This is a genomic window from Kribbella sp. NPDC050241 (genome assembly GCF_044459685.1).
Taxonomy (GTDB): Bacteria; Actinomycetota; Actinomycetes; order Propionibacteriales; family Kribbellaceae; genus Kribbella.
Map to the genome: position 1 here is coordinate 1 of NZ_JBITJE010000002.1, position 54,997 is coordinate 54,997.

A 54,997-nucleotide genomic window follows, 5' to 3' on the forward strand; every position below is an offset into this window, starting at 1 on the left:
GATTGCCTCCTAGCCACATCGGAGGTCTGATAGCTGCAACCCGAGGGCAGAGCGTCGTGGGTCAAGAGTCGGCTTGCCGATCCCGTAGGGACGCCATCGGCGCTCTTGATGCGTGCCGTGCTGGCCGTACGATCGGGCGGCAGGGGGACGGGGCTACCACGGTCAGACGCCACGCCATCGGACGATGCCGGCGCTTCTGGGGAACGGGGAATCTTGGCCGTCTCCGCGCGGGGTGGGCGAGGTTCGGCCTGGCCGAAGCTGGAAGGAGGGCGACTACGTGTTCACGACGAGCCTCGGGACGCCGTTTGAGCCTCGGAACATCAATCGGCACTTCGACAAGCTCTGTGCCTCGAGTGGAGTTCGGCGGATTCGATTCCACGACCTCCGACACTCCTGCGCCTCTCTGCTGTGGAGCCAGGGGTTCCGCTGGAGCAGATTCAGGACATCCTCGGGCACGAGGACCCACGCACGACGAAGACCATCTATGTCGACGTGGCGGAGGATCTTCAGCGGGGTGCTGTGGACAAGCTCGGGTTCCTGTTCGAGCAGGACGACGAGTGACGTTGGGGTCAGCCGTGGGGGTCAACCACCCTCAGAAACGCCAAAACCCCGGGTCACCCACCTGCGTGACCTGGGGTTTTGTTTGCGCGCTCGGAGGGATTCGAACCCCCAACCTTCTGATCCGTAGTCAGATGCTCTATCCGTTGAGCTACGAGCGCTGGACAACGTCGAGTAACGATACATGGGGGAGGTGGGTGGAGGCCAATCGGCCTCAGGGGGCGGGTCGGCAGGCACTCTGCTCGGCTGAGGCTGGCGGGTTGACCAGAAGGGGGCCGGCCAGCGGGCCCGTTGATCGGTCAGGAAGGACCGGTGCGTCGCTATGGTCGCGGGTATGGCGAGTCGACTGGTGCGGGGCACGGCGATCGCGTGCGGAGTGGCTGCCGTCGCGGGTGCGGGGTTCGGGTACGCGGTCGGGGAACCGGTGGAGCCCGAGGACATCCTCCCGGCCAGGACGTTGCCGGCCGACGTGTGTGCCCGGATCGGCGACGTGTCCGTGATGTTGCCCAAGGCATCTAGCGGTACGGCGCCCATCACCATGAACCAGGGTGGCACCGCCACGGTGACCTGTGAGGCGGCGGTCAGCCGGCAGCAGTCGAGCAGCTTCACCTCGGCGTCGGTGAAGGTGACGATCACGCCGTACGCGGGTGCGGACGCGGGGGCCGGGCAGCCGCCGTTCAGGCCGGAGCAGACCGCGAAGCGGGCCTTCGACCGGTCGCCGATGGACAAGGTGCCGGACCGGCAGTACCCGACCAAGTCGGCGCGGACCGTTCGGGGTGTGGCCGGTGAGTCGTTCACGGTCAAGACGCTGGTGCAGCGCGCGGACATCGTCGTTCAGGTCGAGTACACGGCCAGCCCGATCCAGGCGGACGTCGCGGAGCAGGCGGTGCTGGTGCTGGCGGACCGGGCCATCTGGGAGAGCAAATGAACAGCACGCCGGAGATCTCCGGGTACGAGTTCGACCAGCGGCTGTTGCATCACCCGCTCGCGGAGCTTTGGCGCGGCCGCAGCTTCACCGGAATGGAAGTGGTCGCGCTCGTGCTGAGCGACGCCGGCGCGAAGGACGCGGTGGTGCGCGACCGGCTGGTCCGCGCCGGCCGGGACGCCGCGCTCGACCCCGCGCAGCAGGAGACGCCGCTGTGGGCGGCGAACTTCAGCGCCACGCGCCCGTACGCGATCACCCAACTCATCCCCGGCCAGTCCGGCGCCGAGCGCCTGATCGACCCGCTCGACGGCATCCTCGGCAACGACGAGGAGTCGCTGCAGGCGGTCCGCACCCAGCTCAGCCAGTACGGCGCTCAGCCGCCGACCCAGCCGCCATCCGGCAACGGCTCCGTCCCGTCCTACGCACCCGCACCAGAAACAGGACCCGCTCCAGAAACGGACCCCGCTCCAGAAACGGGACTCGCAACACAAGCGGGACCCGCAACACAAGCGGTGGCACCACAAACCAAGCCCTCGAAGATCGACATCGCCCGGCAGTACCGCCGCAAGATCGGCGGCTGGATCTACCTGGTGGTCGCGGTCATCGTGCTGATCGTCTTCACGGTCACGTACTCCGTCGGCGCCGCGATCGGCAGTTCGGTCAAGGACGAGAAGCCCGACGCCGCGCCGCAGGCCGCGGTCAGCCCGTCCGCGTTCCCGTCGACCGTGCTGCTCCCGGCGTTCCGCAAGGTCACGACGGCGCCGTACCTCCGGCCCGACGGCGGCCCAGGGCTGTTCGGCGCGACCTACCCGGCCGGGACCGACCTGCAGGTGATCACCACGGCCGAACTCCCGTTCGCGATCGGCTGGCCGCGGCCGCCGGCGGTGTCGTACCTCGGCGAGTCGTCGACGATCGTCTACCGCCGGGTGCAGACCGATGACGGCGTGGGCAATCCGAGGCTCACGCCGGACCTGCGGATCGCGCTGCGTCCGTGCAAGGACCTGGCCGGCTGCCTGGCTGACCGGTCGTCGTTCGACCAGCAGTGGACCAAGGTCTTCAAGGCGCCGGTCCCGGCGACCGCGAAGGACAACCGGACCTGGCTCACGGTGAAGCAGACGAAGCCGTTCGCGCTGATGATGACGCGCGCGTTCAGCAGCGGTGGCCAGTGGTGGCTGGTCGGCGTCGCGGTCACCGGCGCGCCCGGTGAGGAGCAGACCGTGCAGCAGGTGCTGAACGACATCTGGCGGCAGACCAGCTGATCCGCCGCAAGATCTCCGCAACGGCCCGCGCGACGAGCGCGGGCCGTTCTCATTTTCACAAGGTTCACCGGAAAGCGATTGTCGCGAAAACTTTGTGACCGGGTTCACTTTCTGGTGGTTCACAGCCCTTGTGTCTGTCGCGTACCGTAGTACCACTTGCACACTGGTATACGCCCACTGGGCACACTGGTATGCGAGAGAGCACACCGCCAGCCAGCTGAATCGAACCGCCGGAGACCCCGGCGGCCGACGCCGTACCCCCCTCAGCGTCGAGGGGCCGGTCGGCCGCCGGGCCCGACAGCCGAGAGGGAATGAGCCGCCGATGACGACAACCGCCAGCCCGACCCATACCGAGACCACCGCCCCCGCAGCAGCCACGGACCCCCTCCCAGCCGTCGCCACGCAGTACGACCTGACCGATGCACCGACCCGCCACGCCGGCCTGCTGGCCTGGGTCGCCGAGGTCGCCGCATTGACCCAGCCCGACCGGATCCACTGGGTGGACGGCTCGGACGCGGAGTACGGCAAGCTCACCGGCGAGCTGATCGAGGCCGGGACCATGGTCCGGCTGAACGAGGAGAAGAAGCCGAACTCGTTCTGGGTTCGCACCGACCCCTCGGACGTGGCCCGGGTCGAGCAGCGGACGTTCATCTGCTCAGTCGACGAAGAAGACGCCGGTCCGACCAACAACTGGATGGACCCGGCCGAGATGAAGGCCCTGATGACGGGGCTGTACCGCGGCTCGATGCGCGGCCGGACGATGTACGTCGTCCCGTTCTGCATGGGCCCGTTGACCGCGGACACGCCGATGTTCGGGGTCGAGATCACCGACTCGGCGTACGTGGTCGCGTCGATGCGGATCATGGCCCGCACCGGTGCCGACGTACTGGCCAAGCTCGGCGAGGACGAGTTCTTCGTGCCGTGCCTGCACTCGGTCGGTGCGCCGCTGGAGGCCGGGCAGAAGGACGTGCCGTGGCCGTGCAACGACGAGAAGTACATCGTCCAGTTCCCCGAGGAGCGGGCGATCTGGTCGTACGGGTCCGGGTACGGCGGCAACTCGCTGCTGGGGAAGAAGTGCTACTCGCTCCGGATCGCCTCGGCGATCGCGCGGGACGAGGGCTGGCTGGCCGAGCACATGCTGATCCTGAAGTTGATCTCGCCGGAGAAGAAGGTCCACTACGTCGCGGCCGCGTTCCCGAGCGCGTGCGGCAAGACCAACCTGGCGATGCTCGACCCGACCCTGGAGGGCTGGGAGGTCGAGACGCTCGGCGACGACATCGCCTGGATGCGGTTCGGCGCGGACGGCCGCCTGTACGCCGTGAACCCGGAGTTCGGGCTGTTCGGCGTTGCCCCGGGTACCGGCTGGAAGACCAACCCGAACGCAATGCGCACGATCGAGAAGGGCAACTCGGTCTTCACCAACGTCGCGCTCACCGATGACGGCGACGTCTGGTGGGAGGGCTACTCACCCACGCCGCCGAACCACCTGACCGACTGGAAGGGCCGGGAGTGGACGCCGGACTCGGGTGAGCTGTCCAGCCACCCGAACAGCCGGTTCTGCACTCCGATCAAGCAGTGCCCGATCATCGCCGACGAGTACGACGACCCGAACGGCGTGCCGATCTCCGCGATCATCTTCGGCGGCCGCCGCGCCACCACGGTGCCGCTGGTGACCGAGTCTCGGGACTGGGCGCACGGCGTCTTCATGGGGGCGACGCTGTCGTCGGAGACCACCGCGGCCGCGGTCGGTCAGGTGGGCGTCGTCCGGCGTGACCCGATGGCGATGCTGCCGTTCCTCGGGTACGACGCGGGCAAGTACTTCGACCACTGGCTGACGGTCGGCAAGCAGCACGACGCGGCGCGGTTGCCGAAGATCTTCTACGTGAACTGGTTCCGCAAGGACGACGCGGGCAAGTTCGTGTGGCCGGGCTTCGGCGAGAACAGCCGGGTGCTGAAGTGGGTCATCGACCGGATCGAGGGCCAGGCCGACGCGGTCGAGACCCCGATCGGCCGGGTGCCCACCGCGGACGGCCTGGACGTCAGCGGTCTCGAGCTCACCGAGGACGAGCTGGACATCGCGCTCAAGGTCGACGCCGAGGAGTGGAAGGCCGAGATCCCGCTGATCGAGGAGTGGTTCGCCAAGCTCGGCGACACGGTCCCGACCACGCTGAAGGTCGAGCTCGACCACCTGAAGGCACGTCTCGGCTGACCGGACGCCGGCCGCCGAGTCGGAAGCCGGCGGCCGGCAGCACCGCGGCGCCCTGGGCCACCTCCCAGGGCGCCGCGCTGTGTCGTCAGGTCCGTTCGGCGAGCACCCGGCGTACTTCGTCGTCCGCGACCGGTGCGAAGTCGCGGTATGCCTGCCCGACGGCGGCGTAGTGCCGCGGGATCCACACGCACACGACCTCGTCGGCGATTGCCGACAATCGGTGGCAGCTGTCCGGACCACCCACCGGTACGGCGACGATCACCTTGGCCGGACCTTGTCGTCGTACCGCCTCGACCGCGGCTCGCATCGTCGAGCCGGTGGCGAGGCCGTCGTCGACCAGGATCACGACCCGGTCGCGTACGTCGACCGGCGGCCGGTCGCCGCGGTAGGCCTGCTCGCGCCGGCGCAGCTCGCGGATCTCGCGTTCGCGGACCGCCTCCAGAGTCCTCTCGTTGACACCCCGGAGTACTTGCTCGTTCCGCACGGTGTGCGTCTCGTCGCCGACGCCCGCGACCGCACCCATCGCGAGCTCAGGCTGACCCGGCAACCCGAGCTTCCGGACGATCAGTACGTCGAGCTCCGCGCCCAGCGACTCGGCGACCGGCGCGGCGACGGGCACACCGCCGCGCGCCAGGCCCAGCACCAGCACGGACCCGGCCACCTCGCCGAGCTCAGCTGCCAGCGCCCGCCCGGCGGCCGCCCGATCGGCGTACGGCCTCGTCATATCGCCATGATCTCGCGATATGCGTACGTTGGCCGCATGCAGATCCCGGACAGTGCACGGACCGTGCTGGAGTCCAACGCCCTCGGGCACCTGGTCACGATCAACCCCGACGGCAGCCCCCAGGTCTCGGTGATCTGCGTCGGGCTGGACGGTGACGAGATCATCGCCGCGCATGTGCCGAACAACCAGAAGGTGAAGAACATCCGGCGCGACGGCCGGGTGGTGCTGTCGGTCGAGACCAGCCGGATGAACGAGATGGGCCTGACCGAGTACCTGGTGATCAAGGGGACCGCCCGGATCACCGAGGGCGGTGCGGTCGACGTACTGCGCCGGCTCGCGAAGACGTACATCGGGCCGGACGCGGAGTTCCGGCCCGGTGACGACGTGCCGCCGGGGTACGTCACCCACATCACTGTCGACCGCATCAGCGGCGTCGGACCTTGGAGTTGAGTGCATGAAGATCGGTGTGATGCTTCCGTTGGGTGGCGAGGACGGACCTGACGGGGGGATGCCGGGGTGGCGGGATGTGCGGGCGGTTGCCGAGGCGGCTGATCAGAACGGGCTGGATTCGGTGTGGCTGGCGGATCACTTCTTGTACCGCGACCCGGACGGCCGGATGTACGGGATGCACGAGGCCTGGACGCTGCTGAGTGCGGTCGCGGCGAGCACGACCCGGGTCGAACTCGGGACCATGGTGCTGTGTGCGTCGTTCCGCGACCCCGGGCTGACCGCGAAGATGGCCGCGACGTTGGACGAGGTGTCCGGTGGGCGGCTGATCCTCGGCGTCGGGGCCGGCTGGCACGACCCGGAGTACGAGGCGTTCGGGCTGCCGACCGATCACCGGGTCGGCCGGTTCGAGGAGTGGCTCGAGATCGTGGCCCGGATGATCCGCGGCGAGACGGTCACCTTCGACGGGACCTACCACCATGTCAAGGAGGCTGTGCTCGACCCGGCACCCGCGCGGCGGATCCCGATCCTGGTCGCCGGGCACCGGCCGCGGATGATGCGACTCACCGCCGAGTGGGCCGACGCCTGGAACACCGCTTGGTACGGCGCTCCCGGTGAGAAGGTCGCGGAGCGACTCGGCACGCTCGAGGACGCGGTCCGGGCCGCAGGCAAGCAGGCGGGCTCCGTCGCGCCGACCGTCGGCTTCATCGTCCGCGACCCCGACCAGCCGAGCGTCCCGGACCCGGATCAGAACGCGTTCAGCGGCTCGATCCCCGAGCTCGCCGAGGCCCTCGCGGCGTACCAGAAACTCGGCGTCGACCACCTGATCGTCTCCCCCGAACCGATGACCCCGAAGACAGTCCAACGCATAGCCGAAGCCCGCCGGCTGATGAACAGCTGAGGCCGCTTTGCCGCCGGGAGGGTCCACCGGATAGTCTTGGCCGTCGTCGAGTCCCCCTGCGGGACCGTCGGAGGAGGCGTCGCCTAGTCCGGTCGATGGCGCCCGCCTGCTAAGCGGGTTGAGGGTAATCCCCTCTCGCGGGTTCAAATCCCGCCGCCTCCGCAGTACCCCCGAAGGCCGCCAGGACTCCTGGCGGCCTTCGTCGTTCCGGCGAACACTGCCCGTGTCGGGGGCGCCACCTTGGGAGAGTCGGCCGGGGTCTGTGTAATCTGGCGTGCGTCGACGGGGGTCGCCAGCATCACGTCAACCGAATTGCTGACCTGAGCGTCTGAAGTACCGTGGGCCGCTGCACACGCGGCCTGTGGACAGTCGCCACGTCGTCGATCAGGGAACGGAGCCATGTCGCGGAGCACTCGCGCAGCCGGACGGAGGTCCGCGCCCAGAGCCAACCGGTCCCGGCAGCGTTCGCATCGTGCCCGCACGGCGTCGAAGGCGATCGGTCTCACCCTCGTCAGCGCGCTGATCCCCGGCTCCGGGCTGGTGATGGGCGGCCGGAAGAAGGTCGGCGCGTTCGTGCTGACGATCAGCATCGGCCTGCTCGTGATCGCCGCGTACGTCGGCCTGACCCGGCGTGACTCGATCCTCGCGTTCGCGGTGTCGCCCCGCCAGTTGCTGATCGCGACGGCCGCGGTCGTCGTCCTCGGCATCGGCTGGATCTGGGTCGTGGTCGCCTCGCACAAACTGATCCGCCCGGTCAGCATGACCTACACCGGGCGGCTGGCCGGCTCCCTGTTCGTCGGGTTGCTCTGCTTCGCGATCGTCGTACCGACGACCGTGGCGGCGCAGACCGTGATGGCGCAGCGTGACCTGGTCGGCAGCGTGTTCCAGTCCGAGGGCAACTCCAAGAGCGCGACCCGGCCGAAGGTGGACAAGAAGGACCCGTGGGCGAAGACCCCGCGGCTGAATCTGCTGCTGCTCGGTGCCGACGACGGCGTCGGCCGGACCGGGGTCCGGACGGACACGGTGATGGTGGCGAGCATCGACACCAAGACCGGTGACACCGCGCTGATCTCGCTCAGCCGGAACTGGATGCGGATGCCGTTCCCGGAGGATTCGCCGCTGCACAAGTTCTACCCGGACGGCTACTACGACCCGAACGGCCCGGCCGAGCAGCCGGAGTACTACCTGGACTCGATGTACGAGAACGTCCCGAAGCAGCACCCGGGGGTCCTGGGCCAGACCGACAACGAGGGCGCGGACGTGGTCAAGCTCGCGGCCGGCGCGGCGCTCGGGCTGGACATCGACTACTACATGCAGGTCAACCTGGCCGGCTTCCGGCAGATCATCGACGCGGTCGGCGGCATCACCGTCAACGTCAACTACCGGGTCCCGATCGGCGGCGACTACGGCGACGGACCGGGGGCGAACAACGCGAAGAAGCCGTCCGGCTACATTGAGCCGGGCGCGAACCAGAAGCTCGACGGGTACCACGCTCTGTGGTTCGCCCGCGGCCGCTACGGCCTGAGCGACCCGTCCCGGCAGGAGCGGCAGCGCTGCACGATCCACGCGCTGGTGAACAGCGTGAACCCGGCCACCCTGGTGACGAAGTACCAGCAGATCGCCCAGGCCGGCAAGGAACTGCTGCGCACCGACATCCCGCAGGAGATCCTGCCGGCCTTCATCGAGCTCGGGCTCAAGGTGAAGAACGCGAACGTCTCGAACGTCGACCTGGACAAGAGCAAGAACTTCCCGTCCGGCCAGAACCCGAAGTACGAGGCGATGCAGGAGATCGTCGCGAAGGCGATCGAGCCGAAGACCAAGCCGGTCGCGTCCACCCCGTCGAACAAGCCGACGAAGAAGCCGACCAGCGGATCGACCAAGAAGACCCCGAACCCCGCCGTGACGCCGGGCGCGACCGAGAACCTGAACGACGCCTGCGCCTACAACCCGTCCCAGTCCGGGAACTGACGGCAGCATCCGGCCACCACGTCGGAGACCGAAGCCTTCTGACCAGGCGTTCGGTCCCGGATGAGATCCTGGTGCGATGCGTACGACGTACCGGATGCGGGCGGGACGGTTCCTCGGGATCCTGGCCGCCGGGCTGATCATTCTCGGTGTTGCCGCGATCGTGTGGGCCTTCGGCCTGCCGGACGTGGTGGTGTCTGTGTTCCTCACCCTGGGCGGACTGGTGGTCCTCGGTGGTCTGTGGATCCTGGTCTGGCCGCCGGTGGTCGCGAAGGTGCGCGACCGCGACATCGAGGTACGCGGCGTCCGGACGACGTGGACGGACATCACCCAGGTCGGACGGGTCGAGACCACCCACGGCGAGGCGATCGTCCTGCGCACCAAGCAGCCGGACCACACCGTCCTGCTGCCGGTCGGCTGGCTGCGTCCCGGTCGGGCCGCGCAGCTGGAGACCACGCTGCGGGACCGGCTGAACGCCGCGCACGGTTACACGATCTGGGACGGGACTGCCCCGGACGACGACGATCGCGCAGAATGAAGCGACCCTGACCCTGAGGAGTGCCTGTGCTGTCCTTCGAGCTGTCGTACGACGAACTGATCGCCTACCAGGGCACGAATCCCCGGCCGGAGGACTTCGACCAGTTCTGGGACAAGGCGTTGCTCGAGCTGGGCGCGGTCGACCCCGACACCGAGTTCGCCGACGCGACCGACTTCCCGCTGACCACGGCGACCGCGCAGCACCTGTACTTCACCGGCACCGGCGGCTACCGGGTTCACGCGAAGGTGATTCGCCCGGCCGAACCCACGGGCCCGGCCGTGCTGATCTTCCACGGGTACGGCGGTGAGCAGCCGAGTTGGGTCGACCTGCTGCCGTACGCCGCGCGCGGGTTCACTGTGGCCGCGCTGGATGTGCGTGAGCAGGTGGGGTACCGGACCGAGTCGCAGGCGGCGAACAGCTTCTCGCTGCACAACCACCTGGTGCACGGTCTCGACGACGGGCCGGACGGGCTGCTGTACAAGCACGTGTTCCTGGACGCCCGGCGGCTCGCGGACATCATCGCCGGTCTGCCCGAGGTGGACGAGACGCGGATGGCGACGACCGGGTGGAGCCAGGGTGGCGGACTCAGTCTCGTCGCCGCTGCACTGACGCCAGGGATCAAGTACGTCGCGAGCGTGTTCCCGTTCCTGTGCGACTACCAGCGGGCCTGGGATCTCAACCTGGAGACGAATCCGTACGACGAGATCACCACCTGGTTCCGGAAGCGGGATCCGCGGCATCTGCGCCAGGACGAGGTGTTCACGACTCTCGGCTACATCGACGTACAGAATCTGGCGCCGCGGATCCGGGCCGAGGTGACGTTGTTCGTCGGACTCGAGGATCAGGTGTGTCCGCCGTCGACGCAGTTCGCGGCGTACAACAAGATCACGTCGTCCAAGGACGTCCGGGTGTACCCGGACTTCGGGCACGACGACCTGCCGGGGGCGCTCGACGACATCTTCCAACTGATCGGCGCGAAGCTCTGACCACGCTCAAAATCCTCGGCACCGCCGCGCCGTATCCACAGCCGGACCGCCCGTGTTCCGGCTACCTCCTCCGGGCCGGCGGCGCTCAGGTCTGGGTGGACGCGGGTCCTGGTTCACTCGCCGAGCTCCTGCGCCACACCACCCTGGCCGAATTGGACGCCGTCTGGCTGTCGCACTTGCACCTCGACCACATCGGCGACCTGCTCAACGCGTACTACGCCTTGGCGTACGGCGAACTCCCCGCGCGATCGCCGTTGCCCGTGTATGCGCCGGCGGAGTTGGGTGCTCGGCTGGCCGGGTTCTTCGCGCAGCCGGACCCCGGTGTGTTCAGCGACGTACTGGACCTTCGGCCGCTGTCGGACGGTCATCAGGTGCAGCTCCGCGATCTGCAGCTGACCAGCCGGGCCGTTGAGCACGGCTGCGAGGCTTACGCCCTCCGCGCCGAGTCGTCCGGGCACACGTTCGTCTATTCCGGCGACTGCGCTCCCTGCCCTGCCCTCGACGCGATCGCCGCCGACGCGGACCTCTTGCTCTGCGAAGCCAACGACCCCTACCCCACGGCGGTCCACCACACCCCGTTCCAAGCCGGCGACCTGGCCCACCGCACCAACACCAAGCACCTCGTAGTCACCCATGTCGGCCCGCTCCTCGACCGCACCCATGCGACCGACGAGGCAGCCGACTCCTTCGGCGGCCCAACCACCACCGCCGAAGTCGGTTCTACCTTGGCCTTCTGAAGGTCTCGCCGGGCACCGGTTCCGCTGCGGACGCCTAGCTCGGCGGGATCTGCTTCCTGCGTGCGCGTCCGACCGTCGGGAGGTTCGTGTCGAGGGTCTTGAAGCCGAGCGACAGGAGGATGCCCAGGACAACGACCAGGAGGGCGTTGCGGAGGGCCGCGGCGAGGCCGATGTCGGTGACATCGAGGAAGGGGTAGGGGTACCAGTCGGTGAAGGCGCCCTGGACGAAGATGTAGACGAGCCAGGCGATCGGCCAGATGAAGGCGGGCGGGATGGTGCGCCAGGTCATCCGGGGTCGCGGGCCCAGCACGAGCCACGCGGCCAGCGTCGCCCACGGCGAGATGTAGTGGAACCCGATGGTCGCAACCAGCGCAGCTCCGGTCAGGTGGAGCTTCGGCGCCAGCACGATCGCGAACACCAGACCGGTGATCACGATTCCGAGCAACGAGTCCAGCCGGACGACGCGCCATACCGTCCCGTCTCGATCAGGACGCCGTACCAGGGCCAGCGCGACAGCCAGCACGATCAGGTTGCTCTGGATCGTGAAGAAGCTGAACAGCCGCCACAACCGGACCCCGACGGACTCGCCGGACTCTCCTGAGTTGGCGTCCGCCCCACCCGTGAAGATCAGCACGAGTTGGATGACCAGCGAGGCAAGGATCACCGCCGCGATGAGGCCTTGCCACCACCGCGACACCCTGTCGGTCCGGCTACTCACAGCTCTCATTCTGCAACCCGCAGTACCTCAGGTCCCTGTCCCACGCCGCAGATCCGAGCCAGGCGTTGGTCAGCTCGGGATCCAGGTGGGCCACCAGGGTGGGACGTTGCCGGGGCAGGTGCCGGGGGCGGTGGCGGGGGTGCCTTGCCAGGAGAAGAGGGCCAGGTCGGCGATGGTGATGGCGATGGCGGCGGCGATCAGGGAGAAGAGGAACGCCTTGCCGGCATAGCGGAAGACGATGGTGAACAGGACGAGGTTCACGATCAGGGCGAGCGGGAGGCCGAGGAACAGCAGGGTGAGGCCGTTGGGGACGCTGCCGGCGACGTCGACGTTGCACGCCTTCCACGCGCGCGACGTGATCACGACCAGCCCGAACGCCGCTCCGCCACCCACGACCACCGCAAGGAACGACTCGCCCTTGCTCCCCTTCACAGCCAACGCCATGAGGATCACCGTATGTGATCCAGGCGTCAGTAGCGCCACCGCAGCGCGCGGACCCGGGCCTCCAGTGACAGCTCACCCAGCGATTTCGCGTCATGACGCCGTACGGCGAGGAACGGCTCGACAATCGCATCCCCCAGAGCAGCGCGAATGACCTCCGACCGCTCGAGCGCCGTCAGCGCGTCCTCCAACGTCAGCGGCAACCGAGGCGGCCGCTCCGCCTCCGGGTACGTCACCGGGTCGCGGTCCAAGCCGTCCGGCAGCACCGCCTTCTGCTCGAGCCCGTTCAAGGCGGCAGCCAGCACGGACGCGGCCGACAGGTAGGCGTTGCCCGACGGGTCGCCGATCTTGATCTCGAAGTTCGCAGACCCCGGCCGACTGGTCACGCTGCCCGGCACGTACCGCAGCGCCGCCTCCCGATTCTCGGGCCCCCAGCAAGCAAATGCACCCGCCCAGTTCCCCGGCACCCGCCGATCCGCGCTCACCACGCTAGGCGCGAGTACGCCGGTCAACCCGTCGAGCTCACCCAGTACGCCGGCCATCAACTGCCGCCCATGCTCAGATGGACCGCCCTCATCCCCGAACGGCCGGCCACCCAGTGAAGCCGAGAAGTGGATGTGCGCCCCGTTCCCCACGAACCCGGCCACCGTGATCGGCGCGAACGACACCAGCAACCCATGCGCCCTTGCCACCCGATGGACAACGAGCCGGGCGAGCTGCGACTGGTCGGCCGCAGCCAACGGCGACGCCGGCGGAAGCGCCACCTCGACCTGACCTTGCGCGTACTCCGGATGCAGCTGCTCAGCCGGCACCCCGGCCGCATCGAGCGCCTCGAGCAACTCGACCGCGAAGTCCTCGATCGTCAGCGCGGCGAGTACGCCGTACGCCGGCCCGATCGTCGCGGCCCTCGGATCATCGGCGTCACCGCTGAACACGGTGAACTCCAGCTCGAATCCGAGCTTCACATCGAGCCCGGCCGCGACCGCCCGCTCCTCCTGCCGCCGCAGGGCGGAGCGCTGGCAGATGTCCACCGGCTCGTGGTCCTGGGACAGCTGATCGGCCGGAGCCCAGTAGACACGACGGTCCGGGCCGAGCGGCGCGACCGAACGGAGGTCCGGCATCAGCCGGTTGTCGCCGACCGGCCCGTTGACCAGCGGCGACGTGGTGATCGCGTCGTCGGTGCACATCAGCGCGAACACGGGCGACAGCCCGATCCCGTCGCGCACCGCGGCCCGCACCCGTGCCGCCGGCACCGTCTTGGCCCGGGTGATCCCAGCGTTGTCGACCATGGACGTGATCAGCATCCGCAGGCCACCGTCAAGCAGGGCGTTGACCGGGTCCGCAGGCGTCAAGCTGTCGGTGACAGACATGCAGCCTTTCGTACCACAGGACACTAGAACGGCGGCTGGTCCGTCAGCTTCAGCAGCCACTCGGCCTGGTCGCCGTCGAGCAAGGGCCCGTCGAATGCGTCGGGGAAGAGACGTCCCCACGACACGGCCCGGCCGATGGATCCGAGACGCCAGGCCAGGCTGGCGGCACGACGGAGTTCGGGCAGGGTATGGCCGTCGGCGGTCCAGGGCTCGAGGTAGGCGTCCCGCAGCCGGGGGATGATGTCGTCGCCGTAGCTGCCGGCGGCGTGCCGCGCCGTGACGAGCAGGCTGCAGAACGGATGCGAGACGGCAGCGTCACCCCAGTCGAAGAAGGTGAAGCGTCCGTCGACCGGCGCGAAGATCTGGCCGTCATGCAGGTCGGCGTGGTCGAGCGAGTCGGTGATACCGATCGCGGCGAGCTCGTCGCACCAGTCGAGCAGCCGGGGCCGCAGCTCGTCCAGGACCTTGCGGTCGGCGGGCTGCAGTGACTGGTTCGCGGTCACGGTCTGGTCGAAGATCGTCGGCAGGATGGCGAGCCGTGCATCGGGCACCCCGAGGGCCACGAGCTCGTCGGCCTGCGGGACCAGGGTCCGCTGGAACTCGGCGTACTGACCGACGACCTGCTCCCACGTTCGTTCGTCGCCTGGGTACTGGCGGAGGATGGAACCGCCATCGGGAAGCAGTGACCAGCCCCGCGTCGAGTCCACCGCGTACGGCGTGAGCACGTGCCCGGGCGCCCACCGGGCCAGCGCCTCGGTCAGTCCGGCCTCGAACCGGCTCGCGGGCGGATTCGCCTTGAACCACAGTCGCCGCCCCACCTCGAACCGCACGATCACAGACCACGGCCGCACCCGCACCCACCGAGGCCCGCGCTCCTGCCACCCCAAGGCTGCAATGTGCGCTTCCACCCACGCGAACGCCGAGGCACGCCACTCCCTGTCGTCCCATGGCGTCCGTGCGTCGGCGTACTTGCCCCGATCAACCTGCATCCGCACACCTCATCACACCGACCACTGGTCGCGGCACTGGATAATCGGCGCATGAGTGCGTATCGGGTCGGCATCTCCGGCTGGCGGTATCCGCCGTGGCGGAAGGTGTACTACCCGGAGGGACTGCCGCAGCGGGCCGAGTTGGAGTACGTCTCGCGGCGGCTGAACTCGATCGAGTTGAACGGCTCGTTCTACTCGCTGCAGCGGCCGTCGTCGTACCAGAAGTGGTACGACGAGACGCCCGACGACTTCGTGTTCACCCTGAAGGGGCCGCGGTTCGTCACGCATATGAAGAAGCTGGCCGACGTGGACGCGCCGCTGGCCAACTTCTTCGCCTCCGGAGTCCTTGCGCTCGGCAACAAACTCGGACCGGTGCTGTGGCAACTCCCGCCGACTCTCGGGTACGACGAGGAGCGGTGCGCGAACTTCTTCGCGGCGTTGCCGCGGACCACGGCGGAGGCGGCGGAAGTTGCCAAAGGCCACGACGAGCGGATGGAGGGCCGGGCGCTGCTGGAGAGTACCGTCGACCTCCCGCTCCGGCACGCGATCGAAGTTCGGCACGCAAGCTTCGAGACCACCGGCTTCATCGACCTGCTTCGCGAGCACGGCGTCGCGCTGGTCTGCGCGGACACGGCCGGCAAGTGGCCGATGCTCGACGACGTGACGGCGGATTTCGTGTACGTCCGGCTGCACGGCGCCGACGAGCTCTACACCAGCGGGTACGACGACGAGTCGCTCGACCGCTGGGCCGCGAAGATCCGCACCTGGCACCAGGGCGGTACGCCGGCCGACGGCAGGACGATCGGGAAATCCACAGCGAAGCGCCGCCGCCGGGACGTGTACACCTACTTCGACAACGACGCCAAGGTTCGCGCGCCGTTCGACGCGGAGGGGCTGTCCCGCCGGCTCGGGATTACTTCGGCCGGGACCGAAGGATCACAGCCTTAGCGTGATCGCATGACTGAGAACCCCGGAGTACTGGTGGAGCAGGCGGTCGAACGCTCGCTCCGGTTGGTCCCGACCTGGCCGGCGTGGGACGGGCAACCGCTCACCTCCGACGACGGCCGCACGTTCACACCGCACAAGGCCGTCCGCCGGATCGCCGATCACCTGGTCGACCACCTGGCCGAGGTCGAGGCGCTCCTCGCCGGCGTACCGACGCAGCCGGACGAGTGGCATGCGAGCGCGCTCACCTCCGCGGCCGACCTGGCGCCGTTCACCGCCGAGGACGTGCAGGAGGCCGAGCAGCGCCTGCGTCGGCTCGGGCGGACGTTCACCCTGCGGTACGCCGCGGTCGACCCGGCCGAGTGGGACAAGGACCGCGGCGCCAACTGGACCCTCCGCCAGATCGCCGAGCACCTGGTCGAACTCGACTGGTACGCCGAGCAGGTCGGCGACCTGTCCTAGAGGGTCGAGCCCGTGCAGCTCGACAGGAGGTGTCCGCTCAATGCGTCGACCGAGATGGCCTGACGAGCGTGACGGATGCCTGCCGCCGGTGACACCTCCTGTCGAGCTGCACGGACCCCATCAGAAGAGCCGGACGCCGACCGGCTCTTCCAGGTCGAGGAGGAACTGCTTGCGCTTGAGGCCGCCGGCGTACCCGGTCAGTGAGCCGTTCTTACCGACCACCCGGTGGCACGGGACGACGATCGACAGTGGGTTCTGCCCGACCGCCTTCCCGACCTGCTGGGCCAGCGTGCGATCCCCGAGCCGTTCCGCGATCTCGCCGTACGACGAGGTCGCGCCGTACGGGATCTCCTCGAGGATCGACCAGACGCGGCGCTGGAACTCGTCGCCGCGCAGGACGGTCGGGACGTCGAAGCTGGTCCGCTCCCCGGCGAGGAACTCGTCGAGTTGGCGGGCCGCCTCGGACAGCAGCGGGTCGGTGGCTTCGACCTGCTCACCGAGGGTCTCCGGCGTCGGCTTCACCCAGTGGTGCGGGAAGTAGACGCCGGCCAGGGCGTTGTCCGAGGCGACCAGGGTGAGGTCCCCGATCCGGGTGCTGACAATCGCGTGCCTGTTCATGCATATGGAACGGATCCGCACCCGGACGTGTGAGGCCTCAGGAGCCGACGCGCTCCCGGGTCCGGCGCCGGAACTCCCGGCCGACCTGCACCGCCTCGTGGCGGTGCAGCTCAGTGACCGCGATGCCTGCGGCACCGTCCGTCTCGGCCACCAGCTCACCCTGCGGGTCGATCACGCCCGACATCACACCTGCTGCCGGATTGGCCGGCACAGCCAGGCTCACCCAGCATGTATTCATCACGGCGTACCCGCGGGCGTGGGTCGGCACGACCTCGTTCCCCGTGGAGCCAGTGGTCGAATACGACACCAGTACGGCGTCGACGCCGAGCCGGTCGTACTCCGTGAACACCTCAGGGAACAGGACGTCGAGCCCGAGCGAGAGGCCGAACCGGTAGCCGTCGATCTCGAAGGTCACCGGCTCGGTGCCCGGGGTGTACATCCAGGTGAGCTTGGTGGCCGACAACATGCGTTCGTCGTACCGAGCGACCACTGTGCCCTGGTCGGAGACGACGTACATGCTGTTGTGCGGCCGGGTCGGAGCGGGCAGTCGGTGCACCGAGGGGATCACGGTCCAGATCTCCAGCTCACCCGAGAGCGCGGTGATGCGGTCCAGCTCCTCCTGCAGCACGGTCCACTCGGCCTTGCTCCAGTCGCTCGGCCCGATCTCGTCCGGGCCGAGCTCGGACATCACGCGCTTGCTCGGGAAGCACAGCGCGCCTTCGGTGAAGTGCACCAGGCGGGCACCGGCCTCGGCAGCCTGCGTCATCAGGCCGCGGATCTCCGCCCCGCTTTCGCGGAGCAGGGCGGCGTTCGTCGGGTCTTCGTGCACCGTCGACTGGGCGACGGCAATTCGTAGGGTGTTGTCCGGCATCTCGTCTCCTGACGGAGTAGGACGGAAGTGCCGGAGGGCAGCCGTGTAGGACTCGCCCGTTTTGGCGGCGCGGGCTCGGACCCGCAGCTTGAAGTTCCTGTGCGCTGTCATCTGGCCTTCCACGCACTCGCACGCGATCCCCCAGCGATCCCGTCCGAGGCGGCTGACCAGGACGAGCGGCCCGAGACAGGAAGTCCCTTTGCCTTCTCGTGTGACCAGGCTGGGGCCGGTCGACGAAGGTGAGGCGCGGGCCGCGCCGGGACCACATCCTTGCTGACCGACTGCCGGTGGTCAAACACCACCGGCATAAAGTCGGACTCGCACGCGGTTGTCATCGGAGTACGACGTAGGCGACGTTTGGGAGCTAAGGGTGAGCATTCGAGTCGGGTACAAGGCGTCGGCGGAACAGTTCGGGCCGCGGGAGCTGGTGGAGTACTCGGTCCGGGCGGAGGAGCTCGGGCTCGACAGCGTGACGGTGTCGGACCACTTCCTGCCGTGGCGGCACGAGGGTGGTCACGCTCCCTTCGCGCTGGCCTGGCTGGCGGCGGTCGGCGAGCGGACGAACCGGGTGCTGCTCGGTACGTCGGTGCTGACGCCGACCTTCCGGTACAACCCGGCGGTGATCGCGCAGGCGTTCGCCACGCTGGGCGAGCTGTACCCGGGCCGCGTGATGCTCGGCGTCGGCACCGGCGAGGCGCTGAACGAGATCGCCGTGTCGGGCATGGAGTGGCCCGAGTTCAAGGAGCGGTTCGCCCGGCTGCGGGAGTCGGTGCAGCTGATCCGCGACCTGTGGACGAAGGACGGCGTCAGCTCCGAGGGCCCGTACTACAAGACTGTCGACGCGTTCATCTACGACCGGCCCGAGACGCCGCTCAAGGTGTACGTCGCCGCCGGTGGACCGCTGGTCGCCAGGTACGCCGGTCGCGCGGGCGACGGGTTCATCGCGACCTCCGGCAAGGGCATGGACCTCTACACCGACAAGCTGATCCCGGCGGTGAAGGAAGGCGCGGAGAAGGCCGGCAAGACGTTCGAGGACATCGACCGGATGCTCGAGGTCAAGGTGTCCTACGACCGCGACCCGGCGCAGGCGCTGGAGAACACGCGGTTCTGGGCCCCGCTGTCGCTGACGCCGGAGCAGAAGCACAGCGTCACGAGCGCGACCGAGATGGAGCGGCTCGCCGACGAGTTGCCGATCGAGCAGGTCGCGCAGCGCTGGATCGTCGCGTCCGACCCCGACGAGGTCGTGAAGCAGCTCCAGCCGTACCTCGACGCCGGCTTCAACCACTTCGTCGTACACGGCCCGGGGCAGGACCAGGAGCGATTCCTGACCCAGTTCACCACCGACGTCCTTCCGTTGCTGCGCAAGCTGGGCTGACAATCGCAGAATGGGCGATCACGAGATTGTGCAGGAAGGTGACCCGCGGTGTGCCGAGCTGGAGGCAGCCGGCTACCGCGTGGTCGCCGAGTCCTGGGCAGTCCGCCTGCACGACCCGGACCGTGAGCTGCTCGAATCAGCAGTACGACGAGCCACCGCCGGCGGCCTGAGCATCCGGGAGCTGGGTCCGGAGTCGGCGGAGTTGCTGCACGCCTTGGAGAAGTCCAACGAGTCCGACTACCCGTACACGCCGGCGACGCATCGCGTGGTCGGAGACCTGGCCACGGTCCGCGCGCTGTGGCCGGAGCACCGGGTGTTCGGGGCCTTCGACGGCTCCCGCTTGGTCGGTGCGACGGCCATCCGATCACACGAGGGCTTCGGCGATACCAGGTTCACCTCGGTGCTGTCGACGCACCGCCGTCGCGGTGTCGCCCAGGCAGTGAAGGCTGCCTCGATCCTCGCCTTCCTCGACGTCGGCATCACGCGGTTCAGCACCGGCGGCGCTGCTGCGAACGTCGGCAGCCTGCGCGCGAACGAGTCCCTCGGGTACACGCTGACGGAGCGCTGGCGCACGTACCAGCTCTGATAACTCGCATGCGGGTGACCGGCGCCTCGGCTTAGGGTGCGGCGGTGACTTTTCGGCTGGCGGCGTACGCCGTGTGCATCGAGGACGGGCGCGTGCTGGTCGCGCGGTACGTGTCGCCGCTGACCGGCGCGAGCAACTGGACGTTTCCCGGCGGTCGGGTCGAGCAATCGGAGGATCCGTTCGATGCGGTGATCCGGGAGGTCGCGGAGGAGACCGGCTGCGATGCCGTGGTGGAGCGCCTGCTCGGCGTGGACTCCCGGGTGATTCCCGCGAGCGAGGCGAACGCGGGTGTCGAGCACCAGAACGTCGGCATCTTCTACCAGGTCCGGATCACCGGCGGCGAGTTGCGGCCGGAGCCGGGCGGCGACATCGCGGAGTCGGTGTGGACGCCGATCCCGGACGTGGCCGGGCTGCAGCGGTCATCGTTGGTCGATGTCGGCCTGGCCCTCGCCCAGACCCGGCCGCCCACCGGGCACGTTCCGCCCGTCCCGACCGGCGGCCTCATCCAGCATTAGCGCAGGTCGTCAGAGAGGGCTTTGGCGGCTTGGGTGAGGAGGGGCACTGCCCGGTCGACCAGTGCCTCGGTCATGCGGCCGGCGGGGCCTGAGATCGACATGGCGAGGCGGGACGGGGCGTCGGGCACGGCGACCGCGACGCAGCGAACGCCGAGTTCTTGCTCGCCCTCGTCGGTGGCGTACCCGTGCTCCTCGGCCTTGCGCAGTTGGGCTGTGAACGAGTCCGGATCGGTGATGGTGTTGTCGGTGTGCCTGGGCATGCCGGTGCGGTGCAGCAGTTCGCGGACCTCGGCCTCGGGGAGCTGGGCGAGGATCGCCTTGCCGACCGCCGTGCAGTGCGGCAGGACGCGGCGACCGACCTCGGTGAACATCCGCATCGAGTGCCGGGACGGGACCTGCGCGAGGTACACGATCTGGTCGCCGTCGAGCATCGCCATGTTCGCCGACTCGCCGAGGTCATCGACCAGCCGGGCCAGATGCGGCCGGGCCCAGACACTCAGCATGTGGGACGAACTCTCGCCGAGCCGGATCAGCTTCGGGCCGAGCACGTACTGCCGCGACGGCTCCTGGCGCAGGTAGCCGAGGTCGACCAGAGTACGAACCAGCCGGTGGATCGTCGGCAGCGGCAGACCGGAGGCGTTGGCCAGTTGGGACAGACCCATCATCCCGCCCGCGTCGGCCATGGTTTCGAGCAGGCCGAAGGCGCGCTCGATCGACTGCACACTGCCGGTGCGCGCCTTGCCGCCGTTCGCTTCCGCCACGGGTCCCCGCCTCTCTTTCCGGATCACGGAAGTTTAGCCCCAGATCTCGGAAGGCCAGTGCCATTGCGTCTTCCGCACAGTAGATATTAGTCTCCGCAATACGGAAAAGACAGTCTTGGAGGCGCACATGGGCCTGGATGACCTGGTCGGCGAGCTGGATCGGCGCCTGGCGGAGGCCGACGCGGCGCTCGCCGCGGAGTACCCGGGCGACCGCGGTATCCGCCAGCCCGTGCACACCGTCTACGTCCCGGCCGATCGGTACGACGCCCGCACGGTGGCCGACTGGGGAGCCAGAGCCCGCGCCGCGCTCGGCGAGTACGGCGCCTCCGCCGCGCAACTGGCCGAGGCGCTCGGCCTGTTGCCGGTCCCGACAGGCGACCCTGGGCCGGCGCTCACGGAGGAGCTGTACGAACTGGTTCGGGCCAAGCTCGAGCGGGAGCCGATCGAGGATCTTCGGATCGACTTCGAGGACGGCTACGGGACCAGGCCGGACGATCAGGAGGACGCGGCCGCCGTGGCCGCGGCCCGATCCCTCGCGGAGACCGTGACCGCCGGCGTCGCCCCGCCGTACCACGGGCTGCGGATCAAATCGCTGGAAGCGCCGAGCCGGCGACGTGGTGTACGGACGCTGGACCTGTTCGTCCGTGAACTGGGCGGCGCGCTGACCGAGGGCTTCGTGATCACGCTGCCGAAGGTGACCTCGGTCGAGCAGGTCGAGGCGATGATGCTCGTGCTCGACTCGGTCGAAGCCGAGCGCGGAGCACCGGGCGGATCACTGAAGTTCGAGATCCAGGTCGAGACGCCGCAGTCGATCCTCGGTTCCGACGGCACTGCCCTGGTGGCCCGGATGATCAAAGCGGGTGCGGGCCGAGTGACCGGACTTCACTACGGCACGTATGACTACTCGGCCTCGTTGGGGGTTGCCGCGGCGTACCAGAGCATGGAGCATCCGGTCGCCGACCACGCCAAGGACGTCATGCAACTGGCCGCGGCCGGGACGGGTGTCTTCGTGTCCGACGGCTCGACAAATGTGCTCCCGGTCGGCTCGGCTGACGCCGTCCACGCGGCCTGGCGACTCCACCTGCGGCTGGTACGGCGTTCGCTCGGTCGCGGGATCTACCAGGGCTGGGACATGCATCCCGCCCAGCTGCCGACGCGATTCGTTGCGAACTATCTCTTCTACCGCGAGGGTCTGGAGACGGCGGCGGCTCGCCTGCGCGCGTACTTGGGTCAAGGCGACTCGGGCTACCTGGACGAGCCGGCGACGGCCGCGGCTCTCGCGGGCTTCGTCCTGCGCGGGATGGAGTGTGGTGCTGTCGACCAGGCGGAAGTCGACAAACTGATCGGCGTCGACACCGCGGGCCTGGCCAAGTTGGCGCGTCGCCCGCTGCGGTCGTGACCCACCGGCCCGCTGGTCGCTAGCCTCGCGGCATGCGACTGGTTGCGGAGTTCACCACGGAACCCTTCGATGTCGAAGGGCAGCCGCCCGCGCACGCCACCGAGGCGCTGCGCGTCGCGGAGGAGGCCGGCCTGGAGTGCGACTTCGGGCCGTTGGGCACGCTCGTGCGCGGCGAACAGGAACTCCTGCTGCCGACGCTGACCGGCGTACTGGAGGCCGCCTTCGCCAGCGGCGCCAGCCAGGTGACGGTCCAGGTACGGCGCGATGGCTGACAAGGAACCGCATCCGCTCGTCGTCGCGATCACGCCGTTGGTCGAGCGACTGAACGCCGAGCTGGTGTCACCGGGAGATGCTCAGCCGGACGACGTGCCGTTGCTGTGGGACGGCGAGCCGGTGGTCGCCGTACGTCTGTCTCGTAAGCCCGAGGGGGGCGTGAACACGCTGCTCGCGGAGGTTGCCGAGGAATTCGGCCGGCCGTTGCGCGAGTTGTCGCGGACCGACAAGCAGCAGGCGGTACTGCGGCTGGAGGAGCGGGGGGCGTTCGAGTTCCGGAAGTCGGCCGAGATCGTGGCCGAGGCGCTCGGCGTCACCCGGTTCACCGTCTACAACTACCTGAACCGGGCCCGCGATCAGGCCTGACCTCTTGCCCGCCCGGCCAAACTTCAACAAACTGTTGACGACAGGCGGGGTGCATGTCAGGCTTTCGTCATACGGAAAGTAAGTTTCGGGATTCGAGAAGGTGTGATCCGTGGACCTGCAGGAGTTCAACTCCGCGCCCGCCGGCCGGCTGCGCCCCACGCTGTCGGCCTGCTGCGACGTGCCGCGCTGGGTCGACGGCATCGTCGCCAAACGCCCGTACGGCGAGGTCACGGCGCTGACCGCGGTCGCGGACCAGTTGCTCCGGGAGCTCGACGATGCCGAGGTCGACCGGGCGCTGGCCGCCCACCCGCGGATCGGCGACCGGCCGTCCGGGGCCGGCACGGAGGCGGCGTGGTCGCGCAAGGAGCAGTCCGGGGTCGGCGAGGATCCTGACCTGCGCTCGGCGCTCGCCGACGGGAATCGCGAGTACGAGCAGCGGTTCGGCCGGGTCTTCCTGCTCTGCGCGACCGGGCTGTCGGCCGAGCAGATGCTCGCCGCACTGCGCCGGCGGCTCGATCACGACGACGTCACCGAAGCCGCCGTCGTACGGGACGAACTGCGCAAGATCGCTCTGCTCCGGCTGAGCAAGGTGCTGGAGGTCCAGGCATGAGCAGCGTCAGTACGCACGTCCTCGACACCGGGCTCGGGCTTCCCGCGCGCGGGGTGCCGGTCCAGCTGTCCCGGGTCAAGGCCGAAGAGACCGTCGTCCTCGAGTCGGCCACGACCGACGACGACGGGCGCGTCGCCCAACTGGGGACGGGGCTCGAGCCCGGGACGTACCGGCTCTGGTTCGATGTGGCCGCGTATGCGGACGCGTCCGGCCAGCACATCTTCTTTCCCGAGGTCACCGTGACGTTCACGATCACCGACGAGCGGCACCACCACGTTCCGCTGCTGCTCAGTCCGTTCGCCTTTTCCACCTACCGAGGGAGTTGATCCCGATGGCCATCCACCTGGGTGCGAACCAGTACGGCAAGGCCGAGAGCCGCGTGGTCCGGATCTACCGCGACACGCCCCGCCACCAGATCCGCGACCTGAACGTGTCGTCCGCGCTGCGCGGCCGGTTCGAGGACGCGCACACCAGCGGCGACCAGCGTGACGTGCTGCCGACCGACACGCAGAAGAACACCGCGTTCGCGTTCGCCAAGGAGAAGGGCATCGGCGCGATCGAGGACTTCGCCCGCACGCTCGGCGCGCACTTCCTCGAGGCCGCCCCGGCCGCCGACGGCGCCCGGATCGCGATCGAGGAATACCCGTGGGAGCGGATCAGCGTCGACGGCGAGCCCCACGACCACTCCTTCGTCCGCGCCGGCAGCGGCGTACGGACGACGATCGTGAACGTCGAGGGCCGCGGTGACGAGCGGAAGACGTACGTCGTCTCCGGCGTGCAGGACCTGACCTTGCTGAAGTCCACCGGCTCGGAGTTCCACGGCTTCCTCAAGGACAAGTACACGACGCTGCCCGAGACCGACGACCGGATCCTCGCCACGTCGCTGGTGGCGCGGTGGCGGTACGACCACACCGACGTCGACTGGGACAAGTCGTACGACCAGATCAAGGCGCTGCTGCTGGAGCAGTTCGCGCGGATCCACAGTCTCGCGCTGCAGCAGACGCTGTACGGGATGGGTGAAGCGGTTCTGCAGCAGCACCCGGAGGTGGCCGAGATCAAGTTCTCGGCGCCCAACAAGCACCACTTCCTGGTGGATCTGAGCCCGTTCGGGGTGGAGAACCCCAACGAGGTGTTCATCGCCGCCGACCGGCCGTACGGGCTGATCGAGGCGACCGTCGTCCGCGACGATGCGTCCGAGGCCGGCTCCGCCTGGCACGCCGTACCCGGCTTCTGCTGACGACTGCCCCTGCAGGTTGGAGAAAGCTCCAATCTGCGGGGGTCTCGCCTGCTCCGGTTCGTGCTCGCTGTGGGTTACCCGACTCCGGGTGGCGGGGTTGACTGAGGTCAATCTTGGTGAGGAGCGGGTTGATGAGCGCAGCGACGATCGTGGTGGACGGGGCCGCCGTGGTGACGGTGGACCGGGAGCGGCGGGAGTTCGCCACCGGACATATTGTTGTCCAGGGCAACAAGTTGGTGGCGGTCGGGGCGGGACCGGCGCCGGCGTACGACGGGGCGCGGGTGATCGACGGACGGGGGTGTCTCGTCACGCCGGGGTTCGTGAACACGCACCAGCACTTGTATCAGTGGGTCACTCGCGGACTGGCGGCCGATGCGACGTTGTTCGGCTGGCTGACGACGCTGTACCCGGTGTGGGCGGGGATCGACGAGGACGCCGTCCATGTGGGTGCGCAGGCCGCACTGGCGCGACTGGCGCGGACGGGGTGCTCGACGGCGGCGGATCACCACTACGTGTTCCCGCGGGAGGGTGGGGATCTGCTCGGGGCGGAAATCCTTGCTGCGCAGGAGATCGGGCTGCGGTTCCATCCCTCGCGGGGGTCGATGGACCTTGGCCAGAAGGACGGTGGGTTGCCGCCGGACTCGGTGGTCGAGGATCGGGAGGAGATCCTGATCGCTACCGAGGCCGCGATCGATCGGTGGCATGATCCGGCGCCGGATTCGATGCTGCGGATGGTGGTTGCGCCGTGTTCGCCGTTCAGCGTGACCGGCGAGCTCATGCGCGAGGCGGCTGAGTTGGCGCGGCGGAAGGGTGTCCGGCTGCACACGCATCTGGCCGAGACCCTCGACGAGGGTGAGTGGTGTCAGCAGAAGTTCGGATGGACGCCGCTGGAGTACGCCGCCGACCTCGGGTGGACCGGCTCGGATGTGTGGTTCGCGCACGGGATTCATTTCGACGACGCAGAGATCAAGCAGCTGGGTCAGATGGCGACGGGCGTCGCGCACTGTCCGAGCTCCAATGCGCGGCTGGGGGCCGGGATCGCGCGGGTTGCCGATCTGCGGGCGGCTGGTGTGCCGGTTGGCCTTGGGGTGGATGGTGCCGCGAGCAACGAAGCCGGCAGCCTGGTGGAGGAGCTGCGGCACGCGTTGCTCTTCGCGCGTGCTCGCGGTGGTCCGCAGGCGCTCGGCGTACGCGCCGCGCTGGAGTTGGCGACGGTCGGTGGTGCCCGCGTGCTGGGGCGCGAGAACGAGATCGGGTCGCTGGAGACCGGCAAGCTGGCCGACTTGGCCATGTGGCGCCTCGACACGCTCGCCCACGCCGGCATCGCCGACCCTGTGGCTGCGCTGGTCCTAGGCACCCCACCCCCGCTGGAACTCCTGCTCGTCAACGGCACCCCCGTCGTAGAACACGACACCGTGGTCACCCTCGACGAAGAGCACCTCGCAACCCGGGTCACAGCAGTCCAACGGGCCCTCGTCGCCAAAGCCGGCTGAGAAACACCGCGGCCCCAACCACCTGGTGAGTGGTTGGGGCCGCGGTGTTCGGGCGGTCAGGTGTGGAGGAGGTCGCCGTTGATCCAGACGGCTCGGATGTCGGCGGGGGTGCCGAGGGTGAAGGTCCGGGCCAAGGCTTCCTCGGGGTCGTCGGCGTGGGCGATGCTGACCGCCAACGGTGAACCTTCGGCCGGCCGTAGCAGCTGCGCGTCGAAGCGCTTGCCGACGGACAGATCGCCGATTTCGGAGCTGAGCCCGAGGGCATCCGCGCCGGCCGTGGTGACCAGGTGCAGAAGGTGCGCCGCCGACAGCGGATGACCGTCCTCGGCCTGGAGCTGCTGAGCGAAGTACGCCTGCAAACCCTCCTTCAGCAGGGAGAAGCCGGTACCAGCGCCGACATCCGACCCCAGCGCAACCCGGACCCCGTACTGGAGATGCCGAGTCAGCGGGAACAATCCACTCCCCAGCGCAGCATTGCTGGTCGGACAATGCGCCACCGAAGCACCAGCGTTGGCGAGCAGCTTGAGCTCCACGTCCGTCGGATGCACGTTGTGAGCAAGCACGCTGCGCCGATCGACCAACCCGTGCCGGTCGTACGTCGTCACGTAGTCGCACCCACCGAACAGCTCGGACACTGCCGCGATCTCCGCCTCGTTCTCGTTCAGATGCGACGTGAACAGCGCGCCAGGCACCTCTTCGAGTACGTCGTGACACACCGCAAGCAGCTCGTCCGTGCACGACAACGAGAACCGCGGCGTCACGGCGTACCGATTCCGCCCGACTCCATGCCACCGCTCGGCCAGAGCCAGCGACTCGCTGTACGCCCGATCAGGTGTCGTGTGCAGCTCCGGCCGCAGCAGCCGATCGCTCACCACCAGCCCGCTCGTCACCCGCAACCCCATCTCGGACGCCGCGCTGAACAGCGCGTCGACGGCATCGGCGTAATGCGCCCCGAACACCAGCGCACTCGTCGTTCCCGCCGCAGCCAGACCGCGGACGAACTCGGACGCAACCCCGGCCGCGTACGACGCGTCAGCCATCCGCGCCTCTTCCGGCAACGCGTACTTGTCCAGCCATTCGAGCAACGGCAACCCCAGCCCGCCGACCGCACGAATCTGCGGGAAGTGCACATGCGTGTCCACGAAGCCCGGCAGCACCAGGCCGCCGGTCAGGTCGACGACCGGCTCGGCCGGGTGCGCCCGGCGTACGTCCGCGAAGGTGCCGCGGGCAACGATCGTTCCGGCCGTGACCAGGACGCCGGCGTCGGTGTCGACCCGGAGGCCGCCACCGGTGAACGGGTTGTCCGGGGTGTCGAGGAACGTGCCTCGGAAGATGGTCATGCCTTCGCCTCACGGTGAACCTGCGCCGGGTTGCGCTCGGCAACGAACAGTTGGAGCAGCCAGGCCGCCACGCTGACCGCAATGGTGGCCGGTTCCTTGCCTGGGAGGTCCGGCAGACCGATCGGGGTGACGATCCGGTCGATCGCTTCGGCCGGGTTGCCGTCCTCGGCGAGCTTGCGGCGGAAGCGGGCCCATTTCGCCGTCGATCCGATCAGCCCGATCGTCGCAAGGTGCTCGTTCCGCAGCGCGGCGTCACACAACGCTGCGTCCTCCGCGTGGTCGTGCGTCATCACCAGCGCATGTGTCCCCGGCGGCAGCTCAGCCACCACGAGCTCCGGCAACACCGGCACCTGATGCACGTGGACGTTGGCTACCGCATCGTCGAGCACCTGCAGCCGTTCGGCCTCGAGCCGATCCGGCCTCGAGTCGATGAGATGCAGTTCGATGTCGTGCCGGGCGAGGATCCGCGCGAGTTCGAGCCCCACGTGCCCCACTCCGAAGATCGCCACGGACGGAACCGCCGGCAACGGTTCGAGCAACAACTTCACCTCACCCCCACAGCACTGCACCCCATGCTGGTACGGCGCTTTGTCCGACAAGGCCACGTCGAGCACCTCCGGCGCAGTCGTGCCTTCGGCGAGCAAGGCCCGCGACCGCTCGATCGCGACCGCCTCCAGGTTGCCGCCGCCAACAGTCGCCCAGACGTTGTCCGAGGCAACCACCATCTTGGCGCCGGCCTCTCGCGGCGCGTGCCCGCGCACCGACATCACAGTCACCAGGACGCCCGCACGACGCTGCGAGCGCAGGTGCTGAACCGCCTTCACCCACTCCATCTCGCTCACACCCCACTCGCCGTGAGCACGCTCGACCGAGCCCGGTCGAGCGCCCAGTACACCGCCTCTGGCGTCGCCGGCGACGCCAGATCCACGCTTGTCCCGGCCGGGCCGAACGCCGCCGCGGCCTGCCGCAGCGCCTCCCGGACCGAGAAGGCGAGCATCAGCGGCGGCTCACCGACCGCCTTCGAGCCGTATACCGCGCCGTCCTCATGTGCCTTCTCGAGCAGCCGGACGTTGAACACCTCAGGCATCTCCGAGAAGCTCGGCAGCTTGTACGTGCTGGCTGCCTGCGTGGCGAGCCGGCCGCGGTTCGGGCCGTTGCTCTCGTCCCATCGCAGGTCCTCGAGCGTCAGCCAGCCGGCGCCCTGCACGAACCCGCCCTCGATCTGACCCAGGTCGATCAGTGGGCTGAGGCTGTCACCGACGTCGTGCACGATGTCGACCTGACGGAGCGTGTACGCACCGCTGAACCCGTCCACCTCGACTTCCGCGGCGGCGACGCCGTACGCGAAGTACTTGAACGGCTCGCCGCGCATCGCGTTGGGGTCCCAGTGCAGGCCCTCGGTCCGGTAGAAGCCGGCCGCCCACAACTGGACCCGCTGGTGGTACGCCGCGTTGACGACGTCCTCCCAGCGCAGATCCTCGCCCTCGGACAGCCCGCGGACGACGCCGTCGCTGATCCGCACGTCGTGCGGGCTGATGCCGAGCCTGCCGCCCGCGACCTGCTCGAGGCGCTCGCGGATCTGCTCGCACGCGTTCTTGATCGCGGCGCCGTTCAGGTCGGCGCCGGAGCTGGCCGCGGTGGCCGAGGTGTTGGGCACCTTGTCCGTGCGGGTCGGCGCCAGCCGGACGCGCGCGAGCGGTACGCCGAGCGTCGTCGCGGCGACCTGCAGCATCTTGGTGTGCAGGCCCTGACCCATCTCGGTGCCGCCGTGGTTGATCAGCACCGAGCCGTCCTTGTAGACGTGCACCACCGCGCCGGCCTGGTTGAACGCGGTGAGGTTGAACGAGATCCCGAACTTCACCGGAGTCATCGCCAGCGCCCGCTTCTTGTGCGGATGCGTCGCGTTGAACTGCTCGATCTCCGCCTTCCGGCCGACCACGTCACCGCCCGCGGACACCTGGCTCCAGCAAGCCTCCAGGCGATCCGCGTGCCGGACCGGCTGACCGTACGGCGTACTGTCGCCCAGCTTGTAGAGATTGCGATGCCGCAACTCCATCGCGTCGTACCCGAGAAGTGGTGCGCACCGGCCGAGGATGTCCTCGACAACCAGCATTCCCTGCGGTCCACCGAAGCCCCGGAACGCCGTCTGCGATGTCTTGTTCGTCTTGGCGATCTGACCGTCGACTCGAACGTTGGGGATCCAGTAGGCGTTGTCGATGTGGCACATCGCCCGCGCGAGCACCGGCTCGGAGAGGTCGAGGCTCCAGCCACCGTCAGAGGTGAGAGTCGCGTCCAGCGCGACCAGGTGCCCTTCGTCGTCGAAGCCGGCCTTCCACCTGCTGTGGAAGCCGTGGCGCTTACCCGACATCGTCACGTCCTGCGTCCGGTTGAGCCGCAGCCGCACCGGCCGCCCGGTCAGCGTCGAGCCGAGTGCCGCGATCGCGGCGAACCCGTGCGGCTGCATCTCCTTGCCGCCGAAGCCCCCGCCCATCCGCAGGCACTGCACAGTCACCGCGTGGCTGGCCAGGCCGAGTACGTGGGCCACGATCTCCTGGGTCTCCGACGGGTGCTGCGTACTGCTCTGGACGAAGATCTGCCCGCCCTCGTCGACGTGGGCCAGCGCCGCGTGGGTCTCCAGGTAGAAGTGCTCCTGCCCGGCGAACTCGAACTCACCATCGAACACATGCGCCGCGTCGGCCAGTGCACCATCGGCGTCACCACGCTCCAGGTGACGCCCGGTGCCCTGGAAACTCCCGGCCGCGATCGCCTCTCGAACCGTCACCAGCGATTCGAGTGGCTCGTACTCGACCTCCACCGCGGCAGCCCCCAGCCGTGCCGCCTCCAGCGTCTCGGCGAGCACCCAGCAGATCGCGTGCCCGTGGAACATCACCTCGGACGGGAACAACGGCTCGTCATGCTTCACGCCGGCGTCGTTCACCCCCGGTACGTCCTCCGCTGTCAGCACCCGCACCACGCCAGGTACGTCGTACGCCGGCTTCACGCGGAGCGTCGTGACGCGAGCGTGGGTGTGTGGCGACTGCACCGGATACGCATGCAGTACGTCGCGCGTCCGTTGGACCAGGTCGTCCGTGTAGAGGGCATGGCCGGTGACATGCAACGCGGCACTCTCGTGCGGCATCGGTACGCCGACGACTGCCACCGGCGGCCGCTCGGACAGCGAACTCATGCGGGCACCTCCTCGGCGTGGAAGCGAAGCAACGACTGGCCGAGCATCGCCGAGCGGTACGACGAGCTCGCGCGGTGATCGTCCATCGGAGTACCTTCGGCGGCCATGACCGTGGCGGCCTCGCGCACGGTGTGCTCGGTCCACGGCTTGCCGATCAGCGCCGCCTCGGTCGCCCGGGCGCGCAGCGGCGTGGCGGCGACCCCGCCGAGCCCGATCCGGGCCTCGCGGACGACACCGTCCACCACGTCGACGGCGTACCCGACGGCAACGCTCGAGATGTCGTCGAAGCGTCGCTTGGCGATCTTGTGGAAGGCAGTCAGCGGTGCGAGCGGCAGCGGAAGGACCACGGTCTTGATCAGCTCGTCCGGCGCCTTCAGCGTCTGCCGGTAGCCGGTGAAGTAGTCCGCCAGCGGGACGACGCGCTCACCGCGGTGAGACGCCAGCACGAGCGACGCGTCGAGCGCGAGCAAGGCCGGCGGGGTGTCACCGATCGGCGAGCCGGTCCCCAGGTTGCCGCCGATCGTCGCGCCGTTCCGAATCAACCGCGACGCGAACTGCGGGAACATCTCGGCCAGCAAGGGCACCCGGCCGGCCAGCATCCGCTCGATCTCGCTCAACGTCAGCGCCGCCCCGATCCGGACCTCGTCGCGCCCGAACTCGAACTCCCGCAACTCCGCCAGCCGGTCGATCGCGACGACGAGCGGGTCGCGTAGCCCGCGCAGGTTCACCTCGACCCCGAGATCGGTCGATCCGGCAACGATCCGCGCATCGGGCCGATCGGCCAGCAGCCGGAGTACGTCGTCCAGTCCGGCCGGACGGACGAACTCCGCATCGCCCTGTTCCATCCGGGTCGTCGCCGGCGCGGGCGGTGGAGTGTACCGCCGGGCGGCGAGCGCGTCGTCCGCCGACGGATCACCCAGCGCGTACGCCGCGTCCCGGATCGGGCGGTAACCGGTGCACCGGCACAGGTTCCCGCTCAGCGAGTGCAGATCGAACCCGTTCGGGCCGTGCTCGTGATCGCAGTGCCCGTTGGACGTCGTACGGGTGGAACGGTAGAACTCGGCGGCCATGCTGCACACGAAACCCGGAGTGCAGTAGCCACACTGTGACCCACCGCGTACGGCGAGTTCGCGCTGTACCGGGTGCAGGGTCTCGGGCGATCCCAGACCCTCGGAGGTGATGACCTCCTGGCCGTCCAGGGACGCGATCGGCAGCAGACACGCGTTCACCGCGGTCCAATCGGTCGGCGCATCCGTCCCGGGCCGGGCGACGAGCACGGAGCACGCCCCGCACTCGCCTTCCGCACAGCCTTCCTTGGCGCCGGTGAGGCCACGGTCGCGCAGCCAGTCCAGTGCAGTGGTGTGGACCGGGACGTCGCCGATCGCGGTGTCCGCCCCGTTGACCTTGATCGAAGGCGCGCGCAGCGCCTGCGTTGTCGTCGTCATCTGTTGCTGCTCCAGCGTGTCCTTGCACTATGGATCGGATTGGCGTCGGAGAGGAAGTCGTCGAACCGGTACCCGGCGATCTTCGCGATCTCGAGCAGCGCGGCGGCGTGCTCCTGGTTCTCGCAGTTGTCCAGCCGGTCCCTTCCCTGCTCGATGATCCGGTGGAAGGAGTCCGCGTCCCGGACCGAGATGACCAGCGGGAAGCCGAACCGCTCGCGGTACGCCTCGGTGATCGTGGCCAGTTCGTCACGCTCCGGATCGGCCAGGAAGGTCAGGCCCTTGTCCGACTGGTCCCGCAGCGACGCCTCGCCGCTGAGGCCGTCCGCGACGAACTGCGAGCCGAGCTGCGGGTAGGCCTCGATCAGTTGCCGCTGCTCCTCGTGCGATCCGGAGAACAGGGCCTCCTGGAAGGAACGGCGCAGTGCGTGGGTGTCGGCGAAGGGGCGCATGTCCCAGGCCCGCTCGACCGCCCAGCGCGGGCCCTGGAACAGACCGGCGAAGGTCTCCACGAACTCGTCGCGGCGCATCTTGTTGACCTGGTCCAACCGGATCGTGTCACCCGGCTGTCCGGCGACCGCGGGACCGTAGTCCTTGCCGACGTGGTGGAAGAGGATGTTCAGGCCGATCGCGGTCAGGCTGCCGAGGGTGATGCCGCTGCCGAAGATGATCTCGGCCCAGCCCGGCACCGCCTGGGCGACCTGGGGCTGCGCGGTGACGTACATGGCCAGGCCGACGCTGGTCGCCACGATGACCACATTGCGGTGGTCGTGGAAGTCGACCTTGGCCAGGGTCTGGAAGCCGACCACGGCCACGGTGGCGAACATCGCCAGCGCCGCGCCACCCAGCACAGGATGCGGGATGCCGGCCACGATCGCACCGGCCTTCGGCAGCAGCCCGAGCAGAATCATGATCCCGCCGGCCGCCGCGACCACCCAGCGGCTGCGGATCCGGGTCAGCCGGACCAGGCCGACGTTCTCGGCGAAGCAGGTGTAGGGGAAGGAGTTGAAGACGCCGCCGATCGTGGTGGCCAGGCCGTCGGCCCGCAGCGCGCGGGCGATGTCGTCCTTGCCGATCCGCTTCTCGACGATCTCACCGGTCGCGAAGACATCACCAGTCGTCTCCACCGCGGTGATCAGCATGACCACGACCATCGAGATGATCGCCGCGATCGAGAACTTCGGCCAGCCGAAGTAGAACGGCTGGGTGACCCCGACCCAGGCCGCGTCGCTGACCGCGCTGAAGTGTGCGTCGCCGAAGGCCCACGCGACCAGAGTCCCGACCACGAGGCCGGCCAGGACGGCGACCGTGGCCATGAACCCCTTGAAGACCCGCTGGATCAGCACGATCAGTCCGAGGGTCCCGAGTGCGTAGGCCAGGTTCTTGCCGCTGGTCGGATCGGCCGTCGGCCCCGCGCCGCCGACCGCGTCCCCGGCCGCCACCGGCAGCAGCGCCAGGCCGATGATCGTGATCACCGAACCCGTCACGACCGGTGGGAAGAACCGGATCAGCCGGCTGAAGAAGGGCGCGATGAAGAAGGTGGCGAGACCGGCGACGAGCACCGCGCCGTAGATGACCAGCAGGCCGTCGGTCCCACCACCGGCGGCCAGGCCGATCGCGATCATCGGCGACACCGCCGTGAACGTCACGCCCTGCAGCAGCGGCAGCCGGACTCCGACCTTCCAGAATCCGACCGACTGGATGATCGAGGCGATGCCGCAGGTGAACAGGTCGGCGTTGATCAGGTGGATCAGCTGCTGGGTGCTGAGGCCGATCGAGTTGGCCAGGAGGATGGGTACGATCACCGCGCCGGCGTAGAAGGCGAGCACGTGCTGAGCGCCGTACACGGCGAGCTTGCCGGCAGGCAGCACCTCGTCAACGGGATGGCGGCTCGGTCGCGGGACTGTCTTCATCGGGACACACTCCTCGGCTACGGCGGTTCTGGCCTGCTCGAAAGCCTGAGCGCATGCCGCGTCCGATTGCACCCGGTGAACCTCCGAAGATGCGGGGTTCAGACCACGTGAATCTGTGTGATCACCCAAACCGCCGCGTTCACAGCGATTTCAGCGCGAGGAACACGTCGACACGGTCCTCCAACTGGGACAGATCGCGTCCGGTCAGTTGCTCTACGCGTTCGATCCGGTAGCGAACCGTGTTGACGTGCAGGTGCATCGACTCCGCCGTACGCGCCCAGGAACACGAACAGGCGAGGAACTCCCGCAGCGTGGCAAGCAGTTCGGCGTTCGTACGACGGTCGTGCTCGAGCACCGGTCCGAGAACCCGGTGGGTGTAAGTACGGCGTACGTCGTCGGGCAATGTTGCGAGCAGCAACACATGCGACGCGACCTCGTCCGACGTCACCACCGACACCGGAGTCCTGCCCGCCTGCGCTGCACGTTGGGCGAATCGTGCTTCCTCCAGTGCACCGGCCAAGGCATCGACACCCGTCTCACCGCTGACCCCGACGGACAGTCTCCCGCGCCCGAGCCCAGGTGAGAGCCGGGCGAAGGATCGGCGCAGCTGCTCGGGCAGCCCAGGCGACGACGGCAGGAAGCCGACCAGCAGATCGTCCCGGCCGGCTGCGACCACGGCCGGACCGACGGTCAACGCCACGTCTTCGAAAACGCTGAACGCGATGTCGTTGCGCGGTTCGTCGCGGAGTTCGGCGACCGCAACCACCATCGGCCGATCCGACTGCGCACCGGCCTGCCGCAGGCGAATCGCGACCTCGGCGAGCGGACCGCCGGACTCGACCAGCGCCAAGGCGTCCGACACCAGCGGCCGAAGGGCAAGCCGGCCTTCGTCCCGCCGGGCGCGGTCAAGCGCGGCGACAGCACACAACTCCTGCACGGCTTCGACGTGATCGCGCGGCCACTCCTGATGGTCGCCTTCGATCAGCAGCACCCAGGCCGTCAGCCGGTTGTCGAGCCCTGACCCGATCGGGAACAGGCTGTACGACGCGTCGCCGACGGCCGCGACTGCCGGCATCCGATCCGCGATCAGAAACTGCCGGGTGACCGCGTCCAGCGTCGCGTCGTCCAGTTCACCAGGACCAGGCACGACCTGCCGCCCGGTCGACGTGATGACTCTGCAGGCATGCCCGATCTCCGCAGAGATGCGGGCAGCCAGTTCGTCGAGACTCCGGCCGGCGGCGATCGAGGACAGCAACTGCCGCTGCCGGACCAGGCTGGCGGACAGCCGCGCTCCGGTCTCGGCTGCACCCGCGGCCGCGACGTACTCCGTCACGTCCGCGAACGCGACCTCGACCGGTACTTCGACGAGCGCAATCTGATGCCGACGGCAAGCATCGAGCAGGTCGTCGGGAACGCGGTCGAGCAGCGCGCGGCCGGCCAGGATCGTGGCCGCGCCGCGACCGGCCGCCGACGCCACGAAGGTCTCGCTGTCGGCCTCGGTACGGCGCCAGACCAGCCCGGTCAGCACCAGTTCGCCGCCGTTGAGGTACCGGCCGGGCTCCAGCAGGTCGGTCGTGACGAGCCGCCCGATCGGGCGATCGAGCGTGCCGTCGGGCGCGTGCAGCAGGCGCAGGCCCAGCTCCGGCGCGTCGAGCAGTTCGGACACCAGCACGGCGCACCTCCTCTGGCCCGATCGCCCGGTCCTGACAGGAACGTACAACGGCGGACCGGCCACTCAAACCTTGACGCGTCCTTTCCCGGCATCCTATGGTCATTTCGCAGAACAGAAACAAACTTCCACGATACGGAAGTCAAGAGGAAGGGACGCCATGAGTCACGCACTGCGCTACGCGGTGAACTGCTCGATCCTGTTCACCGAACTGCCGTTGCTGGAGCGACCGGCGGCCGCCCGGCGGGCGGGCTTCGGCGCGGTCGAGTTCTGGTGGCCGTTCGCCGAGGCGGTGCCGTCGGACACCGACGCGGACGCCTTCGTCACCGCGATCGAGGACGCCGGCGTCCAGCTGGCCGGCCTCAACTTCTTCGCCGGCGACATGCCCGGCGGCGATCGCGGCCTGGTCTCCTGGCCGAAGCGGTCGGGCGAGTTCCGCGACAACATCGACGCCACCATCGGCATCGGTGAGCGGCTCGGCTGCCCGGCTTTCAACGCCCTGTACGGCAACCGGGTCGACGACCAGACCGCGGCCGACCAGGACGAGCTCGCCGTCGAGAACCTCGGTCTGGCCGCCCGCGCGGCCGCCCGGATCGGTGGCACCGTACTGATCGAGCCGGTCAGTGGCGCCGACCGGTACCCGCTGCGCACCGCGGCCGACGCGTTGGCCGTGATCGATCGCGTCCAGGCGGCGTACGACGTACCGAACGTCGGACTGCTCGCGGATCTCTACCACCTCGCGGTCAACGGCGACGACGTCGATCGCGTGATCGCCGGCCACGCGGACCGGATCGCGCACGTCCAGATCGCCGACGCGCCCGGCCGCAACGAACCCGGCACCGGATCGCTGCCGCTCGACCGGCAGCTCGCCGACCTCGAGAACCAGGGGTACGCCGGGTGGGTCGGCCTCGAGTACAAGCCGTCCACCACCACCGACGAGAGCTTCGGCTGGCTGCCGCGCGAGCGCCGGCCGGCCACTGCATAGGAGAAGACAGACATGACGAACATCGCCTTCATCGGCCTAGGCATCATGGGCAACCCGATGGCCGTGCACCTGGCCAACGCCGGCCACACGGTCGCCGGTTTCGACCGCAGCCCGGAGCGCGCCAAGGAACTCGTCGCGGCCGGTGGTCGTGCCGCGACCTCGCTGACCGACGCGGTCAAGGACGCTGACGTGGTCGCCGTGATGGTCCCGGACTCGCCCGACGTGCAACAGGTGCTCGAGGGGGAGGACGGCGTCTTCCAGCTGGCCGAGACCGGCACGCTGATCATCGACTTCTCCAGCATCCGGCCGGACGTCACGCAGCAGCTCGCCGAGCGGGCGCGGGCGCTGGGCTTCCGGATGCTCGACGCCCCGGTCTCCGGCGGCGAGGCCGGCGCGAAGAACGCCGCGCTGTCGATCATGGTCGGCGGCGAGGCCGACGACTTCGCGATCGCCAAGCCGCTGTTCGACGTCGTCGGCAAGACCGTCGTCCACGTCGGGCCGAGCGGCTCGGGCCAGACGGTCAAGGCCGCGAACCAGCTGATCGTCGCCGCCAACATCCAAGCGGTGTCCGAGGCCGTGATCTTCCTGGAGGCGTACGGCGTCGACACCAAGGCAGCCCTCGAAGTCCTCGGCGGCGGCCTGGCCGGATCCGCGGTACTGAACCAGAAGAAGGAGAACATGCTGTCCCGCTCCTTCCAGCCCGGCTTCCGGATCGACCTGCACCACAAGGACATGGGCATCGTCACCGCCGCCGCTCGCGAGGCGGGAGTCGTCGTACCGTTGGGTGCGCTCGTCGCCCAGCTGGTCGCGTCCGCCAAGGCGAACGGCGACGGCGGTCTCGACCACTCCGCTCTGCTCCGTGGAGTCGAGCGCCTGTCCGGGAAGGCGACGGACTGATGGCCCGCATGCGCGCGGTCGACGCCGCGGTCCTGATCCTGGAGAAGGAAGGCTCGACGCAGGCGTTCGGTCTGCCCGGCGCCGCGATCAACCCCTTCTACAGCGCGATGAAGAAGCACGGCGGCATCAAGCACGTGCTGGCCCGCCATGTCGAGGCTGCCTCGCACATGGCCGAGGGCTACACCCGGGCTCGCGCAGGCAACATCGGAGTCTGCATCGGTACCTCGGGTCCCGCCGGCACCGACATGATCACCGGCCTGTACTCCGCCTCGGCCGACTCGATCCCGATCCTGTGCATCACCGGTCAGGCGCCGGTGGCGAAGCTGCACAAGGAGGACTTCCAGGCGGTCGACATCGCCTCGATCGCCAAGCCGGTCGCGAAATGGGCCGTCACGGTGATGGAGGCCGCGCAGGTGCCGGGGACGTTCCAGAAGGCGTTCCAGCTGATGCGCGAGGGCCGTCCCGGACCGGTGCTGATCGATCTGCCGATCGACGTCCAGCTGACCGAGATCGACTTCGACATCGACACCTACGAGCCACTGCCGGTGCCGCGCCCGGCCGCGACCCGGGCGCAGGCGGAGAAGGTGCTGGAGATGCTGGCCACCTCTGAGCACCCGCTGATCGTCGCCGGAGGAGGGATCATCAACGCGGGCGGGGAGGACCTGCTGGTCGAGTTCGCCGAGCTGACCGGGATTCCCGTCGTACCCACGCTGATGGGTTGGGGTGTGCTGCCGGACGACCACCCGCTGATGGCGGGGATGGTGGGGCTGCAGACGTCGCATCGGTACGGCAACGCGACCTTCCTGACGTCGGATCTGGTGCTCGGCATCGGCAACCGGTGGGCGAACCGACACACCGGCGGCCTCGAGGTGTACAAGGGCCGGCGGAAGTTCATTCATGTCGACATCGAGCCGACCCAGATCGGACGGGTGTTCGCACCGGACTACGGCGTCGTGTCCGACGCTCGCGCCGCGCTGGAGGTGTTCGTCGAGGTGGCGCGCGAGTGGGCCGCCGAGGGCAAGCTGGCGGACCGGTCCGCGTGGGCCGACGAGTGCTCTGCCCGGAAGACGGCGTTGGAGCGCAAGACGCATTTCGACAACGTGCCGGTCAAGCCGCAGCGGGTGTACGAGGAGATGAACCGCGCGTTCGGTCCCGACACTCGCTACGTGTCGACCATCGGATTGTCGCAGATCCAGGCTGCTCAGATGCTGCATGTGTATCGGCCGCGGCACTGGATCAACGCCGGTCAGGCCGGCCCGCTCGGATGGACTGTGCCGGCGACGCTAGGAGTTGCGGTCGCGGATCCGGACAGTACGGTCGTGGCACTGTCGGGCGACTACGACTTCCAGTTCCTGATCGAGGAGCTGGCGGTCGGGGCGCAGTTCAACATCCCCTACATCCACGTGGTCGTGAACAACTCGTACCTGGGGCTGATCCGGCAGGCGCAGCGTGGGTTCGACATGGACTTCTGCGTGCAACTGTCGTTCGAGAACATCAACAGCCCTGAGCTCAACGGGTACGGCGTCGACCACGTGAAGGTCGCCGAAGGACTCGGCTGCAAGGCGCTGCGGGTGTTCGAGCCGGACGGGATCCTGCCGGCGCTGGAGCAGGCCAAGAAGCTGATGGTCGAGCACCAGGTCCCGATCGTGGTCGAGGTCATCCTCGAGCGCGTGACGAACGTGTCCATGGGTCTGGAGATCGACAACATCGTCGAGTTCGAAGACCTGGCCGAGAGCCCGGACGACGCGCCGACCGCCCTCGCCCTGCTCGACTGATGCCTCGGGCAATAGTTGCTTCGGACAAATTCAAGGGAAGTCTTACCAGTGCGGAGGTCGCCGCCGCAGTCGGCGCCGGCCTCCGACGGGTTCACCCGGACCTGACTGTGGTCTCCGTTCCAGTGGCTGACGGCGGCGACGGCACCTTGGCCGCCGCCGTCGCGGCCGGCTTCCACCTGGTCCCGGTCACCGCCTCCGGCCCCACCGGCGAACCAGTCAAAACCGGCTTCGCCCGCCGCGGCGACGTAGCCGTCGTCGAGCTGGCCGACGTCTCGGGACTGGTCCGGTTGCCGGGTGGCGTGCCCGCCCCGATGACCGCAACCTCACGCGGAACCGGCGAGCTGATGGCCGCCGCCATCGACGACGGCTGCACCCGCGTGATCCTGGGCATCGGCGGTAGCGCATCAACCGATGGTGGAGCCGGGATCGTCACTGCATTGGGTGGCACAGCTGCGCTCGACCTGCGTGCCCTTCGGGAGCGTATGGATGGCATCGAGGTCGTAGTGGCGTGCGACGTGGACAACCCGTTGACCGGGGCAACTGGTGCTGCCGCCGTCTACGGCCCGCAGAAAGGTGCCAGCCCCGAGCAGGTGGAGGAGCTTGACGCCGCCCTGGCGCGCTGGGCCGATCTGGTGGCTCGGGAGACCGGGCAGGACCTCCGTGATGCCCCGGGAGCCGGCGCGGCCGGCGGAGTGGGTTTCGCAGCTCTGGCCCTCCTCGGGGCGGAGTTGCGACCAGGGATCGAGCTGGTACTCGAGCTCGTCGGCTTCCACGAGCAGCTCCAGAATGCCGACCTCGTGATCACCGGAGAAGGTGCGCTCGACGAGCAGACCTTGCACGGCAAGGCAGTCGCCGGAGTCGCAGCGGCCGCCGCGGGCATCCCGGTGGTGGTGGTCTGTGGCAGCAACAAGCTGAACCCTGAGCGACTGCGATCAGCCGGCGTGGTCGCGGCGTACGCCCTGACAGACCTGGAGCCCGACGTACGGCGGTGTATCGCGGAACCGGTGCCGTTGCTGCAGCGACTCGGGGAGCGGATCGCGGCAGACCACCTACGATGACAGCAAGTGAGAGGGGCGATGCATGACAGCGTTGGACCTCGTGATCAGGGCTCGCCGGGTCGTGGGTGCCGCGGGCGAGCGGGCGTGTGCCGTCGGCGTCCGGGACGGGCGGATCACCGCCGTCGCGCCGTACGACGCCGACCTCGCGGCCACCGAGCAGGTGCACCTGGCCGACGACGAGGTGCTGCTGTCTGGCCTGGTCGACTCCCACGTCCACGTCAATGATCCGGGTCGCACCGACTGGGAGGGCTTCACCTCCGCGACCCGGGCCGCCGCGGCCGGCGGCGTCACCACGATCATCGACATGCCGCTGAACAGCATCCCGCCGACGTGCGACGTACCGGCGCTCGAGGTGAAGCGGAAGACCGCCCAGAACCAGGCGTACGTCGACGTCGGCTTCTGGGGTGGCGCGATCCCGGGCAACGTCCCCGACCTGCGTCCGCTGCACGACGCCGGAGTCTTTGGGTTCAAGTGCTTCCTGCTGCACTCGGGCGTCGACGAGTTCCCGCCGCTGGATCACGCGCAACTCCAGGCGGCGATGCGAGAGATCAGCGCCTTCGACGGCCTGCTGATCGTCCACGCCGAGGACGCCCACCGGATCGACGATGCCCCACCGCCGCACGGCGCGACCTACCTCGACTTCCTGCACTCACGCCCCCGTGTGGCAGAAACCGAAGCCGTCGCCAACGTCATCGAACTCGCCCGCGCCACAAATTGCCGGGTCCACATCCTGCACGTTTCCTCGTCCGACGTCCTCCCGCTACTCGCTGCGGCTCGCAGTGACGGCGTACGGATCACGGCCGAGACCTGTCCGCACTATCTGACCTTCACTGCCGAGGAGATCCCCGATGGCGCGACGCAGTACAAATGCTGCCCGCCGATCCGCGAGGCCGAGAACCGTGAACGCCTCTGGGACGGCCTGCGCGACGGCGTGATCGACCTGATCGTGTCCGACCACTCGCCGTCGACGATCGACCTCAAGCACCTCGACACCGGCGACTTCGGCACCGCCTGGGGTGGCATCGCCTCGCTCCAGCTCGGGCTGCCGGCGGTGTGGACCGAGGCGCGCAAGCGCGGCTTCACCCTGGCCGACGTCACCCGCTGGATGAGCCAGGCGCCGGCCGCGCAGGCCGGGCTGAGGACCAAGGGCCGGATCGAGGTCGGGTACGACGCCGACCTCTGCGTCCTCGCGCCCGACGAGACCTTCGTCGTCGACCCGAACGCCTTGCACCACAAGAACGCCATCACGCCGTACGCCGATCGCCCGCTCACCGGCGTGGTCCGCCGTACCTGGCTCCGCGGCGTTCCCGTCGACATCGAGGCCGGCCCCCGCGGGCGGCTGCTGAACCGAGGAGAACGAGGATGAGCTACTACTCCCCGACGGGCGGTCTGCCTGCGCAGAGCGACCTCACCACCGACCGCGCCGTCTTCACCGAGGCGTACGCCGTACTCCCGCGCGGCACGATGCGGGACATCGTCACCAGTCGGCTGCCCTTCTGGGAGGACACCCGGTTGTGGGTGCTCGCGCGGCCGTTGTCCGGGTTCGCGGAGACGTTCTCGCAGTACATCGTCGAGGTCGCTCCCGGTGGCGGGAGTGACAGGCCGGAGACGGATCCGGCCGCCGAGGCGGTGCTGTTCGTGGTCGAGGGCAGCGTGACGGTGACCCTGGACGGCGAGAAGCACGAGCTCGGGCCGGGTGGGTATGCGTTCGTGCCGCCGGGCGTCGACTGGACCGTGCGGAACGTGAGCGATCGGGTCACGCGGTTCCACCTGGTGCGGAAGGCGTACGAGCGGATCGAGGGGATCGACGTACCGCCGGCGTTCGTCACGAACGAGGTGGACGTCGAGGGTGTGGCGATGCCGGACACCGAGGGGCGGTGGAAGACGCAGCGGTTCGTGGATCCGGACGATGTGCGGCACGACATGCACGTCAACATCGTCAGCTTCGAGCCCGGCGGCGTGATCCCGTTCCCGGAGACCCACGTCATGGAGCACGGCCTCTACGTGCTGGAGGGCAAGGCCGTCTACCTGCTCAACAAGGACTGGGTCGAGGTGCAGGCGGGCGATTTCATGTGGCTCCGAGCCTTCTGCCCCCAGGCCTGCTACGCTGGCGGCCCTGGCCGCTTCCGCTACCTCCTCTACAAAGACGTCAACCGCCACCCGAAGCTCACGCTCTGATCAGTAGGGTCGCTGCATGGTTGATCGCGAGGTGCAGCGGTACTCCCACGGCGAGCTGGCGATCGTGGTCGACGTGTCCGACCTGGATCGTTCCGCCGAGTTCTGGAGTCAGGTCCTGGGCTACGACCGCGCGGGCGGCTCGTCGGCGACGTACCTGAGTCTGATTCCGGGCGACGGACGTGGCTGTGAAGTTCTGCTGCAGCGTACGGACGATCGGAAGGTCGGCAAGAACCGTCTGCACCTTGACCTTCGGACGCCGGACCTGGCCGCCGAGGTGAGTCGGGTGCGTGCGTTGGGGGCGACGCAGGTGACCGAGGAGCCCGTCGTCGAGTACGGCTGGACCTGGCACCTTCTCGCCGATCCGGACGGGAACGAGTTCTGCGTCCTGCAGCCGCCGGCGGGCTGACGGCTCACACGTGACGGCTCAGATGGTGACGGCTCGAACGTGACGGCTCAGATGGTGACGGTGACTGGGCGTTGGGGTGGGTTGAGCGGGTCGGTGGCCAGGCGGGCGTGGCGTTCGACGTCGTACCGGGTGCCGTCGTACGCGTGGCGCTGGCGTTCGAGGCCTTCGTAGAGGAAACCGGCGCCGGCGGCGACCGCGCACGAGGCCGCGTTGTTGGTGCGGTGACCGAGCTCCAGTCGGTAGAGACCGGCCTCCCGGTGGGCCCAGTTGGCGAGGGCGCGGAGCGAGTCCCGGGCGACGCCCTGGCCGCGGACTTCGGCGAGGGTCCAGTACCACGTCCAGCCGACCTGATGCCGGTCGATGTTCGTCACCGCCACACACCCGATCGGGTGGTCGTCCGCATCCGCGACGGCGTACACATGCCCGTTGTCGAGGTCCGCCACGCGCCCGATCCAGTCCACCGCGGACGCTCGGTCCACGATCCCGTTCTGGTTCGCCATCTCGGGATCGCGATGCGCCGCTGTCAGCCGCAGCGCATCCCCCGTCCGCCACCGCCGAAGATCCAACCGCCCCAGCGCATATCCCATCCAAAAAATCTACCTCCGGCCGCGCGGCTTGGAACCAGCCCACGGCGCGTTCCCTGGCGCGATCGGGGGAGGATGGGCGCATGGGATATCTGGATTTCAGGGATCAGGTTGTGGTGGTGACCGGGGCCAGCAGCGGGATCGGGGCCGCGGCGGCGGTGGGGTTCGCGGAGACCGGGGCCGCGGTCGCGTTGCACTACCACCAGAACGAGGAGGGAGCCAGGCACACGCTCGGCGCGGTGCAGACGGCCGGCGGTACGGCGTCCTTGCACCAGGCGGACCTCGCGGATCCGGCGTCGGCCGGGAAGCTGATCGACGACGTGCTGGCGAAGCACGGGCGGATCGACGTACTCGTGAACAACGCCGGCGACCTGGTCAAGCGGACCCCGGTGACCGACGTACCGGACGAGGAGTTCCACCGGATCCTGGACGTGAACCTGACGTCGGTGTTCTCCGTCAGCCGCAAGATCGTGCCGGTGTTCCGCGCGCAGGGCGGTGGGTCGATCATCAACGTCACCTCGATCGCCGGCCGGAACGGCGGTGGCGGGGGGTCGGTCGTCTACGCGACCAGCAAGGGCGCGGTCAGCACCTTCACCCGCGGCCTGGCCAAGGAGGTCGCACCGGACGGCATCCGCGTCAACGCGATCTCGCCCGGCGTGATCAAGACCCCGTTCCACGACCGCCACACCGGCGACGAGCAGATGAACGCGATGATCGGCACCATCCCGATGGGCCGCAGCGGCACCCCGCACGAGTGCGTCGGCACGATCCTGTTCCTCGCCTCCGAGCGGATGGCGTCGTACGTCACCGGCCAGATCATCGAGGTCAACGGCGGCCAGTTGATGCCATAGGCAAGCTCTAGAGTGGGGCTCCAGCGGTATGCCGCCGGAGCCCCACAGGCATCTCTACCGGGAGAGCGTGCGGTAGCGGTGGGCCGACAGGGGCAGGAACACCGCGGTCAGCACCAGCGGCCCGATGATCGCCGCGATCTCGGCATGGGTGCCGATCCAGGTGGCGGTCGCCGACGGATCGGGATTGCCGAACAGGGCACGCGATGCGGTGGCCGTGGCCGACAACGGATTCCACTGCGCGATCGTGCCGAGCCAGGCCGGCATCGTGGACGTGGCGACGAACGCACTGGACAGGAAGCCGATCGGCCAGACCAGGACCTGCACCATCGTGACGCTCTGAGCGTTCTTCACCGTCAGCCCGATGAAGATCCCGATCCACAGCAACGCGAACCGCAGCAGCAACAGCAACCCGAACGCTGCCACCGCGGCCGGCAGTCCTTCATGCCACCGCCAGCCGAGCGCGAGCCCGGCCGCGGCAAGCACGATCAGCGTCACCACCGAGTCCAGCATGTCCGCGATGCACCGCCCGAGGACGACCGCCGCCGAGCTCATCGGCAGCGAGCGGAACCGGTCGGTCACCCCCTTGTCCCGGTCCTGGGTGACCGCGGTCATCGTGCCTTCCAGCCCGAACAGCATCGACAGCGCGAAGATCCCCGGCACGAGCAGTTCGTAGTACGACTCGCCGTCGGGGAAGTCCATCGCCCCGCCGAGCAGCCCGCCGAACATCAGCAGCATCAGCACCGGGAAGAACCAGGAGAACAGCACCAGCCCCGGCTGCATCCGCCAGTGCGTCAAGGTCCGCCGCGCGATCGTCCACCCATCCGCAAGAGCCCAGCCGAACGCCGTCATGCCGCCACCTCCGGTCCCGTCAGGTGCAGGAACACCTCGTCCAGCGTGGGTCTGCGCAAGGTGATGTCCTCCGGCTCAATCTTTGCCTCATGCAACGAGTTGGCCATCACCACGAGGGCCTTCGTGCGGTCCTTCACCGGCACGCTGATCCGATTGCCGGCAATCCGAATGTCTCCGTCCGCCAGTGGTCCGGCCAATCCGACCACCCGCTGCACGTCGGCTGGATCGACCAGCACCAAGTCCAGCCAGTCCGAGCCGAGCTGCGTCTTCAGTTCGTCCGGGGTGCCCTCGGCCACGACCACCCCGGCCTTGAGCATCGAGATCCGGTTCGCCAGCTGATCGGCCTCCTCCAGGTACTGCGTTGTCAGCAACACCGTCGTCCCGCCGTCCACCAACTGCCGTACGGCGGACCACACCTCGAGCCGCCCGGCCGGATCCAACCCGGTCGTCGGCTCGTCCACGAACAGGACCGCCGGCGCCACGATCAGGCTGGCCGCCAGGTCGAGCCGTCTCCGCATCCCACCGGAGTACTTGCTGACCGCCTGACCGGCCGCCTCCGTCAGGCTGAACCGCTCGAGCAGCTCGTCGGCCCGACGTACCGAGGCCGTGTGGCTCAGGTGGTTCAGCCGGCCGAACATGACCAGGTTCTGGCGCCCGGTCAGTACTTCGTCGATCGCGGCGTACTGCCCGACCAGCCCGATCCGGCGCCGTACCTCCGCTCCTTGCCGACGGACGTCGTACCCCGCGATCGTCGCCGTACCGGAATCCAGCTCGAGCAGTGTGGACAGGATCCGCACCGCCGTCGTCTTGCCGGCGCCGTTGGGGCCGAGCAGCCCCGTCACCGTGCCGGCCGTGACCTCCAGGTCGAAACCGTTCAGCCCCGCCCCCTCGGTGCCGCCCCGGTAGTTCTTCCGTACGCCGACGGCCTCGATCACACGTTCCGTAGTCACTTCCCACCTCTCGCCCAGGTTGAGTCGTAGAGTGTACCGTACACTGTACGACTCAGGTACGATCGGGACAACGACGAGCGGCTGGAGTTAGTTCCGTTGGCAGGAAAGAAGGTGTCCGCGCCCGATCCGGCGCGCAGTCTGGCGCTGCTGTGGGGCAGCCACACCAAGCCCGGCCGGTCCGGCCTGACCGTGCGGTCGATCGTCGACACGGCGATCGACCTGGCCGACGCTCAAGGGCTCGACGCGGTCTCGATGCGGATGGTCGCCGAGCAGTTGAAGGCCGGGACGATGTCGCTCTACACGCACGTCCCGGGCAAGGGCGAGCTGACCGACCTGATGTTCGACAGCGTGTACGGCGACCTGTACGCCGACGCCGACGAACCGTCGCGGCAGCCCGGCGGCTGGCGTGGAGCGCTGGAGTTCATTGCCCGTCGCAACTGGGACGTGCTCACCAAGCACCCCTGGATCCACGACGTCCCGACCATGCGCAACGCGCTCGGCCCCAACATCACCGTCAAGTACGAGGCCGAGCTACGGCCCCTCGACGGCCTCGGGCTGACCGACGTCGAGATGGACTCGGCCCTGACCTTGGTGCTCACGCACGTTCACGGAACCGCCCGTGCCGGAGCTGAACAGCTCCGCACCCAGCGGGAGTCCGGGCTGTCCGACGAGGAGTGGTGGCGGCAGATCTCGCCGACCCTGACCCGTGTCATGTCCGGCGCGGCTCAGCACTTCCCGGTGGCGGGACGGGTCGGCACCTCGGTCGGCGAACAGTTCCAGTCGGTCATCGACCCCGCGCACGCCTTGTCCTTCGGCCTCACCCGGATCCTCGACGGCATCTCATTGCTCATCGACGAGCGATCCTAGCTGTTGAGGAGGTCCTCGAACGGCGTCGGGTTGTCGTACGGATCCGCGTGCGTCGGCGTCTCGTGCTGCAGGGCGGCGACCAGCTCGCTCGCGGCCTGAGTGATGCGGGGCCGCAGCGTCGTCGCGTTCGGACCCCAGTCCGTGGACGCGGCGTACACGGCGGTCGGGACCGGGATCGCCTTCAGATAGGCGAACAGCGGCCGCAGCGCGAACTCGAGCACCAGCGAGTGGCGCTCGGTCCCGCCGGTCGCCGCGAGCAGGACCGGCTTGCCGGCCAATGCCTGGTCGTCGAGCACGTCGAAGAACATCTTGAACAGCCCGGAGTACGACGCACTGAAGGTCGGCGAGACCACGATCAGAGCGTCCGCCCCGGCGACCGTGGCGAGTACCTTCTCCAGCTCGGCCGAGGGAAAGCCGGTGAGGAGGTTGTTCGTCAGCTCATGCGCGTGGTCGCGGGCCTCGATCAGCTCGATCCGCGACTCGATCCCACGCCCGGACAACTCGTCCCGCACGGCGGCCGCCAGCTGGTCGGCGAGCAGCCGGGACGACGACGGTGTCGTCAGCCCGGCCGTCACCACGGCGATCACTCGTTCCTTCATCGGCTCGTCTCCTCGACCGATCCGGCCGGCTCCGCGATCGTCTCCAGGTCGCGTGCCCGCTCGGCGGCGGCCTTCAGCGAAGCGTGCGTCGGCGCGTCCGGGACCTGCGCCGGCCGCTTGGCGGCGAACTCCTTGCGCAGTACCGGAACCACCTCTTCGCCGAGGATGTCCAGCTGCTCCAGCACGGTCTTCAACGGCAGCCCGGCGTGGTCCATCAGGAACAGCTGGCGCTGGTAGTCACCGAAGTGCTCCCGGAACGTCAGCGTCCGCTCGATCACCTGCTGCGGGCTGCCGACCGTCAACGGCGTCTCCCGGCTGAAGTCCTCCAGGGTGGGCCCGTGTCCGTACACCGGCGCGTTGTCGAAGTACGGCCGGAACTCGTTGACGGCGTCCTGCGAGTTCTTCCGCATGAACACCTGACCGCCGAGCCCGACGATCGCCTGGTCCGCGGCGCCGTGGCCGTAGTGCTCGAAGCGCTTGCGGTACAGCTCGATCATCCGCTGGGTGTGCGAGACCGGCCAGAAGATGTTGTTGTGGAAGAAGCCGTCGCCGTAGTACGCGGCCTGCTCGGCGATCTCCGGCGAGCGGATCGACCCGTGCCACACGAACGGCGGTACGCCGTCCAGCGGCCGCGGAGTCGCGGTGAAGCCCTGCAGCGGCGTACGGAACTTGCCTTCCCAGTCGACCACGTCCTCGCGCCAGAGCCGGCGCAGCAGGGCGTAGTTCTCGATCGCGAGCCCGATGCCGTTGCGGATGTCCTGACCGAACCACGGGTACACCGGGCCGGTGTTGCCGCGACCCATCATCAGGTCGACCCGGCCGTCGGCCAGGTGCTGCAGCATCGCGTAGTCCTCGGCGATCTTCACCGGGTCGTTGGTGGTGATCAGGGTCGTCGCGGTGGACAGGATGATCTTCGAGGTCTTCGCGGCGATGAAGCCGAGCTGGGTGGTCGGCGACGACGGCACGAAGGGCGGGTTGTGGTGCTCACCCTGGGCGAACACGTCCAGACCGACCTCTTCGGCCTTCAGTGCGATGGCCACCATCGCCTTGATCCGCTCGGCCTCGCTCACGGTCGTGCCGGTGGTCGGATCCTCGGTCACGTCACCGACGGTGAACACACCGAACTGCATCTGTCCTCCTCGACTGGGGTAGATAGTTCACTATTAAACTACCGATGCCCAGCTCAACGCCAATCCCCTGTCCGTCATTCCATCACGCCCTTGTCAGTCCCGGTCCATGTGGTGAAACTAGGTCCCGTCATGCGAAACCTCACCGCCCCTGAGGAGAGTTGTCCATGCAGAACCCCAACACCTCGCCCCGCCTGACCCGGCGTCTCCTGCTCGGCAGCGCCGCAGCCGTTCCCGCGACCACCTTGCTGACCTCACCTGCCACCGCCGCCACTCCGCCCGCCTCTCGTGGTGACCTCTCCACCCAACTCCTGGCCGAATGGGCCGAGGCGCCCGGCGCCCATCCGCTCATCCCCGACATCTCCCACGCCGGCTTCCGCGGCGGCGAGCACCCGCTCCGCCCGCGTGTGGTCGCGAACGTCACCGACTTCGGCGCTCGCCCCGGCAGCACCGCGGACGCGTCCGTCCCTTTCACCCAGGCCCTCCAGTACGCCGGCAGTCGCGGTGGCGGGACGGTCGTCGTACCTCCCGGTGTGTACCGCTTCGACTCGCCGGTCTGGATCCACTGGTCGAACGTCGTCCTGAAGGGAGCGGGCCGGGAGCACACGATCCTGCACTTCAACCGCCCGCTCGAGGAGGGCTACCGGCCGAACCTGCAGTCGACTGGCAACAGCCGCTGGTCGTGGACCGGTGGCCAGATCTGGGTGATGGCGCCGGAGCGGAAGACACTGTCGGAGGCCGAGGACTACGCCGGCTCCGAAGGTTGGATGCTCGGCGACACGCTGGCCGAGGTCGGTGCGGCGTCCCGCGGTCAACGGACACTGCTCGTGTCTTCGACCGAACACCTCGCCGCCGGGGATCTCGTCGTACTCGAGACCGACAATCCGGCCGATGCCGGCGTACTGCGGCATCTGGCCGGGGACGTGGCCGGGACGCGGGAGTACGACTGGCCGGTGAAGGCGCCGCAGCTGACGACCGGGTCCGGTGGGCAGTACGTGCAGTACGCGAGCCTGCAGTGGCCGGTGCGGATCGAGGCGGTGCTGGGTGAGCGGTTGGTGCGGTTGGCTCAGCCGCTCAGGTACGACCTCCGGCCGAGCTGGCCGTCGCGGTTGCGGGAGGTCGGGCCGACGGTGCACGACGTCGGTGTCGAGTCGCTGACGATTCGGAACGAGCTGCGGTCGATGACCGCGCACAACAGGCATCCGGGGTCGAACGGCCTGTGTTTCCAGGCGGTTCACGACTGCTGGGCGGACGACGTACGGGTGGAGAACTGCGATCTCGGGTTCGGGTTCACCACGACGAAGGCGGTGACGCTGACGAACGTGGTGGTCGGCGGCCGGTCCGCGCATCACAGCTTCGCCTGCCGCATGCAGTCGCACGACAATCAGGTGGACGGGTTCGAGATCGAGCAGTTCACGGTGCCGCTGCCGTCCGGGTCGACGCATCACGGCCTCAACCTGGAAGGGCTGTCGGCGGGCAACGTCTGGCGGCGCGGGCGGATGGCCGAGGGGACGTTCGACACGCATCGCGCGATGCCGTTCGAGAACGCCCGTACCGATATCACGCTGGTGAACAACGGCCGGGTCGGTGGGTCTGCCGCATCCGGGCCGCTGTTCGGCGCGCGGATCGCGCACTGGAACGTCCGGATCACCTCCGGCAGTCCCTACGCGATCCAGCTCGCCGACGTCGCACCCCGCAGCATCACCGTCGGCCTGCAAGGTCTCACCTCAGACCCGAGCGGCCTGCCCCGCGACTTCCAAGGCGACCTCGAGAACGGCACCTACCTGCTTGGCGACCGCCCCGCCGTCTCCGACCTGTACGCCGCCCAACGTCAGGCGCTGTGAGGCTTGAGGAGTTCGTCGTCACCGGTGAGCGCCGCCGCGATCCGGCGGTGCTTGCCGGCCTCCTCGGCCCGGGACTGCCGCTCGAGCGTCCGCGCCATCATCAGGTGCGCGTAGTACTCGGTCGGCTCCCGCTCGATCACCTCGAGCAACTGCTCCTCAGCCGGCTTCAGCAACGCCGCGTGATAGTAGGCCCGAGCCAGCAGCAACCGAATCCCCACATCCTCAGGCGTCTCCTCCACCACCGGCCGCAAAGCCCGGATAGCCCCCCGATAATCCCGCTCCTCGAAGTACTGCTGCCCCAGCCCATAACCGAGCGCTCGCAAGTCCTCCACCAAACACCTCCTCGTAGCAACCAAGACACCGCATCAACGGCCACACCCCCGCGCCTATTCCGGGCGCGTCGCCGGCCTGGAGGCTACGAGCCGAGGCGGGTGAGGGGTTCGTCGGTCAGGCGGTAGATGGTCCATTCGTCTTGGGGGTGGGCGCCCAGGGACTTGTAGAAGTCGATGGCGGGGGTGTTCCAGTCGAGGACGGACCATTCGAGGCGTTCGTAGCCTTGGGTGACGCATTCTTGGGCCAGGGCGGTGAGGAGGGCTTTGCCCAGGCCGGTGCCGCGGGTTTCGGGGCGGACGAAGAGGTCCTCGAGGTAGATGCCGTGGACGCCGCGCCAGGTGGAGAAGCTGAGGAACCACAGGGCGCATCCGGCCACCGCGCCCTCGTGTTCGGCGACGTGGCAGAAGACGGCGGGGTTCTCGCCGAAGAGTGCGGTGTGGAGCTGGTCCGCGGTCAGCCGGCACTCCTCGGGGGCTCGCTCGTACTCGGCCAGGCCGTACACCAGTTCCACGAGCGCGGGGACGTCGTCGGGGCGGGCTCGTCGTACTCGTTCGTCGATCTGCATGGACCTATCGTGCCCCGCCGTCGTTCACCTGCGCGCCAGACGTACGTCGTCGAAGACCGCGACCCCACGTTCACGCGAGCTGACACGTGTAAGAGCTGAGGTCAGGCAGCCAGGCCGCCGTCGACACGGAGCACGGTGCCGGTCACGTACGACGACCGGTCGCTGAGCAGCCAGGCGGCGGCCTGGGCGATCTCGTCCGGCTGGGCGGCACGGCCGAGCGGAGTCCGTGCGTTCAGGCTGTCGATGATGCCGGGCGTGGCGCGGTCCCAGTCCTGCAGCATCTCGGTCAGCGTGGTCCCCGGAGCGATGGCGTTGACCCGGATGTTCTCCGGACCGTAGGTGATCGCGGCCGACTCGGTGAGGCTGTTGCCGGCCCGCTTCAGCGCGCCGTACGCCGGCAGCGCGGGGTTCCCGGCGAGACTGCCGACACTCGAGGTGTTGACGATGCTCCCGTGTCCAGTGGTCGCCCGGATCGCCGCGACCTCGGCGACCATCGCGGTCCACAGCCCTCTGAGGTTGACGGCGTACCCCTGGTCGAACTGGTCGACGCTCATCTGGTCCATCGGTCCGGGCGGGATGCCGATCGCGCCGTTGTTGAAGCCACCGTCCAAGCGCCCGAACTCCGAGACTGCGCGATCGACAGCCGCTCGCACCGCGTCGGGATCGGCGAGGTCAGCGACCAGGTACGCCGCACTCGCACCGATCTCGCGTGAGACTGCCGCCAACTCCGATTCGGTGCGAGCCGCGAGCATCACCTGCGCCCCCTCGGCGGCGAACAGTCGTGCGGCCGCGGCACCGATCCCACGCCCGGCGCCGGTGACGAAAATGACCTTTCCTTCCAGCAGTTTGTCCATGCCGTCGAGCCTGTGCCCTGGCGAGAGCCGTAACCAGACACCGCCAGTACCTGGCTAAGCTCGCGCGACGCGGCAGACTGGAAGCGTGGACAAGCCGGAGCTGGCAGCGTTTCTGCGCAACAGACGCGAACGGATCAAGCCGTCCGACGTCGGATTGCCGGCCGGCAGACGCCGCCGTACGCCGGGACTGCGCCGGGAGGAGGTGGCCCAGCTGGCGTACATCTCGACCGAGTACTACACCCGGCTGGAACAGGCCCGGGCTCCGCATCCGTCTGGTGAGGTGCTCGCCGGGCTGGCCCGCGCACTCCGCCTCGGCGATGCCGAACGCAACTACCTGCACGACCTGGCCGGCGTGCCGGTGGCGCCGCCGCCCGGCCCGCCGCGCCAGGTCCGGCAGAGCATCCTCGACCTGCTCGAACGGCTGCCGAACGCGGCCGCGATCGTCCTGTCGGCGTCGTACGAGGTGATCGCCTGGAACCACCTGGCGACGGCATTGATGGAGGACTTCTCCGTCCTCTCCCGGCGGGACCGGAACCTGATCCGGCGTGCCTTCCTCGGTCCGCCTCCGAGCTCCGGTCGGCTGTACTCGGTCTCCGACGCCGGGCGGTTCGCCCGGAGTTCGGCGAACCACCTCCGGGCGACGACGGCGCGGTACCCGGACGATCCGGAGACCCAGGAGCTGATCGCCGAACTGCTCGCGGGTAGCGACGAGTTCGCCCGGCTGTGGGAGGCGCATGACGTGTTCGCCGAACCGACCCTCTGCAAGACCTTCGAGCATCCGGTGGTCGGTACGGTGACCGTGAACTGCGACGCTCTCGCGATCCCCGACCGCGATCAGCAGGTGATCATCTACACCGCGACCCCCGGCTCGCCGTCGGAGGAAGCACTGCGCCTGCTGTCGGTGGTCGGCACCCAACGACTCGACGTGCCCGGCTGAGCTCATTTCCGCGCGTAGATCCCGAAGGCGTCGTACGCGATCCACGAGCCCTCGTCCTTCACCAGCTCGATCATGTTCTGACCGGTCCGGAAGAGTGCCTTGGGCAACGGTGTCTCGAGGTACGACGGCTTGAGCGGTGAGCCGGGGTAGGTGCTGTCGGCAATCGTCGAGCCTTTGGTGGCGCCGTTCGCGAACGCCAGCCGCCCGACCTCGGTCCCGTTGACGGACAGTACGGCGGAGCCCGGGATGCTGGCGTGGCTGTCGATCAGCCACAGCGCCAGGTCGAGATCCTGCTCCGGCGGCGCGGTCAGATCGAACCGGAACGTCACCGTGTGGTTCTTTGATCCGGCCCATTTGTCCGCCGGTCCCGGGAACAGGTACGACCAGTCGGCCGAAGGCACCGAAGTCCCGTAGGTGTAGTCGACGTCCGACGGGAAGCGCACCGGGTAGTCGGCGTACCTCTTGGGTGACAACGCCAGCTCCGAGCCCTTGCCGTCATAGACGCCGACTCGCGCGATCGGTTGACCGGACAGCGTCACGGACGTCTTGTTCGCAGCGGCAAGGGAACGCGACGCCTGCGACCTGTTGCCCGCAGCATCCACTGTCACCACCCGATAGGACCTGGTGGCGCCGGCGAATCCGAGCCCGCGATGCACGAAGTGCGGATAGACGGTCTTGCCCAGCAGCGTGTACGTCGTGGATCCGGGCTCGGCGACGTACACGGCGTAGTGGTCGACAATCGTTGCCCACGACACCGGTTTCCAGTCGAGGGTGAGGGTGCCGATGTCGCCGGTGCCACGAAGCTGGGTGATGGCGGGAGGACGATTCATCACAGTGCCTCCAGACGAGGATCGTCAGCGGGCGTGCGGAAGGTCGCGACCACACGCGGTTCGGCGTTCGCGTCGGCCTGGATGTAGGGGAAGGTGACGAACTCCGAGGTCAGGTCGGATCGGGTCAAGGTCGAGTGCACATACCCACGGCGCGCGTTGTAGAGCTTCACGTACGGGTGCTGGAGCCAGTCCTGCGCGTATTGGTCCGTGTCGGTGCCGTCCCCGTTCGAGCCGACCGACGAGCACACCAGTTCCACGCCGACCGTCCGCGAGTCCGGATTCGCGAAGTCCAGCTTCAGTTCGGTGGCCACGTGGCGGTGGATGTCGCCGGTGAGCATGACCGCAGTGCCCGCCTGGCCCATCGCCTCGAGCACCCGGCGCCGGTTCGCCGGATAGCCGTCCCACTGCTCGGTCCGGTCGTCGGTGATCGCGCTGAGGGCGACACCGCCCGCGACGACGTTCCAGGTCGCGGGTGAATGGCGGAGTCCGTCGTACAGCCACTTCTCCTGCTTGGCGCCCATGATGGTGCGCTGCTCGGACACGCGATCGGCTTCGTCCACCGGCAGCGGGTCGCGGTACTGCCGGGTGTCGAGCAGGTGCACCCGCGCGAGCGATCCGACGTCGTACCGCCGATAGAGCTGACCGTCCGGTCCCTGCGGCAGGCTGTCCAGAGCGACAG

The 54,997-nt window shown here is 68.7% G+C and carries 57 protein-coding genes, 2 tRNA genes and 1 pseudogene (1 of these 60 cut by a window edge); 35 read left to right on the forward strand and 25 right to left on the reverse strand.

The genetic code is table 11. The features are described from left to right. Positions 1–184: 184 nt before the first annotated feature. Positions 185–364 (forward strand): annotated as a pseudogene (locus tag ACIBG5_RS07865) (hypothetical protein); the annotation flags it as partial. Between the two features lie 44 nt (positions 365–408). Further along, positions 409–561, forward strand: coding sequence for a hypothetical protein (locus ACIBG5_RS07870; RefSeq protein WP_396390780.1), 153 nt, complete (start codon positions 409–411; stop codon positions 559–561). A gap of 85 nt (positions 562–646) precedes the next feature. On the opposite strand, the gene ACIBG5_RS07875 is transcribed toward ACIBG5_RS07870, so the two are convergent. Then, a tRNA-Arg gene (locus ACIBG5_RS07875) sits at positions 647–719 on the reverse strand. Positions 720–892: 173 nt separating this feature from the next. Here ACIBG5_RS07875 and ACIBG5_RS07880 point away from each other — a divergent pair. From ACIBG5_RS07880 to ACIBG5_RS07890, 3 genes are all read left to right on the forward strand, one after another. Continuing rightward, entirely contained in the window at positions 893–1,486 is a 594-nt protein-coding gene (locus tag ACIBG5_RS07880; RefSeq protein WP_396390781.1) for a hypothetical protein, read from the forward strand. After that, the gene (locus tag ACIBG5_RS07885; RefSeq protein ID WP_396390782.1) at positions 1,483–2,742 is read left to right on the forward strand and encodes a hypothetical protein; all 1,260 of its coding nucleotides are present in this window, start codon (positions 1,483–1,485) and stop codon (positions 2,740–2,742) included. The genes ACIBG5_RS07880 and ACIBG5_RS07885 overlap by 4 nt, the downstream gene beginning before the upstream one ends. Positions 2,743–3,064: 322 nt before the next feature. Further along, the gene (locus ACIBG5_RS07890; RefSeq protein ID WP_396390783.1) at positions 3,065–4,951 is read left to right on the forward strand and encodes a phosphoenolpyruvate carboxykinase (GTP); all 1,887 of its coding nucleotides are present in this window, start codon (positions 3,065–3,067) and stop codon (positions 4,949–4,951) included. Between the two features lie 85 nt (positions 4,952–5,036). Here ACIBG5_RS07890 and ACIBG5_RS07895 read toward each other — a convergent pair whose 3' ends face one another. Continuing rightward, positions 5,037–5,675 (reverse strand): phosphoribosyltransferase, encoded by a 639-nt coding sequence (locus ACIBG5_RS07895; RefSeq protein WP_396390784.1) that lies wholly within the window; start codon positions 5,673–5,675, stop codon positions 5,037–5,039. Positions 5,676–5,711: 36 nt separating this feature from the next. Between ACIBG5_RS07895 and ACIBG5_RS07900 the strand changes: the two genes are divergently transcribed. The 7 genes from ACIBG5_RS07900 (at position 5,712) to ACIBG5_RS07930 (ending at position 11,249) form a co-directional block, all read left to right on the forward strand. Then, positions 5,712–6,125 carry a PPOX class F420-dependent oxidoreductase gene (locus ACIBG5_RS07900; protein WP_396390785.1) on the forward strand — a complete coding sequence of 138 codons (414 nt, stop codon included), beginning with the start codon at positions 5,712–5,714 and terminating at the stop codon, positions 6,123–6,125. 4 nt (positions 6,126–6,129) lie between these two features. Beyond that, positions 6,130–7,023 carry an LLM class flavin-dependent oxidoreductase gene (locus tag ACIBG5_RS07905; protein ID WP_396390786.1) on the forward strand — a complete coding sequence of 298 codons (894 nt, stop codon included), beginning with the start codon at positions 6,130–6,132 and terminating at the stop codon, positions 7,021–7,023. Between the two features lie 72 nt (positions 7,024–7,095). Next, positions 7,096–7,185: transfer RNA gene (locus tag ACIBG5_RS07910), tRNA-Ser, on the forward strand. A gap of 237 nt (positions 7,186–7,422) precedes the next feature. Then, a complete protein-coding gene (locus ACIBG5_RS07915) occupies positions 7,423–8,991 on the forward strand; it encodes an LCP family protein (RefSeq protein WP_396390787.1) in 1,569 nt (522 codons plus the stop codon). A 76-nt stretch (positions 8,992–9,067) separates the two neighbouring features. Further along, entirely contained in the window at positions 9,068–9,526 is a 459-nt protein-coding gene (locus ACIBG5_RS07920) for a hypothetical protein (RefSeq protein ID WP_360437102.1), read from the forward strand. A 26-nt stretch (positions 9,527–9,552) separates the two neighbouring features. Continuing rightward, a complete protein-coding gene (locus ACIBG5_RS07925) occupies positions 9,553–10,512 on the forward strand; it encodes an acetylxylan esterase (RefSeq protein WP_396390788.1) in 960 nt (319 codons plus the stop codon). An 11-nt stretch (positions 10,513–10,523) separates the two neighbouring features. Continuing rightward, positions 10,524–11,249: an MBL fold metallo-hydrolase gene (locus ACIBG5_RS07930; protein ID WP_396392022.1), complete on the forward strand. Its 726-nt coding sequence runs from the start codon at positions 10,524–10,526 to the stop codon at positions 11,247–11,249. Positions 11,250–11,283: 34 nt separating this feature from the next. Here ACIBG5_RS07930 and ACIBG5_RS07935 read toward each other — a convergent pair whose 3' ends face one another. From ACIBG5_RS07935 to ACIBG5_RS07950, 4 genes are all read right to left on the reverse strand, one after another. Further along, on the reverse strand, positions 11,284–11,967 hold the full coding sequence (locus tag ACIBG5_RS07935) for a Pr6Pr family membrane protein (protein ID WP_396390789.1): 684 nt from the start codon (positions 11,965–11,967) through the stop codon (positions 11,284–11,286). A 69-nt stretch (positions 11,968–12,036) separates the two neighbouring features. Then, entirely contained in the window at positions 12,037–12,411 is a 375-nt protein-coding gene (locus ACIBG5_RS07940) for a hypothetical protein (RefSeq protein ID WP_360437094.1), read from the reverse strand. 26 nt (positions 12,412–12,437) lie between these two features. After that, positions 12,438–13,778: a glutamine synthetase gene (locus ACIBG5_RS07945; RefSeq protein WP_396390790.1), complete on the reverse strand. Its 1,341-nt coding sequence runs from the start codon at positions 13,776–13,778 to the stop codon at positions 12,438–12,440. A gap of 23 nt (positions 13,779–13,801) precedes the next feature. Beyond that, positions 13,802–14,767: a phosphotransferase gene (locus ACIBG5_RS07950; RefSeq protein WP_396390791.1), complete on the reverse strand. Its 966-nt coding sequence runs from the start codon at positions 14,765–14,767 to the stop codon at positions 13,802–13,804. 51 nt (positions 14,768–14,818) lie between these two features. On the opposite strand from ACIBG5_RS07950, the gene ACIBG5_RS07955 reads away from it, so the two are divergent. Both ACIBG5_RS07955 and ACIBG5_RS07960 read left to right on the forward strand, forming a co-directional pair. Further along, entirely contained in the window at positions 14,819–15,715 is an 897-nt protein-coding gene (locus tag ACIBG5_RS07955) for a DUF72 domain-containing protein (protein ID WP_396390792.1), read from the forward strand. Between the two features lie 9 nt (positions 15,716–15,724). Next, a complete protein-coding gene (locus ACIBG5_RS07960; RefSeq protein WP_396390793.1) occupies positions 15,725–16,174 on the forward strand; it encodes a hypothetical protein in 450 nt (149 codons plus the stop codon). Positions 16,175–16,294: 120 nt separating this feature from the next. On the opposite strand, the gene ACIBG5_RS07965 is transcribed toward ACIBG5_RS07960, so the two are convergent. Both ACIBG5_RS07965 and ACIBG5_RS07970 read right to left on the reverse strand, forming a co-directional pair. Next, complete coding sequence (locus tag ACIBG5_RS07965) at positions 16,295–16,792, reverse strand: methylated-DNA--[protein]-cysteine S-methyltransferase (protein WP_396390794.1); 498 nt, start codon at positions 16,790–16,792, stop codon at positions 16,295–16,297. A gap of 37 nt (positions 16,793–16,829) precedes the next feature. Next, positions 16,830–17,774: a carbon-nitrogen hydrolase family protein gene (locus ACIBG5_RS07970; protein WP_396390795.1), complete on the reverse strand. Its 945-nt coding sequence runs from the start codon at positions 17,772–17,774 to the stop codon at positions 16,830–16,832. Between the two features lie 259 nt (positions 17,775–18,033). Here ACIBG5_RS07970 and fgd point away from each other — a divergent pair, with 259 nt between their 5' ends. From fgd to ACIBG5_RS07985, 3 genes are read left to right on the forward strand one after another with little or no spacing between them, the layout of a single operon-like run. After that, a complete protein-coding gene (gene fgd, locus ACIBG5_RS07975) occupies positions 18,034–19,038 on the forward strand; it encodes a glucose-6-phosphate dehydrogenase (coenzyme-F420) (RefSeq protein WP_396390796.1) in 1,005 nt (334 codons plus the stop codon). 10 nt (positions 19,039–19,048) lie between these two features. Next, positions 19,049–19,624 (forward strand): hypothetical protein, encoded by a 576-nt coding sequence (locus ACIBG5_RS07980; RefSeq protein WP_396390797.1) that lies wholly within the window; start codon positions 19,049–19,051, stop codon positions 19,622–19,624. A 44-nt stretch (positions 19,625–19,668) separates the two neighbouring features. Beyond that, positions 19,669–20,139: an NUDIX hydrolase gene (locus tag ACIBG5_RS07985; RefSeq protein WP_396390798.1), complete on the forward strand. Its 471-nt coding sequence runs from the start codon at positions 19,669–19,671 to the stop codon at positions 20,137–20,139. Here the strand turns inward: ACIBG5_RS07985 and ACIBG5_RS07990 are convergent. Then, positions 20,136–20,900 carry an IclR family transcriptional regulator gene (locus tag ACIBG5_RS07990; protein ID WP_396390799.1) on the reverse strand — a complete coding sequence of 255 codons (765 nt, stop codon included), beginning with the start codon at positions 20,898–20,900 and terminating at the stop codon, positions 20,136–20,138. The two genes, ACIBG5_RS07985 and ACIBG5_RS07990, sit on opposite strands and share 4 nt — an antisense overlap. A gap of 127 nt (positions 20,901–21,027) precedes the next feature. Here ACIBG5_RS07990 and ACIBG5_RS07995 point away from each other — a divergent pair, with 127 nt between their 5' ends. From ACIBG5_RS07995 to ACIBG5_RS08025, 7 genes are all read left to right on the forward strand, one after another. After that, positions 21,028–22,299: a DUF6986 family protein gene (locus ACIBG5_RS07995; protein WP_396390800.1), complete on the forward strand. Its 1,272-nt coding sequence runs from the start codon at positions 21,028–21,030 to the stop codon at positions 22,297–22,299. A gap of 32 nt (positions 22,300–22,331) precedes the next feature. Then, positions 22,332–22,571, forward strand: a complete 240-nt coding sequence (locus ACIBG5_RS08000) for a thiamine-binding protein (RefSeq protein ID WP_396390801.1) — start codon at positions 22,332–22,334, stop codon at positions 22,569–22,571. Then, positions 22,564–22,938: a helix-turn-helix domain-containing protein gene (locus ACIBG5_RS08005; protein ID WP_396390802.1), complete on the forward strand. Its 375-nt coding sequence runs from the start codon at positions 22,564–22,566 to the stop codon at positions 22,936–22,938. The genes ACIBG5_RS08000 and ACIBG5_RS08005 overlap by 8 nt, the downstream gene beginning before the upstream one ends. 109 nt (positions 22,939–23,047) lie before the next feature. Beyond that, entirely contained in the window at positions 23,048–23,548 is a 501-nt protein-coding gene (uraD, locus tag ACIBG5_RS08010) for a 2-oxo-4-hydroxy-4-carboxy-5-ureidoimidazoline decarboxylase (protein WP_396390803.1), read from the forward strand. Next, positions 23,545–23,874: a hydroxyisourate hydrolase gene (gene uraH, locus ACIBG5_RS08015; protein ID WP_396390804.1), complete on the forward strand. Its 330-nt coding sequence runs from the start codon at positions 23,545–23,547 to the stop codon at positions 23,872–23,874. Before uraD (ACIBG5_RS08010) ends, uraH begins: the two co-directional genes overlap by 4 nt. A 5-nt stretch (positions 23,875–23,879) precedes the next feature. Next, positions 23,880–24,785: a factor-independent urate hydroxylase gene (gene pucL / locus ACIBG5_RS08020; protein ID WP_396390805.1), complete on the forward strand. Its 906-nt coding sequence runs from the start codon at positions 23,880–23,882 to the stop codon at positions 24,783–24,785. A gap of 131 nt (positions 24,786–24,916) precedes the next feature. Then, entirely contained in the window at positions 24,917–26,278 is a 1,362-nt protein-coding gene (locus ACIBG5_RS08025; RefSeq protein WP_396390807.1) for an 8-oxoguanine deaminase, read from the forward strand. A gap of 56 nt (positions 26,279–26,334) precedes the next feature. Here the strand turns inward: ACIBG5_RS08025 and guaD are convergent, their stop codons facing one another. From guaD to ACIBG5_RS08055, 6 genes are all read right to left on the reverse strand, one after another. Beyond that, entirely contained in the window at positions 26,335–27,618 is a 1,284-nt protein-coding gene (gene guaD, locus ACIBG5_RS08030) for a guanine deaminase (RefSeq protein ID WP_396390808.1), read from the reverse strand. Next, the gene (gene xdhC / locus ACIBG5_RS08035; protein ID WP_396392023.1) at positions 27,615–28,451 is read right to left on the reverse strand and encodes a xanthine dehydrogenase accessory protein XdhC; all 837 of its coding nucleotides are present in this window, start codon (positions 28,449–28,451) and stop codon (positions 27,615–27,617) included. The genes guaD and xdhC overlap by 4 nt, the downstream gene beginning before the upstream one ends. A 5-nt stretch (positions 28,452–28,456) precedes the next feature. Continuing rightward, a complete protein-coding gene (gene xdhB, locus ACIBG5_RS08040) occupies positions 28,457–30,805 on the reverse strand; it encodes a xanthine dehydrogenase molybdopterin binding subunit (RefSeq protein WP_396390809.1) in 2,349 nt (782 codons plus the stop codon). Then, positions 30,802–32,250: a xanthine dehydrogenase small subunit gene (locus ACIBG5_RS08045; RefSeq protein WP_396390810.1), complete on the reverse strand. Its 1,449-nt coding sequence runs from the start codon at positions 32,248–32,250 to the stop codon at positions 30,802–30,804. Before ACIBG5_RS08045 ends, xdhB begins: the two co-directional genes overlap by 4 nt. Then, on the reverse strand, positions 32,247–34,160 hold the full coding sequence (gene uraD / locus ACIBG5_RS08050) for a 2-oxo-4-hydroxy-4-carboxy-5-ureidoimidazoline decarboxylase (RefSeq protein WP_396390811.1): 1,914 nt from the start codon (positions 34,158–34,160) through the stop codon (positions 32,247–32,249). The genes ACIBG5_RS08045 and uraD (ACIBG5_RS08050) overlap by 4 nt, the downstream gene beginning before the upstream one ends. Positions 34,161–34,299: 139 nt before the next feature. Next, positions 34,300–35,832: a PucR family transcriptional regulator gene (locus ACIBG5_RS08055; protein WP_396390812.1), complete on the reverse strand. Its 1,533-nt coding sequence runs from the start codon at positions 35,830–35,832 to the stop codon at positions 34,300–34,302. Positions 35,833–35,989: 157 nt separating this feature from the next. On the opposite strand from ACIBG5_RS08055, the gene ACIBG5_RS08060 reads away from it, so the two are divergent. The 7 genes from ACIBG5_RS08060 to ACIBG5_RS08090 are packed head-to-tail and all read left to right on the forward strand — an operon-like array spanning position 35,990 to position 43,128. Continuing rightward, positions 35,990–36,814, forward strand: a complete 825-nt coding sequence (locus tag ACIBG5_RS08060; RefSeq protein WP_396390813.1) for a hydroxypyruvate isomerase family protein — start codon at positions 35,990–35,992, stop codon at positions 36,812–36,814. Between the two features lie 12 nt (positions 36,815–36,826). Next, on the forward strand, positions 36,827–37,711 hold the full coding sequence (locus ACIBG5_RS08065; RefSeq protein WP_396390814.1) for a 2-hydroxy-3-oxopropionate reductase: 885 nt from the start codon (positions 36,827–36,829) through the stop codon (positions 37,709–37,711). Continuing rightward, on the forward strand, positions 37,711–39,486 hold the full coding sequence (gene gcl, locus ACIBG5_RS08070; protein ID WP_396390815.1) for a glyoxylate carboligase: 1,776 nt from the start codon (positions 37,711–37,713) through the stop codon (positions 39,484–39,486). Before ACIBG5_RS08065 ends, gcl begins: the two co-directional genes overlap by 1 nt. Next, entirely contained in the window at positions 39,486–40,544 is a 1,059-nt protein-coding gene (locus tag ACIBG5_RS08075) for a glycerate kinase (protein ID WP_396390816.1), read from the forward strand. The genes gcl and ACIBG5_RS08075 overlap by 1 nt, the downstream gene beginning before the upstream one ends. A gap of 22 nt (positions 40,545–40,566) precedes the next feature. Beyond that, complete coding sequence (gene allB / locus ACIBG5_RS08080) at positions 40,567–41,910, forward strand: allantoinase AllB (RefSeq protein WP_396390817.1); 1,344 nt, start codon at positions 40,567–40,569, stop codon at positions 41,908–41,910. After that, positions 41,907–42,722, forward strand: coding sequence for a bifunctional allantoicase/(S)-ureidoglycine aminohydrolase (locus ACIBG5_RS08085; protein WP_396390818.1), 816 nt, complete (start codon positions 41,907–41,909; stop codon positions 42,720–42,722). Before allB ends, ACIBG5_RS08085 begins: the two co-directional genes overlap by 4 nt. 16 nt (positions 42,723–42,738) lie before the next feature. Beyond that, on the forward strand, positions 42,739–43,128 hold the full coding sequence (locus ACIBG5_RS08090) for a VOC family protein (RefSeq protein WP_396390819.1): 390 nt from the start codon (positions 42,739–42,741) through the stop codon (positions 43,126–43,128). 47 nt (positions 43,129–43,175) lie between these two features. Here the strand turns inward: ACIBG5_RS08090 and ACIBG5_RS08095 are convergent, their stop codons facing one another. Next, positions 43,176–43,715 (reverse strand): GNAT family N-acetyltransferase, encoded by a 540-nt coding sequence (locus ACIBG5_RS08095; protein WP_360437009.1) that lies wholly within the window; start codon positions 43,713–43,715, stop codon positions 43,176–43,178. A gap of 80 nt (positions 43,716–43,795) precedes the next feature. On the opposite strand from ACIBG5_RS08095, the gene ACIBG5_RS08100 reads away from it, so the two are divergent. Then, positions 43,796–44,563 carry an SDR family NAD(P)-dependent oxidoreductase gene (locus tag ACIBG5_RS08100; RefSeq protein WP_396390820.1) on the forward strand — a complete coding sequence of 256 codons (768 nt, stop codon included), beginning with the start codon at positions 43,796–43,798 and terminating at the stop codon, positions 44,561–44,563. 54 nt (positions 44,564–44,617) lie between these two features. On the opposite strand, the gene ACIBG5_RS08105 is transcribed toward ACIBG5_RS08100, so the two are convergent. Next, a complete protein-coding gene (locus ACIBG5_RS08105) occupies positions 44,618–45,412 on the reverse strand; it encodes an ABC transporter permease (RefSeq protein WP_396390821.1) in 795 nt (264 codons plus the stop codon). Next, positions 45,409–46,362 (reverse strand): ATP-binding cassette domain-containing protein, encoded by a 954-nt coding sequence (locus ACIBG5_RS08110; RefSeq protein WP_396390822.1) that lies wholly within the window; start codon positions 46,360–46,362, stop codon positions 45,409–45,411. The genes ACIBG5_RS08105 and ACIBG5_RS08110 overlap by 4 nt, the downstream gene beginning before the upstream one ends. A gap of 111 nt (positions 46,363–46,473) precedes the next feature. Here ACIBG5_RS08110 and ACIBG5_RS08115 point away from each other — a divergent pair, with 111 nt between their 5' ends. Further along, positions 46,474–47,229: a TetR/AcrR family transcriptional regulator gene (locus tag ACIBG5_RS08115; protein WP_396390823.1), complete on the forward strand. Its 756-nt coding sequence runs from the start codon at positions 46,474–46,476 to the stop codon at positions 47,227–47,229. On the opposite strand, the gene ACIBG5_RS08120 is transcribed toward ACIBG5_RS08115, so the two are convergent. After that, a complete protein-coding gene (locus ACIBG5_RS08120) occupies positions 47,226–47,828 on the reverse strand; it encodes an FMN reductase (RefSeq protein WP_396390824.1) in 603 nt (200 codons plus the stop codon). The two genes, ACIBG5_RS08115 and ACIBG5_RS08120, sit on opposite strands and share 4 nt — an antisense overlap. After that, entirely contained in the window at positions 47,825–48,958 is a 1,134-nt protein-coding gene (locus ACIBG5_RS08125) for an LLM class flavin-dependent oxidoreductase (protein WP_396390825.1), read from the reverse strand. The genes ACIBG5_RS08120 and ACIBG5_RS08125 overlap by 4 nt, the downstream gene beginning before the upstream one ends. A 164-nt stretch (positions 48,959–49,122) precedes the next feature. On the opposite strand from ACIBG5_RS08125, the gene ACIBG5_RS08130 reads away from it, so the two are divergent. Next, complete coding sequence (locus ACIBG5_RS08130) at positions 49,123–50,799, forward strand: glycosyl hydrolase family 28-related protein (RefSeq protein ID WP_396390827.1); 1,677 nt, start codon at positions 49,123–49,125, stop codon at positions 50,797–50,799. Here the strand turns inward: ACIBG5_RS08130 and ACIBG5_RS08135 are convergent. The 3 genes from ACIBG5_RS08135 to ACIBG5_RS08145 all read right to left on the reverse strand — a co-directional run bounded on the left by ACIBG5_RS08135 (position 50,787) and on the right by ACIBG5_RS08145 (position 52,551). Further along, positions 50,787–51,131 (reverse strand): tetratricopeptide repeat protein, encoded by a 345-nt coding sequence (locus ACIBG5_RS08135; RefSeq protein ID WP_396390828.1) that lies wholly within the window; start codon positions 51,129–51,131, stop codon positions 50,787–50,789. The genes ACIBG5_RS08130 and ACIBG5_RS08135 overlap by 13 nt on opposite strands. Before the next feature lie 83 nt (positions 51,132–51,214). Further along, a complete protein-coding gene (locus tag ACIBG5_RS08140) occupies positions 51,215–51,697 on the reverse strand; it encodes a GNAT family N-acetyltransferase (RefSeq protein ID WP_396390829.1) in 483 nt (160 codons plus the stop codon). Positions 51,698–51,798: 101 nt separating this feature from the next. After that, positions 51,799–52,551, reverse strand: a complete 753-nt coding sequence (locus tag ACIBG5_RS08145) for an SDR family NAD(P)-dependent oxidoreductase (protein WP_396390830.1) — start codon at positions 52,549–52,551, stop codon at positions 51,799–51,801. Between the two features lie 85 nt (positions 52,552–52,636). Here ACIBG5_RS08145 and ACIBG5_RS08150 point away from each other — a divergent pair, with 85 nt between their 5' ends. Further along, positions 52,637–53,488, forward strand: coding sequence for a helix-turn-helix transcriptional regulator (locus ACIBG5_RS08150; protein WP_396390831.1), 852 nt, complete (start codon positions 52,637–52,639; stop codon positions 53,486–53,488). A 2-nt stretch (positions 53,489–53,490) separates the two neighbouring features. Here ACIBG5_RS08150 and ACIBG5_RS08155 read toward each other — a convergent pair whose 3' ends face one another. Together ACIBG5_RS08155 and ACIBG5_RS08160 are read right to left on the reverse strand one after the other, a co-directional pair. Continuing rightward, complete coding sequence (locus ACIBG5_RS08155) at positions 53,491–54,318, reverse strand: polysaccharide lyase family protein (protein ID WP_396390832.1); 828 nt, start codon at positions 54,316–54,318, stop codon at positions 53,491–53,493. Beyond that, a protein-coding gene (locus ACIBG5_RS08160; RefSeq protein ID WP_396390833.1) for an alkaline phosphatase D family protein crosses the window boundary here: on the reverse strand, positions 54,318–54,997 show its end. Its footprint extends 859 nt past the window's final position; 680 of the gene's 1,539 nt are visible here — the last part of the coding sequence; its start codon lies off the right edge, out of view — the gene reads right to left on this strand; it ends in the stop codon at positions 54,318–54,320. The genes ACIBG5_RS08155 and ACIBG5_RS08160 overlap by 1 nt, the downstream gene beginning before the upstream one ends.

What these genes read in the sequence shown, in the direction of transcription:
- ACIBG5_RS07945 (WP_396390790.1), bottom strand. Translation starts at nt 13,778, where the DNA reads ATGTCTGTCACCGACAGCTTGACGCCTGCGGACCCGGTCAACGCCCTG.
- ACIBG5_RS08095 (WP_360437009.1), bottom strand. Translation starts at nt 43,715, where the DNA reads ATGGGATATGCGCTGGGGCGGTTGGATCTTCGGCGGTGGCGGACGGGG.
- uraD (WP_396390811.1), bottom strand. Translation starts at nt 34,160, where the DNA reads ATGAAGACAGTCCCGCGACCGAGCCGCCATCCCGTTGACGAGGTGCTG.
- gcl (WP_396390815.1), top strand. Translation starts at nt 37,711, where the DNA reads ATGGCCCGCATGCGCGCGGTCGACGCCGCGGTCCTGATCCTGGAGAAG.
- xdhC (WP_396392023.1), bottom strand. Translation starts at nt 28,451, where the DNA reads ATGGAGTGGGTGAAGGCGGTTCAGCACCTGCGCTCGCAGCGTCGTGCG.
- pucL (WP_396390805.1), top strand. Translation starts at nt 23,880, where the DNA reads ATGGCCATCCACCTGGGTGCGAACCAGTACGGCAAGGCCGAGAGCCGC.
- ACIBG5_RS07920 (WP_360437102.1), top strand. Translation starts at nt 9,068, where the DNA reads ATGCGTACGACGTACCGGATGCGGGCGGGACGGTTCCTCGGGATCCTG.
- ACIBG5_RS08045 (WP_396390810.1), bottom strand. Translation starts at nt 32,250, where the DNA reads ATGACGACGACAACGCAGGCGCTGCGCGCGCCTTCGATCAAGGTCAAC.
- ACIBG5_RS08000 (WP_396390801.1), top strand. Translation starts at nt 22,332, where the DNA reads ATGCGACTGGTTGCGGAGTTCACCACGGAACCCTTCGATGTCGAAGGG.
- guaD (WP_396390808.1), bottom strand. Translation starts at nt 27,618, where the DNA reads ATGACCATCTTCCGAGGCACGTTCCTCGACACCCCGGACAACCCGTTC.
- ACIBG5_RS07890 (WP_396390783.1), top strand. Translation starts at nt 3,065, where the DNA reads ATGACGACAACCGCCAGCCCGACCCATACCGAGACCACCGCCCCCGCA.
- ACIBG5_RS07960 (WP_396390793.1), top strand. Translation starts at nt 15,725, where the DNA reads ATGACTGAGAACCCCGGAGTACTGGTGGAGCAGGCGGTCGAACGCTCG.
- ACIBG5_RS08065 (WP_396390814.1), top strand. Translation starts at nt 36,827, where the DNA reads ATGACGAACATCGCCTTCATCGGCCTAGGCATCATGGGCAACCCGATG.
- ACIBG5_RS07900 (WP_396390785.1), top strand. Translation starts at nt 5,712, where the DNA reads ATGCAGATCCCGGACAGTGCACGGACCGTGCTGGAGTCCAACGCCCTC.
- ACIBG5_RS07895 (WP_396390784.1), bottom strand. Translation starts at nt 5,675, where the DNA reads ATGACGAGGCCGTACGCCGATCGGGCGGCCGCCGGGCGGGCGCTGGCA.
- ACIBG5_RS08100 (WP_396390820.1), top strand. Translation starts at nt 43,796, where the DNA reads ATGGGATATCTGGATTTCAGGGATCAGGTTGTGGTGGTGACCGGGGCC.
- ACIBG5_RS08090 (WP_396390819.1), top strand. Translation starts at nt 42,739, where the DNA reads ATGGTTGATCGCGAGGTGCAGCGGTACTCCCACGGCGAGCTGGCGATC.
- ACIBG5_RS07940 (WP_360437094.1), bottom strand. Translation starts at nt 12,411, where the DNA reads ATGGCGTTGGCTGTGAAGGGGAGCAAGGGCGAGTCGTTCCTTGCGGTG.
- ACIBG5_RS07970 (WP_396390795.1), bottom strand. Translation starts at nt 17,774, where the DNA reads ATGACAGCGCACAGGAACTTCAAGCTGCGGGTCCGAGCCCGCGCCGCC.
- ACIBG5_RS07980 (WP_396390797.1), top strand. Translation starts at nt 19,049, where the DNA reads ATGGGCGATCACGAGATTGTGCAGGAAGGTGACCCGCGGTGTGCCGAG.
- ACIBG5_RS07915 (WP_396390787.1), top strand. Translation starts at nt 7,423, where the DNA reads ATGTCGCGGAGCACTCGCGCAGCCGGACGGAGGTCCGCGCCCAGAGCC.
- ACIBG5_RS07995 (WP_396390800.1), top strand. Translation starts at nt 21,028, where the DNA reads ATGGGCCTGGATGACCTGGTCGGCGAGCTGGATCGGCGCCTGGCGGAG.
- ACIBG5_RS08130 (WP_396390827.1), top strand. Translation starts at nt 49,123, where the DNA reads ATGCAGAACCCCAACACCTCGCCCCGCCTGACCCGGCGTCTCCTGCTC.
- ACIBG5_RS08145 (WP_396390830.1), bottom strand. Translation starts at nt 52,551, where the DNA reads ATGGACAAACTGCTGGAAGGAAAGGTCATTTTCGTCACCGGCGCCGGG.
- ACIBG5_RS08140 (WP_396390829.1), bottom strand. Translation starts at nt 51,697, where the DNA reads ATGCAGATCGACGAACGAGTACGACGAGCCCGCCCCGACGACGTCCCC.
- ACIBG5_RS08005 (WP_396390802.1), top strand. Translation starts at nt 22,564, where the DNA reads ATGGCTGACAAGGAACCGCATCCGCTCGTCGTCGCGATCACGCCGTTG.
- ACIBG5_RS07950 (WP_396390791.1), bottom strand. Translation starts at nt 14,767, where the DNA reads ATGCAGGTTGATCGGGGCAAGTACGCCGACGCACGGACGCCATGGGAC.
- ACIBG5_RS08105 (WP_396390821.1), bottom strand. Translation starts at nt 45,412, where the DNA reads ATGACGGCGTTCGGCTGGGCTCTTGCGGATGGGTGGACGATCGCGCGG.
- ACIBG5_RS08025 (WP_396390807.1), top strand. Translation starts at nt 24,917, where the DNA reads ATGAGCGCAGCGACGATCGTGGTGGACGGGGCCGCCGTGGTGACGGTG.
- ACIBG5_RS07880 (WP_396390781.1), top strand. Translation starts at nt 893, where the DNA reads ATGGCGAGTCGACTGGTGCGGGGCACGGCGATCGCGTGCGGAGTGGCT.
- ACIBG5_RS08155 (WP_396390832.1), bottom strand. Translation starts at nt 54,318, where the DNA reads ATGAATCGTCCTCCCGCCATCACCCAGCTTCGTGGCACCGGCGACATC.
- ACIBG5_RS07965 (WP_396390794.1), bottom strand. Translation starts at nt 16,792, where the DNA reads ATGAACAGGCACGCGATTGTCAGCACCCGGATCGGGGACCTCACCCTG.
- ACIBG5_RS08085 (WP_396390818.1), top strand. Translation starts at nt 41,907, where the DNA reads ATGAGCTACTACTCCCCGACGGGCGGTCTGCCTGCGCAGAGCGACCTC.
- ACIBG5_RS07955 (WP_396390792.1), top strand. Translation starts at nt 14,819, where the DNA reads ATGAGTGCGTATCGGGTCGGCATCTCCGGCTGGCGGTATCCGCCGTGG.
- xdhB (WP_396390809.1), bottom strand. Translation starts at nt 30,805, where the DNA reads ATGAGTTCGCTGTCCGAGCGGCCGCCGGTGGCAGTCGTCGGCGTACCG.
- ACIBG5_RS08075 (WP_396390816.1), top strand. Translation starts at nt 39,486, where the DNA reads ATGCCTCGGGCAATAGTTGCTTCGGACAAATTCAAGGGAAGTCTTACC.
- ACIBG5_RS07905 (WP_396390786.1), top strand. Translation starts at nt 6,130, where the DNA reads ATGAAGATCGGTGTGATGCTTCCGTTGGGTGGCGAGGACGGACCTGAC.
- allB (WP_396390817.1), top strand. Translation starts at nt 40,567, where the DNA reads ATGACAGCGTTGGACCTCGTGATCAGGGCTCGCCGGGTCGTGGGTGCC.
- ACIBG5_RS08060 (WP_396390813.1), top strand. Translation starts at nt 35,990, where the DNA reads ATGAGTCACGCACTGCGCTACGCGGTGAACTGCTCGATCCTGTTCACC.
- ACIBG5_RS08120 (WP_396390824.1), bottom strand. Translation starts at nt 47,828, where the DNA reads ATGAAGGAACGAGTGATCGCCGTGGTGACGGCCGGGCTGACGACACCG.
- ACIBG5_RS07885 (WP_396390782.1), top strand. Translation starts at nt 1,483, where the DNA reads ATGAACAGCACGCCGGAGATCTCCGGGTACGAGTTCGACCAGCGGCTG.
- ACIBG5_RS08125 (WP_396390825.1), bottom strand. Translation starts at nt 48,958, where the DNA reads ATGCAGTTCGGTGTGTTCACCGTCGGTGACGTGACCGAGGATCCGACC.
- uraH (WP_396390804.1), top strand. Translation starts at nt 23,545, where the DNA reads ATGAGCAGCGTCAGTACGCACGTCCTCGACACCGGGCTCGGGCTTCCC.